The sequence below is a fragment of the Corynebacterium sp. 32222D000AT genome (assembly GCF_053546955.1).
In genome coordinates, this window is sequence record NZ_JBPPVW010000015.1 from 1 (window position 1) to 57,671 (window position 57,671).

At 67.4% G+C, this 57,671-nt stretch carries 43 protein-coding genes, 1 tRNA gene and 1 pseudogene; 24 read left to right on the forward strand and 21 right to left on the reverse strand.

The features are described from left to right. From ACEE23_RS09030 to ACEE23_RS09050, 5 genes and pseudogenes are all read left to right on the forward strand, one after another. Nucleotides 1-411, forward strand: a pseudogene (locus ACEE23_RS09030) (type II secretion system F family protein); the annotation flags it as partial. Next, nucleotides 411-992 carry a type II secretion system F family protein gene (locus tag ACEE23_RS09035; RefSeq protein WP_368520466.1) on the forward strand — a complete coding sequence of 194 codons (582 nt, stop codon included), beginning with the start codon at nucleotides 411-413 and terminating at the stop codon, nucleotides 990-992. The pseudogene ACEE23_RS09030 and the gene ACEE23_RS09035, both read left to right, overlap by 1 nt. 100 nt (nucleotides 993-1,092) lie before the next feature. Continuing rightward, complete coding sequence (locus ACEE23_RS09040) at nucleotides 1,093-1,290, forward strand: DUF4244 domain-containing protein (RefSeq protein ID WP_368521547.1); 198 nt, start codon at nucleotides 1,093-1,095, stop codon at nucleotides 1,288-1,290. A 3-nt stretch (nucleotides 1,291-1,293) separates the two neighbouring features. After that, a complete protein-coding gene (locus ACEE23_RS09045; protein WP_368520464.1) occupies nucleotides 1,294-1,596 on the forward strand; it encodes a hypothetical protein in 303 nt (100 codons plus the stop codon). Continuing rightward, nucleotides 1,589-1,921, forward strand: a complete 333-nt coding sequence (locus ACEE23_RS09050; RefSeq protein WP_368520463.1) for an Rv3654c family TadE-like protein — start codon at nucleotides 1,589-1,591, stop codon at nucleotides 1,919-1,921. The genes ACEE23_RS09045 and ACEE23_RS09050 overlap by 8 nt, the downstream gene beginning before the upstream one ends. Nucleotides 1,922-1,958: 37 nt before the next feature. On the opposite strand, the gene ACEE23_RS09055 is transcribed toward ACEE23_RS09050, so the two are convergent. Next, the gene (locus ACEE23_RS09055; RefSeq protein ID WP_368520462.1) at nucleotides 1,959-4,289 is read right to left on the reverse strand and encodes a DEAD/DEAH box helicase; all 2,331 of its coding nucleotides are present in this window, start codon (nucleotides 4,287-4,289) and stop codon (nucleotides 1,959-1,961) included. Nucleotides 4,290-4,544: 255 nt separating this feature from the next. Between ACEE23_RS09055 and ACEE23_RS09060 the strand changes: the two genes are divergently transcribed. Continuing rightward, nucleotides 4,545-4,751: a cold-shock protein gene (locus tag ACEE23_RS09060; protein ID WP_296202465.1), complete on the forward strand. Its 207-nt coding sequence runs from the start codon at nucleotides 4,545-4,547 to the stop codon at nucleotides 4,749-4,751. A 92-nt stretch (nucleotides 4,752-4,843) separates the two neighbouring features. Here ACEE23_RS09060 and ACEE23_RS09065 read toward each other — a convergent pair whose 3' ends face one another. Beyond that, entirely contained in the window at nucleotides 4,844-5,473 is a 630-nt protein-coding gene (locus ACEE23_RS09065; protein WP_368520461.1) for a DedA family protein, read from the reverse strand. A 379-nt stretch (nucleotides 5,474-5,852) separates the two neighbouring features. On the opposite strand from ACEE23_RS09065, the gene topA reads away from it, so the two are divergent. Further along, on the forward strand, nucleotides 5,853-8,870 hold the full coding sequence (gene topA / locus ACEE23_RS09070) for a type I DNA topoisomerase (protein ID WP_368521548.1): 3,018 nt from the start codon (nucleotides 5,853-5,855) through the stop codon (nucleotides 8,868-8,870). Here topA and ACEE23_RS09075 read toward each other — a convergent pair. Next, entirely contained in the window at nucleotides 8,830-10,134 is a 1,305-nt protein-coding gene (locus tag ACEE23_RS09075) for a DUF418 domain-containing protein (RefSeq protein ID WP_368521549.1), read from the reverse strand. The genes topA and ACEE23_RS09075 overlap by 41 nt on opposite strands. An 88-nt stretch (nucleotides 10,135-10,222) precedes the next feature. Then, nucleotides 10,223-11,755 carry an adenylate/guanylate cyclase domain-containing protein gene (locus ACEE23_RS09080; protein WP_368520459.1) on the reverse strand — a complete coding sequence of 511 codons (1,533 nt, stop codon included), beginning with the start codon at nucleotides 11,753-11,755 and terminating at the stop codon, nucleotides 10,223-10,225. A 45-nt stretch (nucleotides 11,756-11,800) separates the two neighbouring features. Between ACEE23_RS09080 and ACEE23_RS09085 the strand changes: the two genes are divergently transcribed. Both ACEE23_RS09085 and ACEE23_RS09090 read left to right on the forward strand, forming a co-directional pair. Continuing rightward, nucleotides 11,801-13,012, forward strand: a complete 1,212-nt coding sequence (locus ACEE23_RS09085) for a DNA polymerase III subunit delta' (RefSeq protein WP_368521550.1) — start codon at nucleotides 11,801-11,803, stop codon at nucleotides 13,010-13,012. Between the two features lie 79 nt (nucleotides 13,013-13,091). After that, a tRNA-Thr gene (locus ACEE23_RS09090) sits at nucleotides 13,092-13,164 on the forward strand. Nucleotides 13,165-13,267: 103 nt separating this feature from the next. Here ACEE23_RS09090 and ACEE23_RS09095 read toward each other — a convergent pair. Further along, nucleotides 13,268-14,923, reverse strand: a complete 1,656-nt coding sequence (locus ACEE23_RS09095; protein WP_368521551.1) for an AMP-binding protein — start codon at nucleotides 14,921-14,923, stop codon at nucleotides 13,268-13,270. Nucleotides 14,924-15,094: 171 nt separating this feature from the next. On the opposite strand from ACEE23_RS09095, the gene ACEE23_RS09100 reads away from it, so the two are divergent. The 3 genes from ACEE23_RS09100 (at nucleotide 15,095) to ACEE23_RS09110 (ending at nucleotide 17,867) form a co-directional block, all read left to right on the forward strand. Further along, a complete protein-coding gene (locus tag ACEE23_RS09100; protein ID WP_368520456.1) occupies nucleotides 15,095-15,931 on the forward strand; it encodes a GDSL-type esterase/lipase family protein in 837 nt (278 codons plus the stop codon). A 125-nt stretch (nucleotides 15,932-16,056) separates the two neighbouring features. Then, nucleotides 16,057-17,163, forward strand: coding sequence for an S-(hydroxymethyl)mycothiol dehydrogenase (locus ACEE23_RS09105; protein ID WP_448872102.1), 1,107 nt, complete (start codon nucleotides 16,057-16,059; stop codon nucleotides 17,161-17,163). An 83-nt stretch (nucleotides 17,164-17,246) separates the two neighbouring features. Further along, nucleotides 17,247-17,867: an MBL fold metallo-hydrolase gene (locus tag ACEE23_RS09110; protein ID WP_368521552.1), complete on the forward strand. Its 621-nt coding sequence runs from the start codon at nucleotides 17,247-17,249 to the stop codon at nucleotides 17,865-17,867. A gap of 37 nt (nucleotides 17,868-17,904) precedes the next feature. On the opposite strand, the gene ACEE23_RS09115 is transcribed toward ACEE23_RS09110, so the two are convergent. The 9 genes from ACEE23_RS09115 to ACEE23_RS09155 all read right to left on the reverse strand — a co-directional run bounded on the left by ACEE23_RS09115 (nucleotide 17,905) and on the right by ACEE23_RS09155 (nucleotide 29,267). After that, nucleotides 17,905-18,732, reverse strand: a complete 828-nt coding sequence (locus tag ACEE23_RS09115) for a cytochrome c biogenesis CcdA family protein (protein ID WP_448872104.1) — start codon at nucleotides 18,730-18,732, stop codon at nucleotides 17,905-17,907. 143 nt (nucleotides 18,733-18,875) lie between these two features. After that, nucleotides 18,876-19,733 carry a DsbA family protein gene (locus tag ACEE23_RS09120; RefSeq protein WP_368521567.1) on the reverse strand — a complete coding sequence of 286 codons (858 nt, stop codon included), beginning with the start codon at nucleotides 19,731-19,733 and terminating at the stop codon, nucleotides 18,876-18,878. A 113-nt stretch (nucleotides 19,734-19,846) separates the two neighbouring features. Next, entirely contained in the window at nucleotides 19,847-20,710 is an 864-nt protein-coding gene (gene rfbA, locus ACEE23_RS09125; RefSeq protein WP_368521553.1) for a glucose-1-phosphate thymidylyltransferase RfbA, read from the reverse strand. 11 nt (nucleotides 20,711-20,721) lie between these two features. Then, nucleotides 20,722-22,092: a dTDP-4-dehydrorhamnose reductase gene (gene rfbD, locus ACEE23_RS09130; protein WP_368521554.1), complete on the reverse strand. Its 1,371-nt coding sequence runs from the start codon at nucleotides 22,090-22,092 to the stop codon at nucleotides 20,722-20,724. 92 nt (nucleotides 22,093-22,184) lie between these two features. Then, nucleotides 22,185-23,183 (reverse strand): dTDP-glucose 4,6-dehydratase, encoded by a 999-nt coding sequence (gene rfbB, locus ACEE23_RS09135; RefSeq protein ID WP_368520594.1) that lies wholly within the window; start codon nucleotides 23,181-23,183, stop codon nucleotides 22,185-22,187. Between the two features lie 320 nt (nucleotides 23,184-23,503). After that, nucleotides 23,504-25,054 carry an HNH endonuclease signature motif containing protein gene (locus ACEE23_RS09140; RefSeq protein ID WP_368520449.1) on the reverse strand — a complete coding sequence of 517 codons (1,551 nt, stop codon included), beginning with the start codon at nucleotides 25,052-25,054 and terminating at the stop codon, nucleotides 23,504-23,506. A 237-nt stretch (nucleotides 25,055-25,291) separates the two neighbouring features. After that, nucleotides 25,292-26,686, reverse strand: coding sequence for a M1 family metallopeptidase (locus ACEE23_RS09145; protein ID WP_368521555.1), 1,395 nt, complete (start codon nucleotides 26,684-26,686; stop codon nucleotides 25,292-25,294). A gap of 86 nt (nucleotides 26,687-26,772) precedes the next feature. Then, the gene (locus tag ACEE23_RS09150) at nucleotides 26,773-27,852 is read right to left on the reverse strand and encodes an alpha/beta hydrolase (RefSeq protein WP_368520447.1); all 1,080 of its coding nucleotides are present in this window, start codon (nucleotides 27,850-27,852) and stop codon (nucleotides 26,773-26,775) included. A 35-nt stretch (nucleotides 27,853-27,887) separates the two neighbouring features. Next, complete coding sequence (locus ACEE23_RS09155) at nucleotides 27,888-29,267, reverse strand: alpha/beta hydrolase-fold protein (RefSeq protein WP_368520446.1); 1,380 nt, start codon at nucleotides 29,265-29,267, stop codon at nucleotides 27,888-27,890. A gap of 577 nt (nucleotides 29,268-29,844) precedes the next feature. On the opposite strand from ACEE23_RS09155, the gene lpdA reads away from it, so the two are divergent. Both lpdA and ACEE23_RS09165 read left to right on the forward strand, forming a co-directional pair. Continuing rightward, nucleotides 29,845-31,257: a dihydrolipoyl dehydrogenase gene (lpdA, locus tag ACEE23_RS09160; RefSeq protein ID WP_368521556.1), complete on the forward strand. Its 1,413-nt coding sequence runs from the start codon at nucleotides 29,845-29,847 to the stop codon at nucleotides 31,255-31,257. A gap of 182 nt (nucleotides 31,258-31,439) precedes the next feature. Continuing rightward, a complete protein-coding gene (locus tag ACEE23_RS09165) occupies nucleotides 31,440-32,315 on the forward strand; it encodes a MetQ/NlpA family ABC transporter substrate-binding protein (protein ID WP_368521557.1) in 876 nt (291 codons plus the stop codon). A gap of 14 nt (nucleotides 32,316-32,329) precedes the next feature. On the opposite strand, the gene ramB is transcribed toward ACEE23_RS09165, so the two are convergent. Continuing rightward, nucleotides 32,330-33,739, reverse strand: coding sequence for an acetate metabolism transcriptional regulator RamB (gene ramB, locus ACEE23_RS09170; RefSeq protein WP_368521558.1), 1,410 nt, complete (start codon nucleotides 33,737-33,739; stop codon nucleotides 32,330-32,332). Between the two features lie 423 nt (nucleotides 33,740-34,162). Here ramB and ACEE23_RS09175 point away from each other — a divergent pair, with 423 nt between their 5' ends. The 8 genes from ACEE23_RS09175 (at nucleotide 34,163) to ACEE23_RS09210 (ending at nucleotide 41,209) form a co-directional block, all read left to right on the forward strand. Continuing rightward, nucleotides 34,163-34,918, forward strand: coding sequence for a succinate dehydrogenase cytochrome b subunit (locus tag ACEE23_RS09175; protein ID WP_368521559.1), 756 nt, complete (start codon nucleotides 34,163-34,165; stop codon nucleotides 34,916-34,918). Nucleotides 34,919-34,948: 30 nt separating this feature from the next. Further along, nucleotides 34,949-36,964 carry a fumarate reductase/succinate dehydrogenase flavoprotein subunit gene (locus tag ACEE23_RS09180; RefSeq protein ID WP_368521560.1) on the forward strand — a complete coding sequence of 672 codons (2,016 nt, stop codon included), beginning with the start codon at nucleotides 34,949-34,951 and terminating at the stop codon, nucleotides 36,962-36,964. After that, on the forward strand, nucleotides 36,964-37,713 hold the full coding sequence (locus ACEE23_RS09185) for a succinate dehydrogenase/fumarate reductase iron-sulfur subunit (protein WP_290224417.1): 750 nt from the start codon (nucleotides 36,964-36,966) through the stop codon (nucleotides 37,711-37,713). Before ACEE23_RS09180 ends, ACEE23_RS09185 begins: the two co-directional genes overlap by 1 nt. Before the next feature lie 57 nt (nucleotides 37,714-37,770). Beyond that, nucleotides 37,771-38,145 carry a hypothetical protein gene (locus tag ACEE23_RS09190; RefSeq protein WP_368520441.1) on the forward strand — a complete coding sequence of 125 codons (375 nt, stop codon included), beginning with the start codon at nucleotides 37,771-37,773 and terminating at the stop codon, nucleotides 38,143-38,145. A gap of 249 nt (nucleotides 38,146-38,394) precedes the next feature. After that, the gene (locus ACEE23_RS09195; protein ID WP_368520593.1) at nucleotides 38,395-39,684 is read left to right on the forward strand and encodes a DUF445 domain-containing protein; all 1,290 of its coding nucleotides are present in this window, start codon (nucleotides 38,395-38,397) and stop codon (nucleotides 39,682-39,684) included. Nucleotides 39,685-39,815: 131 nt separating this feature from the next. Further along, on the forward strand, nucleotides 39,816-40,316 hold the full coding sequence (locus ACEE23_RS09200) for a CGLAU_01105 family protein (RefSeq protein ID WP_368520440.1): 501 nt from the start codon (nucleotides 39,816-39,818) through the stop codon (nucleotides 40,314-40,316). A gap of 36 nt (nucleotides 40,317-40,352) precedes the next feature. Further along, a complete protein-coding gene (locus ACEE23_RS09205) occupies nucleotides 40,353-40,631 on the forward strand; it encodes a DUF2516 family protein (protein ID WP_371259779.1) in 279 nt (92 codons plus the stop codon). Nucleotides 40,632-40,645: 14 nt separating this feature from the next. Beyond that, the gene (locus tag ACEE23_RS09210) at nucleotides 40,646-41,209 is read left to right on the forward strand and encodes a hypothetical protein (protein WP_368520439.1); all 564 of its coding nucleotides are present in this window, start codon (nucleotides 40,646-40,648) and stop codon (nucleotides 41,207-41,209) included. Here the strand turns inward: ACEE23_RS09210 and ACEE23_RS09215 are convergent. The 3 genes from ACEE23_RS09215 to ACEE23_RS09225 are packed head-to-tail and all read right to left on the reverse strand — an operon-like array spanning nucleotide 41,206 to nucleotide 43,380. After that, nucleotides 41,206-42,009 (reverse strand): LmeA family phospholipid-binding protein, encoded by an 804-nt coding sequence (locus ACEE23_RS09215; protein WP_368520438.1) that lies wholly within the window; start codon nucleotides 42,007-42,009, stop codon nucleotides 41,206-41,208. The genes ACEE23_RS09210 and ACEE23_RS09215 overlap by 4 nt on opposite strands. A gap of 57 nt (nucleotides 42,010-42,066) precedes the next feature. Continuing rightward, nucleotides 42,067-42,873 (reverse strand): class I SAM-dependent methyltransferase, encoded by an 807-nt coding sequence (locus tag ACEE23_RS09220; protein WP_448872111.1) that lies wholly within the window; start codon nucleotides 42,871-42,873, stop codon nucleotides 42,067-42,069. A gap of 15 nt (nucleotides 42,874-42,888) precedes the next feature. After that, nucleotides 42,889-43,380, reverse strand: coding sequence for a DUF2505 domain-containing protein (locus ACEE23_RS09225; protein WP_368520436.1), 492 nt, complete (start codon nucleotides 43,378-43,380; stop codon nucleotides 42,889-42,891). A 24-nt stretch (nucleotides 43,381-43,404) separates the two neighbouring features. Between ACEE23_RS09225 and ACEE23_RS09230 the strand changes: the two genes are divergently transcribed. Beyond that, on the forward strand, nucleotides 43,405-44,511 hold the full coding sequence (locus ACEE23_RS09230; RefSeq protein ID WP_368521563.1) for a UDP-N-acetylmuramate dehydrogenase: 1,107 nt from the start codon (nucleotides 43,405-43,407) through the stop codon (nucleotides 44,509-44,511). Between the two features lie 30 nt (nucleotides 44,512-44,541). On the opposite strand, the gene ACEE23_RS09235 is transcribed toward ACEE23_RS09230, so the two are convergent. After that, a complete protein-coding gene (locus ACEE23_RS09235) occupies nucleotides 44,542-45,036 on the reverse strand; it encodes an S-ribosylhomocysteine lyase (RefSeq protein WP_368520434.1) in 495 nt (164 codons plus the stop codon). A 79-nt stretch (nucleotides 45,037-45,115) separates the two neighbouring features. Between ACEE23_RS09235 and ACEE23_RS09240 the strand changes: the two genes are divergently transcribed. Then, nucleotides 45,116-46,273 carry a YihY/virulence factor BrkB family protein gene (locus ACEE23_RS09240; RefSeq protein WP_368520433.1) on the forward strand — a complete coding sequence of 386 codons (1,158 nt, stop codon included), beginning with the start codon at nucleotides 45,116-45,118 and terminating at the stop codon, nucleotides 46,271-46,273. A 36-nt stretch (nucleotides 46,274-46,309) separates the two neighbouring features. Here ACEE23_RS09240 and dcuC read toward each other — a convergent pair whose 3' ends face one another. Together dcuC and ACEE23_RS09250 are read right to left on the reverse strand one after the other, a co-directional pair. Next, the gene (dcuC, locus tag ACEE23_RS09245; protein WP_368521564.1) at nucleotides 46,310-47,725 is read right to left on the reverse strand and encodes a C4-dicarboxylate transporter DcuC; all 1,416 of its coding nucleotides are present in this window, start codon (nucleotides 47,723-47,725) and stop codon (nucleotides 46,310-46,312) included. 412 nt (nucleotides 47,726-48,137) lie between these two features. Then, a complete protein-coding gene (locus tag ACEE23_RS09250) occupies nucleotides 48,138-57,278 on the reverse strand; it encodes a fatty acid synthase subunit beta domain-containing protein (RefSeq protein WP_448873582.1) in 9,141 nt (3,046 codons plus the stop codon). Nucleotides 57,279-57,671: the final 393 nt, after the last annotated feature.

Here is a 57,671-nt window from a genome sequence, read left to right on the forward strand (position 1 = left end):
GGGCTGCGCGACGTGTTAGTCAGCGCCGGGGTGGTCGCCGCCCGCGGCGGCAGCCTCCCGCAGGTGCTGCAGGCCAGCCCGCAGCTGCGCGGCCTGGCCCAGCTGTGCGCGCTCAGCGACGACTACGGCATCCCCCTGGCCCGCCTGATGGAAAGCGCGCAGGCGCGCTTCGACGCCGCCCGCCGGCACGCCCAGGCCACCCGGTCGAGCCTGCAGGGCCCGCAGGCCACCGCCTACGTCCTGACCTGCCTGCCGCTGGCGGGGATCGCCATGGGCGTGGTGATGGGCGCCGACCCAGTCGGCTTCCTCTTCGGCGGCGGGCTGGGCGGCGTCCTGCTGGTCTTAGGGGTGGTGCTGGCCTGCGCCGGGTTCGCGTGGTCGCGCTACATCATCGGGAAGGCGGCGGGCTGATGTCGTCACTGGCGTTTTCTGGAGGGCTGTCCTTGCTGTTGCTGGCCGCGGCGGTGGCGTGCCTGCCCACGGCGGCAGGTGCCCGGGTCATACCGAAGACCCCGCGCGATGGCCCATCGGCGCTCCTGCGGGGGATTTCGGAGCGCCTCACCACGCGGCAGGGGCCCGACCCGCTGGATGTCGCCAGCGACGTCGAGCTCTTCGCCGCTTGCCTGCGGGCCGGGCTGTCCACCCAGCAGGCGGCCGGCGCCCTGGCCCGGGTAGGCCAACTATCCGAGCGCTGGGGCGCGGTGGCCGCGCTGCTGGCGGTGGGGGCCCGGGGGCAGCGGGCCTGGGGGCGGCTGGGCATCGATGAGCTCGCCCGCCTCGTGGTCATGTCCGGGCAGTCCGGCGCGGCGATCGCGCGGGGCTGTGAGCGCATCAGCCACACGCTGCGGGTGGATGCGCAGGCCCAGGCGACCGCGGCGGCGGAGCGGGCCGGCGTCTTCGTCGCCCTGCCGCTGGCCGTGTGTTTCCTGCCCGCCTTCGTGGTGCTGGGCTTGGTGCCGGTGGTGATAAGCCTCGGCGCGCAGCTGCTTTAACCGGGCAGCTTCGACCTGTTCCTGTTCGCACGACCATTCAACCAACCACATTCCACCAACCAACTGACACTCAGAAGCCAAGAAAGAAAGGGAAAATACCATGAAAATTACCACCTACCTGCGCAAGAAGGTCTCGGTCCTGGGCAACGAGGACGGGATGTCGACCATCGAATACGCCATGGGGAGCCTGGGGGCCGCGGCCCTGGCGGCGGTGCTCTACATGGTCATCAACAGCGGCGGGGTCTCCGACGCCATCGAGGGGATTATCACCGACGCCCTCTCCAACACCCCGGGCTAAACCATGCGCGATGATTCCGGTTCCGTCAGCATCGAGGCCGCCCTGGCCTTGTCCAGCCTGGTCATCGTGGCCGCCGCCATCCTGGGCGGCATCGCGACGCTGGCCGCGCACTTGACCGCCGTCGATACCGCCGGGGCGGCCGCCCGCGCCCACGCCATCGGCGTGGACTACGTCCCGCCCCGGGGCGATATCGAGGTCGTGGTCAACGAGTCGGGCGGGCTGGTCACGGCCGAGGCCCGCGTGCCGGCGGCGCTGGGCACGATGAGCCACACCGCCGTCTTCCCGGCGGAGGTCTCCGGTGAATAGCCCGGTCTCGGCGCGCGGGCAGGAGGACGGCTACGCCACCGTGACCGCGGCCGGAATCATCGTGGCCTTAGCCAGCGTCTTGCTGGCCGTGGCGGGGATCGCCGCGCACGTCATCGCCCGCCACGAGGCTCAGGTGGCGGCGGATCTCGCCGCGGTCGCCGGGGCGTATGCGCTGGCCACCGGCGGTGATGCCTGCCCGGCGGCCCGGCGCACGGCCGAAGACAACGCCGCCCGCCTGGACCGGTGCACCGTTTCCGGCCGCGACGTCGTGGTCGGCGCGTCGGTGCGCTGGCGCGGCGCCCAGGCCAAGGCCGGGCCCGCCTAGTGCGCCCGCGCTAATCCAGTAACACTCCGAATAAGTATCACTCCGACCCAGCCGTGGAGCCCTGCGTCATCGTGACCAGGGCTCCCAGCAGTTTCAGGGCCCCGGCCTTGTCGAGGGGGTTGTTGCCGTTGCCGCACTTGGGCGACTGCACGCACGACGGGCAGCCCGACTCGCAGCCGCAGGAGCGCACGGCCTCGAAGGTGGCCTCGATCCACTCTGGGAAGCGGCGGAAGCCCTCGTCGGCGAAGCCGGCCCCGCCGGGGTGGCCGTCGTAGACGAAGACGGTGGGCAGCTGGGTATCCAGGTGCCGGGCCGTCGAGACCCCGCCGATGTCCCAGCGATCGCAGGTGGCCAGCAGCGGCAGCAGCCCGATGGCGGCGTGCTCGGCGGCATGCAGGGTGCCCGGGGTATCGGCCGCGGTGACCCCGATCTTGTCCAGAACCAGCGGGTCGATGGTATAAGCCACCGCGCGGGTGCGCAGGCTCTGCTCCGGCATCTCCAGCGGCACCTCCTCGCCCACGGTGCCGTCCGGCAGGCGGACCACGTACCCGGTGACCTGGTTGGTGACCTCGACTTCCACGTTGGCCACCCACAGTCCGGGCGAGTAGTTGATGAGCTCGTCCGGCCCGGCCCCGGACAGGATCCGGATGTCGGTGGTGGAGTGGGCCTGGGTGGAATAGTCCGGCACGTCGGGGCGCGCCAGGGCCACGTAGTCGTCCAGGTCGAGGTCCTCGATGACGAAGGTCTCGCCCTGGTGCAGGTAGACCGCGCCGGGGTGGACCTGGGCGGCGGCCCGGGCGGCATCGACGGTGCCCAGCAGGCGCCCGTCCGAGCTGTCGACGATCATGACCTCCTGGCCCGCCCCGCCGCGCAGGGCCACCTGCCCGTGGGCGGTCTCGGGGCGCCACTCACCCTCCAGCTGCGGGGTGGGGAACCAGCCGCGGGCCCGCTTCTTGATGAGTCCGTCGCGGGCTAGCGCCTCGACGACGTCGGGGGCAAAGGCGGCCTCGGCATCGCTGAGCGGCAGCTCCACGGCCGCGCAGTAGAGGTGGCCGTAGAGCAGGTAGGGGTTGCGCGGGTTGAACACGCTGGCCTCCACGTCGCGCTCCAGCAGGGCGGCCGGGTGGTGGACCAGGTAGGTGTCCATCGGCTCGTCGCGGGCGACCAGGACCACCAGGGAACCCTGGCCGCGGCGCCCGGCCCGGCCGGCCTGCTGCCAGAAGCTGGCGACGGTGCCGGGGAAACCGGCCGTGACCACCGCGTCCAGGGTGCCGACGTCGATGCCCAGCTCCAGCGCCGAGGTGGTGGCCACCCCCAGCAGGCTCCCGTCGTCGAGGCCGGCCTCCAGGGCGCGGCGGTCCTCGGCGAGGTAGCCGGCCCGGTAGGAGGCGATGCGCCGGGCGAAGTCGGCCCGGCCCAGGCGGCCGGATAGCTCCTCCTGGCAGAGCATGGAGACCAGCTCGGCGGCGCGCCGGGAGCGCACGAAGGTCAGGGTGCGCGCGCCCTCGGCCACCAGGGTCGCCATGATGTCGGCGGCCTCGGAGGTGGCGGCGCGGCGCGTGTTCTCGTCGAGGAAGCCGGGCTCCCACAGCATGATGGTGCGCGCCCCGGTCGGCGCCCCGTCGGCGGTCACGGCCTGCGCCGGCCGGCCGGTGAGCCGCTCCAGGTGGCGGGCCGGATCCCGCATGGTGGCCGAGGCCGCGATGATGGTGGGGTTCGCCCCGTAGTGGCGGCACAGGCGCAACAGGCGGCGCAGCACCAGCGCGATATTGGCCCCGAAGACCCCGCGGTAGGAGTGGCACTCGTCGATGACGATGAATTCCAGGTGCCGCAAGAACCGCGCCCAGCGCTGGTGGGCGGCCAGCAGTGAGACGTGCACCATGTCCGGGGTCGAGAAGACGAACCGGGAATTGTCCCGGATGCCGGCGCGGGCCTCGGCCGGGGTGTCGCCGTCATAAGGCGCCGGGTTGGCCCAGCCGGCCAGGCGCCCGGCGGCCAGCAGCTGATCCGATCCCAGCGCCTTGGTGGGGGTCAGGTACAGCGCGCAGGCCGTCGGGTTGGCCGCCAGCCGGGTCAGGATGGGCAGCTGGTAGCCCAGCGACTTACCGGAGGAGGTGCCGGTGGCTACCACGACGTCGTGGCCCTCCCACGCCGCCTGAGCCGTGGCGGCCTGGTGGCTGTAGAGCTGGCCGATGCCGGCATCGACCAGCAGCTCCTTGAGCCCAGGGTCCACCCAGGCGGGCCAGTCCGCGTACTCGGCCGGGCGGGGCGGCAGCGTGGTCAGGTGGGTGCACTCCGACTCCGGGAAGCGGCGGGTGAGAATCTCCGCGAGCTCCGCGCCCAGCGGGTTCGGGGACTCAGCTACCATCGCGCATACCCCTTTCCGGGTGGAAAAATACCAAGAATTTTAGTCAATAAAGCCTCCCAAGACTATCGCGCGGCGCCAAAACGTGTCACACTTACCAGTGGTCGAAGATTTCTTAGCGCAGTGTTTAGATTTAGGTGCTCGTGAAAGATTTTGGAAAACGCGGGCACTTTCTGGCTTAACCAGCAGAGAGGTTCGACGCCTCGACCACTTCGAAAAAGTTCAACACATCCCTATATACGCCGAAAGAGGTACATAATGGCACAGGGAACCGTCAAGTGGTTTAACGCTGAAAAGGGCTACGGCTTCATCGCTCCGGAGGATGGATCCGCAGACGTCTTCGTGCACTACTCCGAGATCCAGGGCGGCGGCTTCCGCACCCTGGAGGAGAACCAGAAGGTCTCCTTCGAGGTCGGCGAAGGCGCCAAGGGCCCGCAGGCCCAGGGCGTTACCGTCATCTCCTAAGGCGCGAAGCCTCCGGCTTTCGCCTCGCTACCTGTTTTTAAGGTGCGGGGCGAAAGCTTTTTTATTACGTAGGGTCAGGCGGCAGGGGAGTTTTAGGGGGTCTCGGCGTAGCCGTTGCGGGTGTCCTTCCAGTCCAGGATGCGGTTTTGCAGCCACTGGATGGCGAAGCCGATGACCACCGCGGCCACGATACTGACCAGCATGGCCACCAGGGGGGAATCCGAAAAGGCCATGCCGCCCAGGTAGCCGATGGCCAGGGCCTGGAAGGCCCAGATGGCCACGCCGATGCTGTCGAAGAAGAAAAACAGCGGCCACGGGTAGCGCACCGATCCCAGCAGGATGGTCATGAGCAGGCGCGCCGAAGGGATGAAGCGGGCGATGATGATGGCGGCCCCGCCGCTGCGCCGCATGTGGCGCTTGACCCACAGGAGGCCCTCGTAGGCCTTGGACCCGCGCCGCAGGCGCTGCACGTACGGCATGAAGCGGGTGCCCAGCAGGAAACACAGGTTGTCGCCGAGGATGGCAGCGAACAGGGCCGTGAAAAACATCACGGTCACGGACGGGACCCCTTGGCTGCCGGCCCAGGCCCCCACCAGGTTCAGGGGGATTTCAGACGGCAGGACGGGGAAGAAGCAGTCGAAGAAGATGAGGCAGCCGATGACCGGGTACACCCAGTCGGTGGTCATAATCGACTCGATGACCTGCAGGATTGAGTCCACCATGAGGCAGGCCACCTCCTTTGTGTAGTCGGGCCGTGCGCGCTGGCGCGGAGGGGACAAGCGCCCGGGACGGTCCGCGATTAACAAGTTCAATAGTGCAGGATACACCCACCGCCGGCCAACGCTATACCCCATGGGTTATGCCCCCGTTGGGGCGGTAAATGTTGGTTTCGGGGCTAGACAAGTGATAAACAGTTCGGAAGTGGCCCCATTAAATACTGTATTACTGTGTAGCCGGTTTTGGCTCTGTGTAGGCTAGGGGCACTTGGCCTTGCCTGGGATGCGGCGCGCGAAAGCTCGGAAGCTAAAAGCGCGCGGCGCCCAAGGCGGGGCGGACAGCGTAAGTCTCGTGTGAGAAAGCCTCGAAAGGGATGAAGTCGAAGTGGCAGAAGCTTCCGACACGTCGGGCAAGACCCTGGTCATCGTAGAGTCGGCGACCAAGGCGAAAAAGATCCAGCCGTATTTGGGCGACGACTACATAGTCGAAGCCTCGGTCGGCCACATCCGGGATCTTCCCCGCGGGGCGGCAGACGTACCGGCGAAATACAAGAAGGAGTCCTGGGCGCGCTTGGGCGTGAACCCGGAGGACGACTTCACGCCGCTGTACGTGATCAGCGCTGACAAGAAGAAAAAGGTCGCGGACCTCAAGGCCAAGCTGAAGCAGTGCGATCAGCTCTTCCTCGCAACAGACCCCGACCGCGAGGGCGAGGCCATCGCTTGGCACCTGCTCGAGGTGCTCAAGCCCAAGGTGCCGGTGCGCCGCATGGTCTTCAACGAGATCACCAAGTCCGCCATCCTGGAGGCGGCCGAAAACACCCGCGAGCTGGACGAGAACCTCATCGATGCCCAGGAGACCCGACGCATCCTGGACCGCCTCTACGGCTACGAGGTCTCCCCGGTGCTGTGGAAGAAGGTCATGCCGCGCCTGTCGGCCGGCCGCGTGCAGTCGGTGGCCACCCGCGTCATCGTCGAGCGCGAGCGCGAGCGCATGGCGTTCATCGCCGCCGACTACTGGGACCTGGCCGCCGACCTGGACACCGGCAACAGCGGATCCGAGGAGCCGCGGACCTTCTCCGCCCGCCTGGCGGCCGTTGATGGCCAGCGCGTGGCCGTCGGCCGCGACTTCGACGACCGCGGGCGCGTCAAGAACGACGACGTCGTGGTGCTGGGCCAGGAGCAGGCCGAGGCCCTGGCCGACGGGCTGAACGGCCAGTCGGTGAGCGTGGCCAGCGTGGAGCACAAGCCCTATACCCGCAAGCCCTACCCGCCGTTTATGACCTCGACCCTGCAGCAGGAGGCGGGCCGGCGCCTGCACTTCACGTCGGAGCGCACCATGCGCATTGCGCAGCGCCTCTACGAAAACGGTCACATCACCTATATGCGTACCGACTCCACCTCGCTGTCCAAGCAGGGGCTGAACGCGGCCCGCAACGCCGCGACCAGCATCTACGGCCAGGAATACGTGGCTAGCTCCCCGCGCGTTTACGACCGCAAGGTCAAAAACTCCCAGGAGGCCCACGAGGCCATCCGCCCGGCCGGCGAGTCCTTCGCCACCCCGGGGCAGCTGTCCGGCCAGCTGGACGCGGAGGAGTTCCGCCTCTACGACCTCATCTGGAAGCGCACCGTCGCCTGCCAGATGGAGGACGCCAAGGGTACGTCCATGAAGGTCACGGTGGCCGGCACGGCCGCCACCGGCAACGAGGTGGACTTCACCGCCACCGGCCGCACCATCACCTTCCCCGGCTTCCTGAAGGCCTACGAGGACCCGAGCAACCCGGGCAAGGGCCGCAAGAATGACAAGGACGACGCCAGCAAGCGCCTGCCCCAGCTGCGCGAGGGCCAGGGCCTGACCATCGCCGATCTCAAGGCCGAGGGCCACTCGACCAACCCGCCGGCCCGCTACACCGAGGCCAGCCTGGTCAAGAAGATGGAGGACCTGGGCATCGGCCGCCCGTCGACGTACGCGTCCATCATCAAGACCATCCAGGACCGCGGGTACGTCGTCTCCCGCGGCAACGCCCTGGTGCCCAGCTGGGTGGCCTTTGCGGTCACCGGTCTGCTGGAGAACAACTTCACCGAGCTGGTGGACTACGACTTCACCTCCTCGATGGAGGACGAGCTGGACGCCATCGCGGCCGGCAACCAGGACCGCACCCAGTGGCTGAAGGACTTCTACTTCGGCAACGCGCAGGTGGGCCAGCAGAAGGCGGCATCGGTGGCGCGCCACGGCGGCCTGAAGTCGCTCATCGACGTCAACCTGGAGCAGATCGATGCCCGCCAGGTCAACTCCCTGAAGCTCTACACCGACTCCGAGGGCCGGGACGTGGTGGTCCGCGTGGGCCGCTACGGCCCCTACATCGAGCGCGTCATCGGCCGCGACGAGGAGACCGGGGAGCCGGTCTACCAGCGCGCCAACCTCTCGGAGACCACCACCCCGGACGAGCTGACCGAGCAGCTGGCCGAAAAGCTGTTTGCCACCCCGCAGGGCGGCCGCGAGCTGGGCGAGAACCCGGCCAACGGCCGCATGGTGGTGGCGAAGGAGGGCCGCTTCGGCCCGTACGTGACCGAGGTGGTCCGCGACGACGAGCGCGCCACGGCGGAGGCAGAGGCCGAGGAGGTTGTCGCCAAGGAGCGCGCCGAGGAGGACGCGCAGCGGGCGGCCGAGGGCAAGCGCGCCAAGAACTGGGAGACCAAGACCGCGGCCAAGCAGAAGGAAAAGCGGGTCGCCCAGTACATCGACGAGAAGCTGAAGCCGGGCACGGCCTCGCTGTTTAGCTCGATGGAACCCTCCGAGGTCACCCTGGACGAGGCCCTCAAGCTGCTCTCCCTGCCCCGCGAGGTGGGCGTGGACCCGTCCGACGGGGAGGTCATCACGGCCCAGAACGGCCGCTACGGCCCCTACCTGAAGAAGGGGACGGATTCTAGGTCGCTGGCCAACGAGGAGCAGATCTTCAGCATCACTCTGGACGAGGCCCGCCGCATCTACGCGGAGCCGAAGCGCCGGGGCCGCCAGGCCGCGCAGCCGCCGCTGAAGCAGCTGGGCGACAACGACGTCTCCGGCAAGCCGATGACGGTCAAGGACGGCCGCTTCGGCCCCTACGTCACCGACGGGACCACCAACGCTTCCCTGCGCAAGGGCGATAAGCCCGAGGCCATGACCGACGCGCGCGCCAACGAGCTGCTCTCGGAGCGTCGTGCCAAGGAGGCCGCCAACGGCGGTTCCAAGGCCAGCAAGAAGGCGGGCAAGAAGTCGAGCAAAAAGACGACCAAGAAGTCGACTAAGAAATCGACCAAGAAGGCCGGCAAGAAGTCGACTAAAAAGTCGACGAAGAAGACGGCCAAGAAGCCGTCGCCGGGCACTAAGAACGTGGTGAAGGCGGGTTCTCGCCGGTCGAAGTAGGCGAGTTGGCCGCGTCAGGCGTGCCGGGCGCCTGCGGCGTGCGGTACTTGGCCGGCAGCTCGGCCCGCCGGGTCGGCCCGTAGGCCAGGCGCCGGTGGGCCCATTCCAGCGGGCCGGGCGCGCCCAGCGCCTCCAAAACGCAAGCCAGCACCAGGGTGATAAGCCAGGTGACAAAGGCCAGGCCCAGCATCTGGGCGGCGCTAAAGTCGGCGCCGATGCCGGCGGTGAACGGGAAGGTCAGCGCCAGCAGGATGACGGACTGCATGACGTAGCCGCTCATCGAGCGCTTGCCCAGGGCGCTGAACGGCCACAGCCACCGCGGCATCGCCGCGCCGGTGGAGACGGCCTTTTGCACCGGGTTGAGCACGAGCGCGACTGCGGCGAGGATGCCAGGCCCGCTCAGGATGCCGACGGTGAAGTTGAGGGCCGCGAACACCGGGGTGAGGTTGTCGGGCAGGACCCCGATGGCGCACAGCCCCCAGGGCAGCCCGATAAGTAGCACGACGGCGGCGGCGATGCCGGTCCAGGCCAGCAGGGTGCCGCGGTGGGCGTCGACGTCGGCGAGCACGCCCCGGCGGGCCCAGACGAAGCCGACCAGCATCACCGGCAGGTACATCAGCATAAACAGCGGGGCTCCGACCAGCTGGCCCAGCATCACGATGAGGTTCTCGCCCAGCATGCCCAGGAAGGTCTCGGCCGGGGCCGTTGCCCCCGCGCTGAAGGGATCGGCGCCGGCAAAATCGTCGCGCAGCCAGGCCGCAAGGGCGGCGATGGTTGCCCCGCCGACGCTGACCAGCCCGAGCAGGCCGTAGGCGATGCGCAGCAAGACCTTGTCGGTCAACGACAGCAGGAGCGCGATGAGGATGCCGCACAGGCCGTAGAACATCATGATGTCGCCGCTGAACAGGAAGATGCCGTGGGCCAGACCGAAGACGGCCAGAAGGCCGTAGCGCTTGACGATGACGGACCGGGTAGCCGGCAGCGGGAAGCCGCGGCGCCACAGGCTCATGGTGATAAGGCCTACGCCGAAGCCCAGCAGGGTGGAAAACATCGGCAGCCCGCGGTCGTGGGCGAACATCGCGGCGAACAGCGCTGCGGCCTTATCGGCCGTGCTGTCGCCGTCGATGCCGCCGAACATCCCCGCCGGTCCGGTCCCGTGGGTCAGCCAGGCGGTGGACATGTTGGCGATGCAGATTCCCAGCAGGGCCAGCCCGCGGGCGATGTCGGGCACGACCATGCGGGGCCTATGAGTCGGTTGAGTCATGCCTAAAAAGATAACTTAATGGCCCCGGCCGCGCAGGCGGCGGTCGCCGGCGCTCTTTCCCGGCCGGTGTTGCGGGCTACTGCGCGGGCTACTGCTCGGCGCGGTCGGCCAGGGTGGCGCGGATGGGCCGGGCCAGCTGGGTCATGCGGCGGCGCCCGCGCAGCTCGATGGACTTCATGAAGGTCCAGCGGGCCTGCTCCGCCTCGTTGGCGGTGCGCAGGGTCGAGGCGTTGGTGAGCACGCGGCCCGGGGTGTCCTTGGCCAGCTCGGTCAGGCGGGCGGCCTCGTTGACGGCGTCGCCGATGACGGTGTACTCGAAGCGATCGGCGCCGCCGATGTGGCCGGCCACCACGTGCCCGGCGGCCACCCCGATGCCGGCCTGCAGCTCCAGGTTGCGCAGCTCCTGGCGCAGCTCGCGGGCCGCCTGCAGGGCCATCGAGGTTGAGTCGTTGACGTTGATGGGGGCGCCGAAGACCGCCAGGGCCGCGTCGCCCTGGAACTTATTGATGATGCCGTGGTTGTGGTGCACCACGGTCACGACGTGCTCGAAGAACTTGTTGAGCTCCTCGACGACCTTCTCCGGGGTGTGGTTGACCGCGAAGGTGGTCGAACCGATGACGTCGATGAACAGCACGGCGACCTTGCGGTCCTCGCCGCCCAGCTCCGGGCTTTCCTCCAGAGCGCGCTGGGCAACCTCGGTGCCGACGTACTGGCCGAAGATGTCGCGCACCCGCTGGCGCTCCCGCAGGCCCTTCATCATCTCGTTGAAGCCGGCCTGCAGCACGCCCAGCTCGGATCCGTCGTAGATGTCCACCTCGACGTTCTGCTCGCCGCGGCGCACCCGGTTGATGGCGTCCTGGAGCTCCAGGATGGGATCGACCACGCTCATGATGGCGAAGGAGGTGCCGATGAAGCCGGTGCCCATCGCCGTGATCGCCAGGACCAGGATGGCGGGGATGAGGTCGTCGGCATCGGAGGTAAAAAAGCCGGAGCGCTGCCCCAGCAGGAGCAGGACGATGCCCAGCATGGGCACGCCCGCCGTCATCGCCCAGGAGGCGGTCAGGCGGGTCTTGATGGGCGGCTCCAGGGAGGAGTCCTCGAAGCGGCGGGCCAGGGCGTTGGCGGCGACCGGGCGGACCAGGCGCTCGGCCTGCAGGTAGGTCAGCAGGACCACGACCATGCCGGCCAGGATGGTGGACAGCCCCACCACCAGGCCCAGGCGGCCGTCGACGGAACTGGTCAGAATCACGGAAATGACGATGCCGATGGCCCAGACCACGGCCGCCACCCCGGCCTGGTAGACGGGGATGCGCAGCACCAGGTTGCGCACCATGTTCGGATCGTGCGCGTCCGGGTTGCGCTGCCAGTCCAACACCGGCCTAAACAGCAGCAGGGTCACGGCGATGCCGACGATGACCGCGAAGACCACGTAGAGCACGCCGATCCAGGCCAGGCCCGGCACGCTCTCCTTGAATTCGGCGATCTCCGGCATGGGCAGGAATACCGCGACGAACATCATGATGGCCACGGCCCCGATGATGTTAGCCCCGAGGACGACGGCGGCATAGATCGGCCACTGGGTCTCCAGTAGCCATCGCAGTCTCCGCACAGTAGAGCTCATGTCTTAATACTCTAACCGCTCGCCGCCGCACTGTGGGTTAGTAGGATGGGGCGGGTGAGTACTCCAGATGTGGCACAGCGGTTGGCCGACACCCCCGCGGTCCGGGACACCATCCTCCGGGCGGCGGCCGGGGCCCGCGGTCTGCCGGGGGCAGACCCCCGCGCGATGAGTCATTCCTGGCTGTTCACCGGGCCTCCCGGGGCCGGCCGCTCCCAGGCTGCGCTCGCCTTCGCCGCGGCGCTGATGTGCCAGCGGGGCGAAAAACTGGGCTGCGGCGAATGCGCGTCCTGCCGGGGCATCCTCGAGGAGGGCCGGCACACCGACTTGGTCTACCTGCGCCCCCAGGAGCTATCGATCGCGGTGGACACGGTCCGCGACATCATCGGCCAGGCGGCCTCGCGCCCGACGGTGGCGCGCTGGCGGGTCATCATCTTCGAAAACGCCGATCGGCTCACCGACGGGGCGGCCAACGCCCTGCTCAAGACGGTCGAGGAGCCCACGGCCAGCACGGTCATCGTCATGCTGGCGCCCTCGGCGGACCCGGAGGATTTCTCGCAGACCCTGCGATCGCGCTGCCGGCACCTGTACATCCCGGCGCCGTCGACGGAGGCCATCGTGAGCCAGCTGGTGGCCGAAGGCGCCGGCGAATCCGATGCCCGGCTGGCCGCCGTGACCTCCCTGCGCCACGTGGGCCGGGCCCGGCGCCTGGTCACCGATCCCGCGGTCCAGCGGCGCCGCGCCCAGTCCATCAACCTGGCCGAGGAGGTTTTCCAGGGCGCCCAGGGCTTCCAGGCCGCCGGCGCCCTAATCAAGGCCATTGAGAAGGAGTCCAAGGAGGCCGGCGCGGAGGCCGACGAGAAGGAAAAGGCCGACCTGGAAAAGGCCTACGGGGCCGGCGGTAAGGGCAAGGGGGCGGCCAAGGCCCAGCGCGACGTGCGATCGGCGGTCAAGGATCTGGAAAAGATCCAGAAGAAGCGGGCCACCCGCCGGGTGCGGGACCTGCTGGACCTGGCGCTGGTGGATCTGGCCGGCATCTACCGCGACGCGCTCATGCTGCGGGTGGGCGCCGACGTGGAGATGACCCACCCGGACTTTTCCGGCCTGGCCCAGGAGCTGGCCCAGCGCGTCGGGGAGGAAGGGCTGGTCGCCTGCCAGGAGGCGATCGTGACCTGCCGCAACCACATCGCCGTCAACGTCGCCCCCGGCACCGCCTTCGACGGGCTGGTCGGCCGCCTGCGGCGCGCCTGCGGGGCCTGATGCTCGACCTGATTTCTCGATTGGGGACCGGCTAGGTTAAACTTTGCGGTGCTGCACAGTACTGCTGTGGTACCAGCAGGCCGCTTTAGCTCAGTCGGTAGAGCGTTTCACTCGTAATGAAAAGGTCGCGAGTTCGATTCTCGCAAGCGGCTCTCGTGAAATAACCCGTCGCCTCCCTAGGTTTTCCCAGGAGGCCGGCGGGTTTTCGCATGCGGCGGGCCCGATCCAGCCCGACCCAGTCCGGCCCGGCCCGGCCTAGCGCGGCAGCTGGCGGGGCACGACCTTGCCGGTGGCGTTGCGCGGCAGCAGGTCCAGGAAGTGGACGTCGCGGGGCACGGAGTGATCGGCTAGGTTGGCGCGCACGAACTCGCGGATCTTATCGGCGGTCAGTTCCTTGCCGGCGGGGGAGTCCTCCGGCACCACCCAGACGGCCACGCGGGCGAAGGTCTCCGGATCCTCGACGCCGGCGGAATGCAGCTCGCGGATGCCGTCCATGGTCTCGAGGACCTCGGTGACGGACTGGGGGTGGACGTTCTCGCCGCCCACGATGATCATGTCGTCGGCGCGGCCGACCACGTGCAGGTTGCCGTCGGCATCGATGCGCCCCAGATCCCCGATGGAGATAAGCCCCTGGGCCTGCTTGGACTGGATGGTGGGGTTGGTGTAGCCGATCAGGGCGGTCGAGTTGGTCAGGTAGATTTCTCCCACCTCGCCGCGGGGGACCTCGTGGCCCTCGCGGTCGAGGATGCGCAGGCGGGTGCCGGAGGCCACCTGCCCGCCGATGGTGGGATCGGCGGCGATCTGCTCGGCGGTGGCGGTGGCGGCCAGGGCCAGCTCGGTGGAACCGTAGATGTTGCACAGGATGGGGCCGAACCGGTCGATGGTCCGCTGCACGATGGACGGGCTCAGGGCGTGCCCGGAGGAGGCGATGAAGCGCAGCGAGGAGGCATCGTAAGCGCCGTCGGGATCGGCCTCGACCATGCGCAGGTAGAACACGGGGGAGGACAGCAGCCCGTCGAGGCGGTAGCGCTGGATGTCGCGCAGGCAGGCGACCGGATCGAAGACGCGGCGGGTGACGATGGTGTTGCGGGCCGCCAGCGCGATGTTCAGGCAGGCCCAGCCCCAGGTGTGGAAGATCGACGCGGTCAGCTGGATGCGCTGATCGGCGCGCCAGGGCATGGTCGACATGATGGAGGCGACCACCACCGGCAGGGTGGGCTCGTTGCGGATGATGCCCTTCGGGATGCCCGTGGTGCCCGAGGACATCAGCACGATGTGGCCGTGGCGCGGCAGGACGGGCAGGCGCAGGTGATCGACGCGCTCCGGGTGGCGGACGATGTCGGCCAGGCGCGGCCAGCGCCCCGCCTTGTGCGCCTGCCCCGACTCGTGGGCGATGATGACGTGGGTGGTCTCGTTGACGCCGGCGGGCAGGCGGTCGACGAATTCGTCGTCCATGACCAGGACGTTGATCTTGTTCTCGGCGATGACGCCGGCTAGCTGCTCGGCCGAGGAGCCGATGTTGAGCAGGAAGATGCTGCCGCCGGCCAGGCCCTTCGCGCCCAGCGGGATGATGATGCCGCGCCCGTTTCGGGCCATCACGCCCAGGCGGATCTCGTCCAGGTCGAGCGAGAGCAGGTGGCGGGCGAAGGTGCGGGCCTGATCGCGCAGCTGGCGGTAGGTCAGGGTGCCGTCGTCGTCGATGAGCGCCAGCCGGTCGGGGCAGGCGCGGGCGCCCTGCTCGAGCTCGCGGGCCGTGGTGAAGCGGTAGCGGGCCAGGATTGCCGGGGTGGCCGCGGCGGCGCGCACCCCTCCGGCGGGGCTGACGATGCCGGTGCGCACCAGGCTGGCAGCCAGCCGCGCGAGCGCCCGGGAGTGGAAGGACAGGGAGTGGGCCGCCGAGGAAAAAGACATAAATACCAATCTAAAAGCTACGGGGTTGACATCCGGTATATCGCCGCGGGGGTGGCCCGGCGCTACCCGCCGGTAATGCCGGGGGTGTGTGCAGCGATTGATAAGTACCGGTCGTTGTGGCTGTGAATATAGTGTACTTTTGTAGGGGAATGTAGCGGAGAAAGGAAGCTCGTGTCTGTCGATTTACTGAAAAAGCCTGTTCTAGCCGTCTTTGTTTCTGTCTTTACTTTGCTGGCGGCGCTGCTGGCCGCCCCCGCCCCGCAGGCCCAGGCCGCCGAGCGCAACCTGGTCGCCTTCGGGGACTCGGTGCTGGCGGACCCGGACATGGGGACCTACCTGCGCGACCGCATCGGCGGCGCCTTCGACCAGCGCCCGCTGGGGGTCAACTGCCCGAAGGGCAACAACTACGCGGCCCGCACCGGCGCCAAGCTGGGCCTGCCGGTGCGCGATTTCTCCTGCTCCGGGGCGGCCTCCATGTCCCCGGGGCCGCAGATTTCCGCGCAGATCGACACCGCCATCGCCCGCGGGGCGCTGAACCCGTCGACGGCGCGCGTCATCTACGCCACCGGCTTTAACGACACCTACAACAACGCGAACCTGAACCAGGCCCAGATCCGGGACAAGTTCGTCCGCTTCAACCGCCCGCTCATCGACCGCATCCGCGCGGCCGCCCCCAACGCCCGCATCCAGATCGTGGGCTACCCGACCATCGGCGACGGGATCCACTACTGCCTGATCCACGCCGGTTCCTCCTGGGACCGCACCCCGCTGCCGCAGGTCGCCGACTTTGAGAACAAGGCCCAGTGGATGCAGGTCGACCTGGCCCGCGCGACCGGCACCGAGTTCGTCGACCTGAAGCCCTCGACCCGCAACGCCGGCATGTGCGGCCCGGACGGCAACCGCAAGTGGGCCGGCCTGGTGGACTTCAACGCGGGCGGCGGCAACCTGCCGCTGCACGTCAATGCCCGCGGCCACGAGCACATCGCGAACGTGTTGGCGGCGTCGTAGTCTCGCCCGTTCTTCCGCGCCCGTTCTGCGGGGAGGAGCGGGCGCCTAAACCCCTGGTTGCCCCGGCAATTGGGGGTTGTTTTCATTAGCTGCCGGGTAGTGAAAACATGGGTAGGCTCGCGGGTATGAGCGAGAAGAATGAACAGATTGTATCTGGTGTAATCGCCCGTTCGAAGGGCGCGGAAGTCGAGAAGGTCAACATTGTCATCCCGGCCCCGGGCCCGAATGACGTTGTCGTCAAGATCCAGGCCTGCGGCGTCTGCCACACGGACCTGGCCTACCGCAACGGCGACATCGAAGACGCCTACCCCTTCCTGCTCGGCCACGAGGCGGCCGGCATCGTCGAGACGGTCGGCGAGGACGTCGCCCACGTCGCCGAGGGCGACTTCGTGGTGCTGAACTGGCGCGCCGTGTGCGGCGAGTGCCGGGCCTGCAAGAAGGGTGAGCCGAAGTACTGCTTCGACACCTTCAACGCCTCCCAGGCCATGACCCTGGAGGACGGCACCGAGCTGACCCCGGCCCTGGGCATCGGCGCCTTTGCCGAGAAGACCCTGGTCCACGAGGGCCAGTGCACCAAGGTGGATCCGGACGAGGATCCGGCCGCCGCCGGCCTGCTGGGCTGCGGCATCATGGCCGGCCTCGGCGCGGCCGTCAACACCGGCGAGGTCCAGCTGGGCGAGTCGGTCGCCGTCTTCGGCTGCGGCGGCGTGGGCACCGCGGCGGTGGCCGGCGCCAAGCTGGCCGGGGCCGCCAAGATCATCGCGGTCGACCTGGATCAGTCCAAGCTGGACGTGGCCCGCGAATTCGGCGCCACCGACACCATCTGCTCCGCCGGCATGGAGGAGCAGGAGGTCATCGACGCCGTCCGCGAGCTCACCGAGGGCTTCGGCGTCGACGTGGCTATCGATGCCGTGGGCATCCAGCCCACCTGGCGCCAGGCCTTCTACTCCCGCGACCACGCCGGCCGCCTGGTCATGGTGGGCGTGCCCAACCTGACCGACCACGTCGACGTGCCGGCCATCGACCTTTACGGCCGCGGCGGATCCATCCGTCCGGCCTGGTACGGCGACTGCCTGCCGGAGCGCGACTTCCCTGCCTACGTCTCGCTGCACCGCAACGGCCAGTTCCCGCTGGACAAGTTCGTCTCCGAGCGGATCGCCCTGGACGACGTCGAGCGCGCCTTCGGCACCATGCAGGAGGGCAAGGTCCTGCGTTCGGTCGTCGAGATCTAGGCCGGAGATTGAGGCCGCGCCTCCACGCCCCTAGATCCCTGATTCCCCTGTCTGAGTAACCGCACGATAAGGAGACTAACCACATGCGGATTGAAAACCTGGTGACTTCCGGCAAGTTCTGCCTCGACGGCGGCTGCTGGGACGTCGACAACAACGTCTACGTGCTGTCGGTCGGCGACTCCGTCGTGGTGGTTGACCCCTCCCACGATCTGGACGCGATTGCCGACCAGGTGGGCGACCGCGAGGTACGCGCCATCCTGCTCACCCACGCCCACAACGACCACTGCGAGCTGGCCCCGCGGGCGGCCCGCCGCTTCAACGCCCCGGTCTACCTGCACCCGGACGACGACGTCCTGTGGCAGGAGTCGAACGGCAACGAGCCCTACCTCCACCTTTACGACGGGCAGCGCTTCCTGCTCAAGGGCGAGGAGATCCGCGTGCTGCACACGCCGGGTCACTCCCCGGGCTGCGTGGTGCTCTACCTGCCGGGCGAGGAGACCCTGCTCTCCGGCGACACCCTCTTCTCGGGTGGCCCGGGGGCTACGGGGCGCAAGTACTCCGACTTCGATGTCATCGTCGAGTCCCTGCGCGACGTCGTCTTCTTCCTGCCGGCCGAGACCCGGGTGCTGCCCGGGCACGGCGATGCCACCACGGTCGGGGCTGAGGCCGACCGCATCGACGAGTACGTGCGCCGCGGCTACTAAGCGCCGCTAGCGATTACTGGGAGGGCCGGGCTGGACATTACCCGGCTGGGGCCGGGGTGCGGGCGGCCTTGAGGCCCACCGCTGCGGCCGCCACCCCGCTGATCCCGCAGGCCACCCAAGCGTCGGGGACGCAGCTGGCCAGGCGTGCCACCCATTCCTGCACGGCAAAGGCCTCCTCGGTGCCCACCGGGCTGGGCAGCAGGCTCGTGCCGTGGGAGAAGATAAACAGCACCCCGATGCCCACGAACAGGGCCCCGGCCAGCACCGACAGCGAATTGGTGCGGATGGGCCCCAGCTGCAGGGGACGCCCGCGCAGCCAGGGCCGGCGACCCAGATCGAAGCGATCCCAGGCGGCGGCCAGAACGAACAGGGGGATGGTCATGCCGAGGGCGTAAGAGAGCATCGTTAGCGCCCCGTAGCCCAAGGAACCGCTGACGGCGGCCGTGGTGAGGACCGCACCCAGCAGGGGGCCGGCGCAGAACCCGGCGAAGCCGTAGACGCAGCCCAGCAAGAAGACGCTCACGTAGCCGTCGCCGCGGGCCTGCTGGCTGAGCCGGCCCAGCCCCGGGAGGGTGAAGCCGCCGCCGAGGGCGATAAAGATCCCGAGGGCCACCATGGCGGCCCCGCCGGCGGTGATGACGGCCTCGCGGTGCTGGTTAAACAGGCCGCCGATTCCTCCCAGCCCCGTGCCCACCGGCACCAGCACGGCCGCCAGCCCGCAGAAAAACACCCCGGTCCGGGCCACCAGCTGGGTCACCGACCGGAAGGCGTAGGCGAAAAAGGCCGGTAGCAGCAGCGCGGAGCAGGGGCTGAGCAGCGACAAGACCCCGGCCAGGAAGGAACCCAGCAGGCCGATTTCCACCATGCGGTGCGTCTCCTTTCTCCTGAAGTCTCTTTAAGCTCTTGAAGTCTTCCCTTTAAGCTCCCAGCGCGCTGCCGAGGCCGAGCCCAAAGAAGAACCCGGTGCAGGCCAGCAGGGCGATGAACAGCCAGACGAGCCAGTGGACCTTACGCACCCCGGGACAGCTCCTCCTCGATGACCTGGCGGAAGACATCCTCGGGCTGGGCGCCGGAGACGAATTGGTTGCCCACCACGAAGGACGGGGTGCCGGTGATGCCCAGGCTGGCCGCGTAATCGCGGGCGTCCTCGACGACCTGGGTGTAGGTGTCGTCGCCGGCCTCCTGGCGGAAGCGTTCGATGTCCTCGACGCCGGCCTCCTCGGCGAAGCGCACGTAGTCGTCCATGCCGAAGTTGGGGTGGCCGTCCATGTCGGCGCTGGCGGCGAAGGCGGCCTTCTGGAACTCCGTGAACTTGCCCTGGGCGGCCGCGGCCCGGCCGGCCTTCGCCCCATCGATGGCGTGGGGGCCGTTGACCGGGAAGTCATTCCACTCGATGCGTACCAGGCCCTTGTCGACGTAATCCGCGATGAGGGCGGGCGCGGTCTGGTTATGGAAGCGGGAGCAGAAGGGGCACTCGAAGTCGGAGAACTCGGAGATCACGACGGGGGCATCGAGGGTGCCGAGGGCGAAGGGATCGTTATCGGCCCGGCGGTGGACCTTGTCGATGTCCTCGTTGGAGGAGATGGTGCCGGCGGGGCCGTACAGCTTGGGATCGCCGTTGGGCTCTTCGAAGTTGGTGCCCGGAGCGGCCTGGGATGCCTCGTCTGATTGGCCGTCTGCCGGTTGGCTGTGGCTGGCCGCCCCGCTGCTGCTGCTGTTGCCGCCGTTGCTGGCGGCATCGTCGGCGTCGTTGCGGTCGGCGACCAGGAAGCCGATGACGATGGCCAACACCACGATGACGGCGGTGAGCACCCACACCAGGGCGGGGACGTCGCGGAGGGCGGAGGGGCGCTTCTGGCCCACCAGGGGTTGGTCGTACATTGAGCTATCGGGCACGGGGCCTCCTCCGTAAAGAACTCTTAAGGTGCGGCGTGAATAAAACCTGCGTACCGGACAGTCTAGCCCGGGAGGGAGCGCGGCTAGTCCTCGGCCGCGGCGCGCAGGTAGGCCCCGTAGCCCGATTTGTCGAGGCCGGCGGCCAGGCGCAGCAGCTGTTCGCGGTCGATGAAGCCCTCGCGGTAGGCGGCCACCTCGGGCGATCCCAGGACGGTGCCGGTGCGCTTCTGGATGACCTCGACGTAGGCGGAGGCCTCGCTCATCGAATCCACGGTGCCGGTGTCCAGCCACACGTCGCCGCGGCGCATGCGCTTGACCGAGAGCTCCCCGCGGCGTAGGTACTCCTCATTGACGGCGGTGATTTCCAGCTCCCCGCGGGCCGAGGGGGTAATGGAGCGGGCGATCTCGCAGACCTGGTTGTCGTAGAAGTACAGGCCGACGACGGCGTGGCTGGACTTCGGGTGTTCCGGCTTCTCCTCGATGCTGATGGCCCGCCCGTCCGGGGCGAACTCCACCACGCCGTAGCGCTGGGGATCGGAGACCTCGTAGGCGAAGATGACGCCCCCGTGCGGGGACCGGCACTCGGGCAGGGCGCTGCTGAAGCCGTGACCGTCGAAGATGTTGTCGCCCAAAACGAGGGCGACGTCGTCGCCGCCGATGAACTCCTCGCCGATGATGAAGGCCTGCGCCAGGCCCTCCGGCCGGGGCTGGACCGCGTAGGAGAGCATGAGGCCCAGCTGGGATCCGTCGCCGAGCAGGCGCTGGAAGGAGGCGGAATCCTCCGGGGTGGTGATGATGAGGATCTCCCGGATGCCCGCCTGGATCAGGGTGGACAGCGGGTAGTAGACCATCGGCTTGTCGTAGATCGGCATGAGCTGCTTAGAGATCCCCTGGGTGATGGGGTAGAGCCGCGTGCCGGAACCGCCGGCCAGGATGATGCCTTTCATGCTTTAAAAGTCTAGCTTTCCGCTTCCCCGGCGGCCGGGTACAACGCCAGGTAGAGGGCCAGGGCGGCCCGCCAGTTCTGGGGCCGGAAGCCGGTGGCCTCCAGCTTGCTCAGATCGAGGGTCGACTCGGCCGGGCGCGGGGCCGCGCCGGGCTGGGCGAAGTGATCGGTGGTGGTCGGGTGGACCTCGGCCGGATCGTGCCCGATGCCGATGAAGGTGGACATCGCCAGCTCGTCCCGCCCGACGGTGTCGCCCGAGTTGGTGACGTTGTAGACGCCGTACTCAGCCCCGGAGTCCAGCAGGTGGGCGATGGCCTTAGCCAGGTCCTCGGCGAAGGTGGGGCGGCCGCGCTGATCGGCGACCACCTCGGGCTCCACCCCGCGCAGGGCCAGCCCGCGCATGGCCTCGACGAAGTTGTTGCCGTCGCCGAAGACCCAGCTGGTGCGCACCACGTAGTGGCGGGCGGTGGCCTGGGCGGCGGCATCGCCAGCCGCCTTCGATGCCCCATACACGCTCAGCGGGCTCACCGGTTCTTGCTCGGTGTGGAGCTTCTCGGTGCCGTCGAAGATGTAGTCGCTGCTGACGTGCACCAGGGTCAGGTTGTGGGCGCTAGCGATGCCGGCCAGCCGCGCCACCGCCTCCGCGTTGACGGCCCATGCGCCTGCGCGATCGCGCTCGGCCCCGTCGACGTTGTTGTAGGCGGCGCAGTTGATGATCGCGGAATAGTCGCGCCAGCGGCGGGCCTCGGCGAGGCGGGGGTCGGTGATGTCGAGATCGGCGCGGGTGGCGAACTCGGCGTGGGGCAGGATCCGCCGGAGGGCGCGCCCCAGCTGCCCGTCGGCGCCGGTGACCAGGACCTTGCGCGGGGGCATCGGGGTCGCCTCGGAAAGCTGCGGGTGGGCCGCGTCCTTATCGGAGATCTCGGTCGGATCCAGCGGCCAGTCCACCAGGTCGAGGTTGACGGCCGGGTAGGTGGCCTCCGGGGACCAGTGATCGTTGACCAGGTAGGAATAGGCGGTCGGCTCCAGGGCCTGGAAGCCGTTGGCCACCCCGCGGGGGACGAAGACGGCCGTGTCGGGGCCGATCTCGGTGGTGACCAACTCCCCGTAGGTCTCGGATCCTTCCCGCAGATCGCACCAGGCCCCGAAGACCTTGCCGTAGGCGACGGAGACCAGCTTGTCCCAGGGCTCGGCGTGCAGGCCCCGGGTCACCCCGGCGGTCGCGTTGAAGGACACGTTGTTTTGGACCGGCGCGAAGTCGGGGAGGCCGGCCGCGACCATCTTCTCCCGCTGCCAGTTCTCCTTGAACCAGCCCCGGTCATCCCCGTGGACGTCCAAGTCCACAATGAGGAGCCCCTCGATGCCCGTGGTGCGAATGTCCATTCTGTCCTTCCGTGGTTCTTAGCTGCTAGGTCTGGTTTTGAGTCTGGTAGTGGGTCTGGTTGTTAGACCTGGTTGTTAAACCTTGGCCGATCCTACTGTCCCTGCCGCGCGTAGCCGGCCTCGACGTCCTGCTTGCTGGCCTCCCACCAGTCGCGGTTGTTGGCGTACCACGCGATGGTGTCTTCCAGGCCGGCCCGCAGATCCGTGAACCGCGGGGTCCAGCCGAGTTCGGTGCGCAGCTTGGTCGCGTCCATGGCGTAGCGCTGGTCGTGCCCGGGCCGGTCCGCCACGTGGTCGAAGCCGTCGGCCCCCATGAGGTCGCAGATGATTTCCATGACCTGCAGGTTGCTGGTGTCGGGTTGGTCGGCGCCGATGTTGTAGGTCTCGCCCAGCCGGCCGCGTTCCAGGATGTCGATCACGGCCCGGTTGTGGTCGTCGACGTGGATCCAGTCGCGCACCTGCTCCCCGGTGCCGTACAGCTTCGGGCGCAGGCCGGACAGGATATTCGTGATCTGGCGGGGGATGAACTTCTCGATGTGCTGGTACGGGCCGTAATTGTTCGAGCAGTTCGACACCGTCACGGGCAGGCCGAAGGACCGCGCCCAGGCGCGCACCAGGTGATCGGATCCCGCCTTCGATGACGAGTACGGCGACGACGGCTGATACGCCGTCGATTCCGTAAAGCGCGTGTCGGCCCCAATCTCCAGATCGCCGAAGACCTCGTCGGTAGAAACGTGGTGGAAGCGGGTCCCGCGGGCGCGGGCGGCTTCAAGCAGGGTAAACGTGCCCACCAGGTTGGTCTGGATGAACGGCGACGGGTCGCGCAGGGAGTTGTCGTTGTGGGACTCGGCTGCGAAGTGGACCACGGCGTCAACGTCCCGCATGACCTGGTTAACCAGTTCTACGTCCGCGATGTCGCCCTGGACGAAGGAGCAGCGGTCCCCCTCCAGATCGGCGATGCTGGCGCGGTTCCCCGCGTAGGTCAGCTTGTCGAGGACGACCACCGAGTAGTCGGTTTCCGCTAGGGTCAGCCGGACGAAATTGGAACCGATGAAGCCGGCCCCGCCGGTCACGAGCAACGTAGACATAATGGTCACCATCCTACTTCAGCGGATCCCGCGGAGCCTGCCACCGCCATCTCCCGCTCCAAAGTTCTGCAGCCAACTCCCGCAGCCAACCCCCCGCTGGCAACTCCCGCTGCCAGCACTTACCGTTAGATCCCCGCCAAGATCCCCGGCGACCATCTCCCACCCCGAGCAGCCCAGTGGACCCAAGCTGCCCCGAACAGTCCTCAGCAGCCCCGGGCAGCTCCGAACAGCCCCGAGGAGCCTCAAGAGCCCAGGCACGCGTGAATCCCCGCCAGGACACACGGGCGTGCCCTTGGCAGGGGAGGGTGAACAGGGACAACATCTTAACTAAACAAAGGAGCCTGGCTGTGCGACTTTGGCGGGGGATCCTCGGCGCCGGGGCTAGCCCCTGCGGTTGGTGCCCCGCGGTGGCGGACCTTATGGCCGCACGATTGCTGGGCCGCGGGCGATTCGTTGAACCGCAGCGGTTGTCCCGGCCCGGCCCGGTGGCCGGTGCGCCCGGTATCGGGGGACCTGTCGGCGTGGCCCATGTTGTTGGCACCATCCCGGAAGTCGTTGTTATCCACGTGATGGCGCCGGCACCGGAGCGTGAGGTTGGAAATATCGGTATCTCCTCCCAAAGCCCAGGCGATGACGTGGTGGACGTCGCAGTCAATCCAGGCCCGGTTGCAGTCCGGGTGGGTGCACACCAGCTCGGAGGCGGCCAGGGCAATCTTTTGCCAGAGGCTCGCCGTGCGCTTATTGCGCGCTAGCTCGAGCGGGAAGCCGTGGGGGTCGAGGACGCAGAGGAAGTCGTGCTCAGCCAGCCCCATCCGGAGAAGGTCGAGCGGGCTGACCGAGATTCCCGCGGTGGTGGGGAAGCGGCTGTCGCCGGTCATGTTCTCGAGGTCGTCCATGGTGAGGGTGACCAGAAGGCCCGCCGCACCACCGGTGGACTGGTCCTTGGAGGATAGGTACCGCCGGCAGATATAGCGCAGGTGGTCCACGTTGCGTTCTTGGAAGCTGCGCTTGTCTTCCTGGTCCAGCCCGCTTTCCTTCAAAGCGGCGTTATCCGCGTTGCGGGCGTTCGCCAGGGCGCTCTTGACGAGCGCGGCGGTGGCGGGGTCCAGGTAGCCGCGGACGTGCACGCCGCCGTCGGCGTCCGGGTTGGACAGGGATAGCCGGCGCTTCTTGTAGGCTGCGTCCTTGTCCTTGGTGCCTTCCGGGGTGCGGGCGGCCAGGTTGGCGTTCTTAATCTGCTTGCGCAGCCAGTCCCGCAGCGTGTGCAGCGAGGTATCTTTTGCCTTTTCCAGGGCCTGCTCGCGCAGCTGCTTGCGGCCCGGGGTGGCGTGCTGATTGAGGTGCTTGAGCTCCGACTCAATCATCGCCAGCACCTTGGCGCTGGTGGTTTGGCCGTCCTCCAGGAGGCGCTTGCGGCGACGCTCCTCAGCTTCCTTTTCCGCCTGTGCGCGGCGCTGCGCTTCCGCGTCGGCGGCCTGCTGGCGGGCGCGCTCCTCATCGCTGACAGCCTGGGCGTCGTCGGGCAGGGGAGTCGGTTCCGGGGCGGGCGCGGCCTCCTCGAGAGGGCTGAACAGATCGCGGCCGGTCTCGAGACGCTCCCGGGCGGTGGCAAAATCCAGGCCGAGGCGTGCCATGAGGTAGTCGATGGCCTTGGATGAGCCGACCTGGCGGCCGGCGTCGTCGCGCTCGGCGAGGAAGGCGAAGGCGGCATCGATGACGGTCTTGTTGTTGAAGGCGTATTCGAAGGCCTCGAAGCCGCGGTGAAGGCGTCCAAAGGACAGGTCTTCGGGTTTCTTCATCAGGGAGCGTAACCGCTCCATGGAGCCAGAGATTTCTTTGAGCGTTGCTAGGATTTCGTCGTGCTGGTCAGTCATGGCGGTCACCCCCTAAGGAACCGTCGTATAGAACCTTTGTTCGCTTACGTGTTCTAGTATACCGACGAAAAAGCCCGTGTCAACAGCAAAAAAGAAAATATGTTCGAATTTTCTAAAGTCCCTGTTCGCCAGAGCTGGCTTAGTTTAAGCCGAAACTAAATTAGGCCGCGAACCAAGCCAACCCAGCCAACCCAGCCAACCAAGCCAACCCAGCCAACCAAGCCAACCCAGCACCAACTACTCCGGGAACCGCGGCAACTCCCGCTCGTTCAGCCATTGGTTCCAGAGGCCCTCCACGTCCGCAACAGAAACACCGGAAGCGCCCTCTTCTGCGTCTTCTACAGCCCCCGTCAGAGCCTCCCAGAAGTCCTGCGCAACCACGTTTCCGTGCTGGTTATCGGCGAGGTAGGAGCGGACGAGGGGGAAGAAGGTGGCATCGCCAAGCAGGCGCCGCAGGGAGTGGACGAACAGGGCGCCGCGCTTGTAGACGCGGTCATCGAACATGTCGCGGGTGCCGGGGTCGCCCAGCAGGAGGTCGTGGGGCTTGCGGGAGAGGACCGAGTAGTGGGAGTGGGCGGCATCGTGGGCCCTGGCCTGGCCGGTGTGCTCGCCCCAGAGCCATTCGCAGTAGCAGGCGAAACCCTCGTTGAGCCAGATGTCCTGCCAGCGGCTAAGGCCCACGGCGTTGCCGAACCACTGGTGGGAAAGCTCGTGGAAGATGAGCCGCTCGAAGGCGTGGTCGCCGCGCACGTGGTTGGAGCCAAAGATGGAAATGCCCTGCGCCTCCAGCGGGATTTCCAGCTCGTCTTCGGTCACGACCACGCGGTAGTCGGGGAAGGGGTACGGCCCGAAGGTCTCGGCCAGGAAATCGAGCATCTCCTGCTGGCGGCCGAATTCCTCGGTCACCTGTTCACGCAGGTCGGCGGGCGCGTACGCCACGGTGTTGGGGCCTAGGCGGAACTCGCTGAACTCGCCCACCTGCACCGTCGCCAGGTAGGTCGCCATGGGCTTATCGATGCGGTAGTGCCACGCCGTCCGCGACGACCCCGCCGTGGCCTTGTCGACCAGCGTGCCGTTGGCGACGATGGTGAAGGGATCGTCGGCCGTGATGGCGAGGTCGAAGGTGGCCTTCTGGCTCGGGTGATCGTCGCACGGGAACCAGCTCGGCGCCCCGTTGGGCTGGCTGGCGACCAGGGAACCGGATTCGGTTTCCTCCCAACCGATTTCACCCCAGGGGCTGGCGATGGGCCGCGGGTTGCCGCCGTAGCGGATGGCCAGCGTGATTTCTGCCCCCGATGCCACCGGCTCCGCGAACGAAATTCGCAGCTTGCCGCCCGAGGTCTTAAAGCGGGCCACCCGCGGGCCCCCGGGGCAGCTAACGCGGCGCACCGCCATCGCGGGGCCTAGGTCGAGCTGCAGGGCGTTCAGGTCTTCCTCGCCCACCTCGATGGTCAGCGTGGCCTGCGCAGACAGCAGGTTGGGCTCGACCTTGTAGTCCAGCTCCAGCTGGTAGTGGCGCACCCGAAAGCCCAGGTTGTAGTCAACCTTGGTGTACGGGTCCCGGGTGGCGTTAGAGGCAACCCCGGCACTAGAACCAGCAACAGCAGAAAGGGCGGTAGAAGAAAGCATCATGATAGATGCTAAGTCTACCGCCCTTGCAGAAAGCCCCAGGAGCCAGTCCGAGAACCGGCGTTAAGGCCCGCGCTTAGAACGCAGCGTTAGTTGTAGAAGGCCTGCCAGAAGGTGGCCCAGGACTTCTCCAGGTCCTCGCGCCAGCCGGTCCAGTTGTGGACGCCGGCGTTGCGGAAGTTGTAGGTAGCCGGGATCTTCTGGGAGTCCAGCTTGGCCTTGAGGTTGTGGGTGCAGTGGTTGACGCCGGCCTCGATGACGCCGCCCTCGACCTGGTTGATGGCGGAGCCGACGGCGGCCTCAGCCTGGCTGGCGCCCTTGGACTGCAGGTAGCTCGGCATGGCGGTCTCATCGGCTAGGCCGGAACCGGAGGAGATGTAGAGCTTGGTGCCGCGCAGCTTCTCCGAGTTCATCAGGGCGTCGTTGTAGCGGTTGTTCGCGGAGCCCTGGCGGCCCCACATCTGCTCCGGCTGGCCGCCGCCCCGGTTGACGGTCAGGCGCAGGAACTCGTATTCCATCGGGTAAGCGGTGGCGGCGCAGCCGGCGAAGGAGCCGACGGCGTCGTAGAAACCCTGGTTGTGCTGGGCCAGCAGCAGCGAGGAGGTCGCGGACATGGACATGCCGGCGATGGCGCGCTTGTTGTTGGCCTGCAGGCGGGACTCGATCGAGCCCGGCAGCTCCTTGGTCAGGAAGGTCTCCCACTTCTGCGGGCCCTGCAGGTACTTGCCGTTCGGGGTCTGCTCCCAGTCGGTGTAGTAGGAGAAGGCGCCGGCCTGCGGGATGACCACGTTGACCTTCTTGTCGGCGTAGAAGTCGACGGTCTGGGCCTTGGACAGCCAGTCCGCGTCCTGCTCGGCGCTGCCGGCACCGTTGAGCAGGTAGATGGTGGGGCGGTTGGGCTCGCCCGCCGGGATGACGGCCAGCGGAATCTGGCGGCCATTCATGGCCGGAGAGCTAGCCTGCAGCTTGAGTACCCGGTCGTCGTCCTTGTACTGCTTGTACCACTTGGAGTTCGCGACGGCGTCGGTGACCTGCAGGTCGCTAACCTCTGAGACTGGGGCGCCGCCGTTGACGTCAGCCGGGGTCAGGGTGGCAGCGGTGGCCGCCGGGACGGCGGTGGCCGTGGCAGCCAGGGCTGCGGTGGCCAGGAGGGTACTCAGTCGCTTCATGCTAGCGCTCTCTTTCTGGTTATGTTCTTAGTTCTTTAATTCTCGCCGAAGGCCCGCTCGAAGGTCGGCCAGGACTCGCTGATGTCCTTGATCCAGCCCGGCCAGGAGTGGGTACCGGTGTTGCGGAAGTTCCAGTCCGCCGGGATGGACAGGGAGTCCATCTTGGCCTTCAGGTCGTGGGTGCAGGCGTTCATGGCCGCCTCGATGACGCCGCCCTCGATGGTGAGGGTGGAGGACCCGGCCAGCGCGGTCGACAGGTCAGCGCCCTGGTTCATCAGGTGGGAGACGGTGTCTTCCTTGCCCACCAGGCCGGAGTTGGCGGACACGTAGATCTCGTGGCCGCGGAGCTTCTCAGCGTTGGCGAGGCCGTCGTAGCGGCGGTTCTCGGCGGAGCCGCGGGCGCCCCAGATCTGCTCCGGGGTGGCGCCGCCGCGGTTGACGGTCAGGCCGACGAACTGGTGCGGCAGCACCGTCGAGGTGGCGGCGCAGCCGGAGAAGGAACCGACCGCGTCGTAGAGGTCCGGGTGCTGCTGGGCGAGCACCAGCGCGGAGGTCGCGGACATGGACATGCCGGCGATGCCGCGCTTGCCGTTACCGTTGATGGTCTGCTCCAGTGCGCCCGGCAGCTCCTGGGTCAGGAAGGTCTCCCACTTCTGCGGGCCCTTCAGGTACTTGCTGTTGGGGTCCTTCTGCCAGTCGAAGTAGTAGGAGAAGGCGCCGGCCTGCGGGATGACCACGTTGATGCCCTTGTCGACGTAGAAGTCCACCATGTCCTGGGTGCCTTCCTTGGTCGGGTCGACATCCTTGCGGTAGGTCTGCTTGATCCACTCCATGTCTTGGTCCGCGCCGCCGGCGCCGTTGAGCAGGTACAGGGTCGGGCGGGCCTGGTCGAAGTTGCCGTCCGGGGTGATGACCGCCAGCGGGATTTCGCGCCCGCCCATAGCCGGCGAGGTGGCGTTGAAGGCCTTGACGTGCTCGCGGTTGAAGGAGCTGGCCTGGGCATAGGCCATCCACTGCTTACCGCTGGCCATCTTGGACGGGCTGATGACGCGCTTGCCCTCGGCGTTGGTGGACCATGCCGGGGCGGTCTCCTGCGCCAGGTCGATCTCCGTGATGACGGACTCGCCGGCCGCGGTCTCTGCTTCCTCGGCAGCGGCGTCGGACTGCGCGGACTCGGGAGCGTTCTCGTCGCCCAGGATGGCGTCGTCAATTGCCGGATCCTCGGCCGGCTCTTCCAGGTCGGCAACAGCCTCCGAGTCAACAGCCTCCGAATCACCAGCCTCCGGAGCAGCGGCCGGGCTATCGATGGCCGGGCTTTCGACGGCCGGCTCGTCAGCCAGGGCCGGGGAGACGCAAAGGCCAAGGGCAAGGGCGGTGGCGGCGGTGGTGCCAACCAGCGGGCGAATAATCTTCATAAGGTTAACGCTTCCTGAGAGAGGGGCCCTTTTCGCAAAGGGTAGAGAGAGTTTCCTGACTGGTTATCGTAGGCGCAAACAAAGTTGTTAGCAGCTGTCCGTCAGCTGAAATTTTTCAGCAAAACCCAGCCTAAAACAAACAACTGTCGCTCACAGTGCGAATATAGCTTAGCAGCCGGACATGAAACAGGTGGTGTGCAAGTGAAAGGTGTGTCATAATCTAGGGGGTTTCCGGCTGTCGATGCCGGCTAGCCGCCCGGAAGTTCCCCGCCGACGTAACGCGAGCTGGGAATTCTTCGTTAGAATAACCGCACCGCTTAACCGCGTTCGCGCTGTCTCTCCACCGTTTACAGAAGGGTTTTAAAAATGAACGCTTTCGACACCATCTTGGTTCAGATCAACGAATTCCTGGGCGGCCTCGTCCATGCCGGTTCCTCCACCTCGTCGACCATCGCTCTGGCCCTGGGGATGTTCTAAAGGCAAGATCCCCGGCCGAAAGGCTGGCCAGCCCCCGGTTGCCGCGCTTTGTTTGCCCCTTTGGCAGACAGCGTGGCCAAAGTTACGTATCCTGTAAGACGTGACTAATGAACATTATGACGTTGTAGTACTCGGCGCGGGCCCTGGCGGCTACGTCGCCGCCATCCGCGCAGCCCAGCTCGACAAGAAGGTAGCCGTGGTGGAGAAGCAGTACTGGGGCGGTATCTGCCTCAATGTCGGCTGCATCCCCTCCAAGGCGCTGCTGAAGAATGCCGAGGTGGCCCACACCTTCAACCACGAGGCCAAGGACTTTGGTATCTCCGGTGAGGTCTCCTTCGATTATGGGGCAGCCCACAAGCGTTCCCGCAAGGTTTCTTCGGGCATCGTCAAGGGCGTGCACTATCTGATGAAGAAGAACAAGATCACCGAGGTCAACGGCCTGGGTTCCTTTAAGGACGCCAAGACGATTGAGATCACCGAAGGTGACGACAAGGGCAAGACCCTCACCTTCGACGACTGCATCATCGCCACCGGATCCGCCGTTAAGTCCCTGCCGGGCGTTGAGATCGGGGGCAACATCGTCTCCTTCGAGGAGCAAATCCTCAAGGAAGACGCTCCCGAGTCCATGGTCATCGTGGGCGCCGGCGCCATCGGCATGGAGTTCGCTTACGTCCTGGCCAACTACGGCGTGGACGTGACCATCGTGGAATTCATGGACCGCGTCCTGCCGAACGAGGACAAGGACGCCTCCAAGGAGATCGCCAAGCAGTACAAGAAGCTGGGCGTGACCCTGAAGACCGGTTACAAGACCACCTCCATCAAGGACAACGGCGACGACGTGACCGTCGAGATCGAGTCCAAGGACGGCGAGAAGACCGAGACCCTGACCGTCGATCGCTGCATGGTCTCCATCGGCTTCGCCCCGCGCACCGAGGGCTACGGCCTGGAAAACACCGGTGTCGAGCTCACCGACCGCGGCGCCATCGCCATCGATGAGCGCATGCGCACCAACGTCGACGGCATCTACGCCATCGGCGACGTCACCGCCAAGCTGCAGCTGGCCCACGTGGCCGAGGCGCAGGGCGTGGTGGCCGCCGAGACCATCGCCGGCGCCGAGACCCAGGAGCTGGGCGACTACCAGATGATGCCGCGCGCGACCTTCTGTAACCCGCAGGTTGCTTCCTTCGGCTACACCGAGGAGGCCGCGAAGGAGAAGTTCCCGGACCGCGAGATCAAGGTCGCCAGCTTCCCGTTCTCCGCGAACGGCAAGGCCGCGGGCCTGAACGAGACCGCCGGCTTCGTCAAGCTGGTTGCTGACGCCGAGTTCGGCGAGCTGCTGGGCGGCCACATGGTCGGCGCCAACGTCTCGGAGCTCCTGCCGGAGCTGACCCTGGCCCAGCGCTTCGACCTGACCACCGAGGAAATCGGCCGCAACATCCACACGCACCCGACCCTGTCGGAGGCGATGAAGGAAGCTGCCGAGGGCATCGGCGGCCACATGATCAACCTCTAACATGATCAACCTCTAAGGAGCCTTCCTTAGGCGCCTATCCGGATTCCCTGCCCCACCCGTTGGGGGAGGGAATTTTTGCGTTTTATAGACCGAGCGGTTCGAATTTTGCTAGGCTGCACTAGACCGCTTAGTTCATGGGCGTGCCCAGGCCGGGCGCGCCGAATAACGCAAAGGACAAACGCATGAAGCTTCGCCGCATTATCGCTACCGCCACCGCCGTGGCCGTCGCCAGCACCGGGCTGGCGGCCTGCTCTAGCTCCGACGGGGAGGGCAAGGACCAGAAGATCGTCGTCGGCACCACCGATGCTGCGAAGAAGGCCTGGACCGCCTTCGAGGAGGTAGCCGAGGAGAACGGCTTCAACATCGAGGTCGAGAACTTCGAGGACTACGCCACCCCGAACGTCGCGCTGGCGCAGAGCCAGAACGACATCAACAACTTCCAGACCCTGCGCTTCCTGGCGGAGTACAACGTGGGCAACGCCGAGGATCTCGTGCCGATTGTCTCCACGGAGATCGTGCCGCTCGCGCTGTTCTGGAAGGACCACGACTCCCTGGATGGCATCGAGGGCGAGACGGTGGCCATCCCGAACGACCCGTCCAACCAGGGCCGTGCGCTCAACGTGCTGGCCGCCGCGGGCCTGGTCGAGCTGACCGTCGAGGGTAGCCTCTCGCCGACGCCGGCCGACGTCGACGAGGCCAAGTCCAAGGTCAAGGTCACCACCGTCGATGCCGCCCAGACCACCTCCGCGTGGGGCGAGGGCACCCCGGCCGTCATCAACAACTCCTTCCTGGAGCGCGCCGGCATCGACCCGACCACCGCCGTGGCCCAGGACGATCCGGCTTCCGACGAGGCCGCGCCGTACATCAACGCCTTCGTTGTGCGCGCCGAGGACAAGGACAACGAGGTCTACCGCGAGCTGGCGCAGCTGTGGCACGACCCGAAGGTCCAGGCCGCCGTCGACGAGGACTCCCAGGGTACCTCCGTCCAGGTCCAGCGCTCCTCGGAGGAGATGGACGAGGTCCTGCAGCGCGTCATGGACGAGCTCGAGGCGGAATAGCCGCACCCACCCGCTTAGTACGGCGCCACCGCCGAGCGGTGCGTGTCGATGTCCAGCGCCTCGTGGATGGGCGGGAACGCCCGTTGGGCGCAGTTGCTGCGGGGGCAGATGCGGCAGCCGGCGCCGATCGGGGTGGCGCTGGACATGTCGGATAAGTCGAGGCCGGCGGCGTAGACGGTGCGGTCGGCGTGCCGGGCCTCGCAGCCGAGCCCGATGGCGAACATCTTGTTGGTGTCGCCGTAGCGGCCCTGCAGGTACTGGACGGTCCGGGCCACCCACAGGTAGTTGCGGCCGTCCGGCATCTGCGCCAGCTGCCGGGAGATGGTGCCGGGCCGGGAGAAGGTCTCGTAGATATTCCACAGCGGGCAGGTGCCGCCGGAATTGGAAAAGTGCACTCCGGTGGCGGACTGCCGCTTGGACATGTTGCCCGCGCGGTCCACGCGCACGAAGGTAAAAGGAATGCCGCGCTGGTTGTCGCGCTGCAGGGTGGACAGCCGGGAGGCGACCGTCTCGTAGCCCACGCCGAAGGACTGGCACAAAAACTCCACATCGTAGCCGGACTTTTCGGCCTCCGCGTGGATTAAGCCGTAGGGCAGCACGGTCGCGGCCGCGAAATAGCTAGCGATGCCGCGCAGCGCCAACCGGCGCGAGGCCTGGGAGGTAAACGGCTCCTCGTCGGCGGCGTCCGTGATGAGATCGCCGGCCTCCAGGAATCCCAGCTCCGTGGCCATGCGGAAGGCGCGCTGGCCCTCGGTCAGGCGGCTGGCCAGCAGCAGGGTGCCGGCCTCCCGGTCGAGCCGGTGGAGGGTGCCGTCGAGCTGGCCGACGGTCTTGATCTCCAGGTTGTGCTTGGAGCGCAGCCGGTCGGCCAGGGCCTGCTCGGTGTCGCGGATGTGGAAGGGCTCGACGCCCAACTCGCCGGCCAGGTCCTCGGCGTGGTGGTCGAGGCCGTCGAGGTAGTTCTGGCGGGCGTAGAAGAAGTCGCGGACCTCGTCGTGGGGCATCGATAGCGCTTGCGCCGAGTCCGTGACGCGGCGCGAGTCCGTGGCCAGGGAGAGCTTGTCGCGGACGTTGCGGTAGCGCCGGTGCATGTCCACGAGCGTGCGCGCGACGGTGGGGTGGTTGTAGACCAGCTCGGACAGCTCCTGCAGCTCCACGGGGGAGGGGCAGAGCTCCTTGTCCTGGATGACGTCCTGGATTTCGGCGAGCAGCCGGGAGTCGTCATCGCGGGAGAAGAACGTGGCGTCTACGCCGAAGACCTCGGTGATGCGCAGCAGGACGGGCACCGTCAGGGGGCGCACGTCGTGCTCGATCTGGTTCACGTAGCTAGCAGACAGGCCCAGGGTGGACGCCAGGGAGGCCTGGCTGAGGTCTCTTTCGCGTCGCAGCTGCCGCAGCCGGGAGCCCACGTAAGTCTTCGTCATGACGGTTAGATTACCTCCCTGATGCCCCTATAACAGTGTTTTAGCAAATTTTGTGTGAAGGTTCTTAGCGGTGGTGTGAAAGTAGTGCTTAGGGGATAAAAGGTACGAACGTCCGGTTTTGAAAAACGCCCGATCCGGGGGCGATACCTGCGAAAGTATGACACCAATTGGGGTAAGTCATTCACCATTAACGCGCCGGGTGACCAACCTCACAAATGTCAAAATAATTACACAACACACGTGTTTTCTAATTGCGAGTTGCCAAGGTGGCGCCCCATTTCCTAAAACGCAGATTTGGACACCCTTACCTAAAGCTGGGGAATTTCGAGCAAGGCAAAATTTGCCTCCGGTCCTTTAGGCCAGCTCATAACTAGGAGAAGGGCCCATATCCTGCGTAAAGTCTAGGTTGACTATGGAGGTGTCATGACTTTGAAGAAACCTGACCGTGAGGCAATCGCTCACGGTCGTATCAGTGAAGAACCGATCCGCCAGACCCCCGGCGTCCCGTCGTGGGTTCTCAAGCTCATCATGGCGGTCAGCGGTCTCTTGTTCGCTTTGTTCGTCGTCGGCCACATGGCCGGCAACCTGAAGCTGTACATGCCCGCCCATGGCGGCGAGGAAGCCCTGGACGTCTACGGCGAGTTCCTGCGCTCCCTGGGTGAGCCGCTGCTGCCGCACGGCACGGCCCTGTGGATCATCCGCATCGTGCTCCTGGTTGCCCTGGTCGGCCACATCTACGGTGCCATCGCGCTGCACTCGCGCTCCAAGGCTTCGCGCGGCAGCTTCCGCCGCTCCAACCTGATGGGCGGCCTGGACTCTTTCGCTACCAAGTCCATGCTGGTCACCGGCATCGTGCTGCTGCTGTTCCTCATCTTCCACCTGCTGGACCTGACCATGGGCGTGGCCCCGGCCGCTCCGGACGCCTTCGTCCACGGCGCCGTCAAGGCCAACATGATTGCTACCTTCAGCCGCTGGCCCGTGACCATCTTCTACGTGCTGGCCATGTGCTGCCTGTTCCTGCACCTGACCCACGGCATCAAGCTGGCTGCGTCTGACCTGGGTATCACCGGCTACAAGTGGCGTCAGACCTTCCTGGTGCTGGCCTACCTGATTCCGGCCATCGTCTGCATTGGCAACATCGTTATGCCCCTGTCCGTCGCCTTTGGCTTCGTCAGTTAGTAACTAGGACTGATAGGAATATTTGAACCCATGACTAAAACCGAACTGAAGCGAGAGCACCCGGACTTCTCGCACCCAGAGTCCATCGTCGAGGGCGTGCGCCCCGGCAAGATCCTGGAGTCGAACGAGCCCCACGGCGTCCCGATGAAGGACATGTGGAGCTACCAGAAGGACCACATGCAGCTGGTCTCCCCGCTGAACCGCCGCAAATTCGAGGTCCTCGTGGTCGGCACCGGCCTGTCCGCCGGCGCCGCTGCGGCCTCCCTCGGCGAGCTCGGCTACAACGTGAAGGTCTTCACCTACCACGACTCCCCGCGCCGTGCACACTCCATCGCGGCCCAGGGCGGCGTGAACTCTTCGCGCTCCAAGAAGGTCGACAACGACTCGGCTTACCGCCACACCAAGGACACCGTGAAGGGCGGCGACTACCGCTGCCGCGAGTCCGACTGTTGGCGCCTGGCCTCCGAGTCCGGCCGCGTCATCGACCACATGAACGCCATCGGCGCCCCGTTCGCCCGTGAGTACGGCGGCACCCTGGCCACCCGTTCCTTCGGTGGTGTGCAGGTCTCCCGTACCTACTACACCCGTGGCCAAACGGGTCAGCAGCTGCAGCTGTCGACCACCTCGGCGCTGTACCGCCAGATCGGCCTGGGCAACGTGGAGCTGTTCTCCCACCACGATCTGCAGGACATCATCACCTACGATGACAACGGCACCAAGCGCGCCGGCGGCATCGTCACCCGTAACCTGATTACCGGCGAGCTGAAGGCCTTCACCGGCCACGCCGTCATCCTGGGTACCGGTGGCTACGGCAACGTCTTCCACATGTCCACCCTGGCGAAGAACTCGAACGCCGGCGCCATGATGCGCGCTTACGAGCAGGGCGCCTACCTGGCCTCCCCGTCGTTCATCCAGTTCCACCCGACGGGCCTGCCGGTCAACTCCGAGTGGCAGTCGAAGACCATCCTGATGTCCGAGTCGCTGCGTAACGACGGCCGCATCTGGTCCCCGAAGACCGAAGGTGATGACCGCGACCCGAACTCCATCCCGGAGGAGGAGCGCGACTACTTCCTGGAGCGCCGCTACCCGGCCTTCGGCAACCTGGTCCCGCGTGACGTGGCCTCCCGCGCCATCTCCCAGCAGATTAACGCCGGCCTCGGCGTGGGCCCGCTGAAGAACTCGGTCTACCTGGACTTCCGCGACGCCATCGAGCGCCTCGGCAAGGACAAGATCCGCGAGCGCTACTCGAACCTGATCGAGATGTACAAGGAAGCCATCGGCGAGGACGCCTACGAGACCCCGATGCGCATCGCCCCGACCTGCCACTTCACCATGGGTGGCCTGTGGAGCGACTTCAACGAGATGACCTCCATCGACGGCCTGTTCGCCGCCGGTGAGTGCTCCTGGACCTACCACGGCGCTAACCGCCTGGGCGCTAACTCGCTGCTGTCGGCTTCCGTGGATGGCTGGTTCACCCTGCCGTTCACCATCCCGAACTACCTGGCCAACCACCTCGGTGAGGACAAGCTGGCCGAGGACTCCGAGGCCGCACAGCACGCCCTGGAGCGCGCGAAGGGCCGCATCGACCGCCTGATGAACGTCCGCGGCAACGACCCGCACGGCCCGGCCTACTACCACCGCAAGCTGGGCGAGCTCCTCTACTGGGGCTGCGGCGTGTCCCGTAACGTCGAGGATCTGAAGACCACCATCGGCAAGATCCGCGAGCTGCGCGCCGAGTTCTGGGCCAACGTCCGGATCCCGGGCTCCGCCGAGGACATGAACCAGGTGCTCGAGTACGGCGCCCGCGTGGCCGACTACTTGGACCTGGGTGAGCTGATGTGCATCGACGCCCTGGACCGCGACGAGTCCTGTGGCGCGCACTTCCGCGACGATCACCTGTCCGAGGACGGCGAGGCCGAGCGCGACGACGAGCACTGGTGCTTCGTCTCCGCTTGGGAGGCGGGCGAAGGTGAGCACGAGTTCATCCGCCACGCCGAGCCCCTGTACTTTGATTCGATCCCGCTGATGACAAGGAACTACAAGTAATGAAACTGACACTTGAGATCTGGCGTCAGGCCGGACCGACCCAAGAAGGCAAGTTTGAGACGGTCCAGGTCGACGACGCTGAAGAGCAGATGTCCATCCTGGAGCTGCTGGACCACGTCAACGACGGAATCATCGAGCGCGGCGAAGAGCCGTTCGCGTTCGCTTCCGACTGCCGCGAGGGCATCTGCGGCACCTGTGGTCTGACTGTTAACGGCCGCCCGCACGGCCCGGGCCAGAACACCCCGGCTTGCCAGCAGCGCCTGTTCCAGTTCAACGACGGCGACACCCTGAAGATCGAGCCCTTCCGCTCCGCGGCCTACCCGGTCATCAAGGACATGGTGGTCGACCGCAGCGCCCTCGATCACGTGATGGAGCAGGGTGGCTACGTCTCCATGGACGCCGGCACCGCCCCGGACGCCGACACCATGCACATCAACCACGAGACCGCCGAGTACTCGCTGGACCACGCGGCCTGCATCGGCTGCGGTGCCTGCGTGGCGGCCTGCCCGAACGGCGCAGCCCACCTGTTCACCGGCGCCAAGCTGGTGCACCTGTCGCTGATGCCGCTGGGCAAGGAAGAGCGCGGTCGTCGCGCCCGCAACATGGTCGACGACCTAGAGCAGAACTTCGGCCACTGCTCGCTGTACGGCGAGTGCGCCGACGTCTGCCCGGCCGGCGTTCCGCTGACCGCGGTCTCTGCGGTCACCCGCGAACGTGCCCGTGCTGCTTTCCGCGGCAAGGACGACTAGACTATAGTCAGTAGAGAAACACCAGTAACAACCGATTCCGGCAGAAAGTTCATCCCTATGAGCACTCATTCCCAGGCAATCGCGGATCACGCGAGCGAGACCTACCCGGAGTTTTCCGGCAAGATCCAGGACAACTACATCGAGGGCTACGAGCCCATGTCGTTCGCCGCACCGCACTCTTCGCTGCTGCGCACCTCCACCTGGGTGGGCATGGGCCTCATCATGGGCATCCTGCCGGCCATCGGCATCATCACCTGGGGCCTTGGCATTTATCTGTTCCCGAACGGCACCGCCTCCGAGGCGCACGTGGACACCACCATCATCATCGGTGTGGTCCTGGCCGTCATCATCACCATCGCGGCCATCGTCTCCGTGAAGTTCGGGCGCCGCTACTACCACCAGTACCGCAAGGAAACTGGTCGCGTTAACTAGGCCAAACGCCAAGGACACAAGCCGTACCCGCTGCCTGTGGGTGCGGTTTTTTCTTGCCCTAAAGGGCTTAACGATGCCACCTCGCCCGGCCCAGCACCCCGGCGCCGGGCCCCACATGAGGCAGAATGGTGAAGAGAAAACACACTGCGCGGCGGTTAAGGAGTATTCACGTTGGGCAAGCACAGCACTGTTGCTAGCTACGAGGGGGCTAGCCTCGACGGCCAGGCGGTAGAAGCCAGCACCGGTGGCATCGCTAGCCGCCCCGTGCCGGGGCCGTCGCCGGAGGTGGAGCAGGAGCGGCGCCGCACGCTGCGGAACCACAAGATTTTCGTCACCGCGCTGCTGGGCCTGGCGGCCATCATCTTCTTCGCGTGCTCGTGGTGGCAGAACCAGCCCGGGGGCGCGCCGGTGTGGGTCGGCTACGTGCGCGCGGCCGCGGAGGCCGGCATGGTAGGCGGACTGGCGGACTGGTTCGCCGTCACGGCGCTGTTTAGGCACCCGATGGGCATTCCCATCCCGCACACGGCGCTCATCCCGCGCAAGAAGGACCAGGTGGGCGAGGCCCTGTCGGAGTTCGTCGGGGAGAACTTCCTCAACGCCGAGCTGATCACGGACAAGGTCTCCCAGGCGCAGCTGCCGGACAAGCTGGGCCGCTGGCTGTCCCAGGAGGAAAATGCCGCGAAGGTCTCCCGGGAGGCGGGCAAGCTGACGGCCAACGCCGTCCGCGCGCTGGACCCGAAGGACGCCGAGGCGCTCATCCAGTCCCAGATCCTGGACCGGCTGGCCGAGCCCGAGTGGGGCCCGCCGGCTGGGCGGCTGCTGGAAGGGCTTATCGCCGACGGTAAGGTCGAACCCGTCGTCGACGAGCTCATCGACTACGCCCACGCCAAGGTCGGCCAGATGGAAGAGCCCGTCGTGCGGCTCATCGACGAGCGCATGCCGCAGTGGGCGCCGCGCTTTGCGCGCTCGCTGGTAGGTGAGAAGGTCTACCGGGAGCTGGTCCAGTTCGCCGACGAGGTCAAGGCGGACAAGAACCACCCGGCTCGCCAGTCCATCCGCCGCAACCTGGACAAGTTCGCCGACGACCTGCAGCACGACCCGGGCATTATCCGCCGCGTGGAGGAGCTCAAGGTGGACCTGATGGGCTCGGAGCGCATGCAGCGCGCCCCGCAGGCCATCTGGCGCGAGTCGGCGGCCGCTATCATCGCGCAGGCCGAAGACCCGGACTCGATGCTGCGCGAGAAGATCCGGGACCTGTGCCTGCAGTGGGGCACCAATATCTGCGAGGACCCGCAGCTGCGCGCCAGCCTGGACCGCCGCATCAACGGCACCGCGGCCTTCCTGGCGGACAACTACTCCGGCGAGGTCACCTCGATCATCTCCGAGACCATCGAGCGCTGGGACGCGGAGGAAGCCTCCGAAAAGATTGAGCTCATGGTGGGCAAGGATCTGCAGTTCATCCGCCTGAACGGCACCATTGTCGGTGCGCTGGCCGGCTTGGTCATCTACACTGTTAATCACCTCATATTTGGCGTTTAGGGACGGTGTTCTGGGACTTCCCACTGGGCTCTCTCCGCGGCGCCGAATCCGCCTGCACGACCAGTTTTTAAAAATCCCATACCGGCACGACCTAAAGAACCGAACGAAAGTATTTCCCCGAGGAGAAAACCATGGCCGAGCACACGCAGCAGCCGAACAACGGAAACAACGACAAGTCCATCGCGGATTCCCTGAAGGGATCCTGGGGCTCGATCAAGGAGGCCGGCGCCTCCGCCCTGGGCGTGGCGAAGGACTTCACGGACCGCTTCCGCGAGGACCGCAGCAGCCACGTAACCGATAAGCCGGAGGTCGGCGAGGACGCCTCCCTGGTGGACAAGGCGAAGGCCGCCGCGAAGGACTACGGCGGATCCCTGCGCCGCGCGGTGGAGAGCACCAAGGACTCCGAGTCCTTCAACGCCGCCAAGGACAACTTCGGCCAAGCCTACAACGCCACCAAGGACGGCGTGAACGAGGCCGTCAACACCGCCCAGGAGCGCCGCCGCGCCAACGGTGCGACCACCGAGCAGGAAGGCGCCGGCAAGCACGCCAAGGGCGCGGATTCGGTGGCAGATCCGACGCAAGATATCATCGATGGAGAGGTAATCTCCACTGAGGACAACCAAGAGAAGTAGGTTTAACAGCTAGTGTTCTTTCTCGATAATCCCGTTATTTTCGTACTGACCGCGATCGAGATGGTGCTGTTCTGGGGCGTGGCCATCGCCGCCATCGTGGGCGCCGTGATGGCCGCCAACACCCGGGAGGACGCGTTCACGGCCGGGGACCGCCAGTCCAAGATGACGTGGGTTGCGATCATGGCCGGCTCGGCCCTGGCACTGCTGCTGAACCTGCCCTTCCTGAAGTGGATCGCGGCGGTCTGCGTGGGCGTCTACTGGTTCGACGTGCGCCCGCAGCTGCGCGCCCTCATCAACGGCGACTACCGCTACTAGGCTTTAGTGCCGCTATGTCGCTCAACGATGCCGAGTGGCTCGCCCAGCGGGTCTTCCGCGATCTGACCCGCGCGTCCCGGCCGCAGGTGGAGCGCGCCCTGCGGGAATCCGCCGGCCCCGTGCTGCTGAGCCCGCACCACCTGCCGCAGGCCGCCGCCGGCCACGTGGCGGCCGTCGCGGGCTTTCCCACCGGTAGGCACCACAGCCTCATTAAGGCCACGGAGGCCCGCCTGGCGGTCCAGAACGGCGCCGCCGAAATCTGGGTGGCAGTCGATGCCACCTTGAACGACCCCAACGCCCTGCTCACCGATCTGGTCACGGTCCGTGAGGCCTGCCCCGACCCGGTCGTGCTGGGCGTCATCCTCCCGGCTGCCGATGCCGCCGCCGACGCTACCGTGCTCGACACGGTGCTCGAGACGGCCGAGAAGGCCGGCTACCAGCGCGCCATCACCCGCGGCGACCAGGAGGGGTCAGAGACGACCCGCCTCGAGCAGGTCTACTGGGCGGATGCCCCCTTGGATACCGCGCAGCAGGTAGACGCGCTGGCCGCCGGCCGCGTGGCCATCGCCGCGCCTTAGGCCGGCTGCTGTTCCTGCTCGTTGGCGGCCCCGCCGGCGGCGTTCTGCGCCTCGGAGAGCTTGACGTTATCCCCGGCCACGGTGATCTTCAGCGTGCCCTCCTGGACCTGCACGTCCTCGATGGCTAGCGCGTTGCCGGCCATCTGATCGGACAGGCCGTCGGAGAGCGACTGGGTGATCTGCTGGGTGACCTCCGCGGGCAGCTCCATGCCGAAGAGGGTGGACTTGGTGGCCTCGATCTTCAGGTTGCCGTCGGCGGCGTGCGGGGTCAGCGACAGGGTGGCCAGCCCGCCGCCCAGCTGCACCTCGAGGACGTTCTCGGCGTCCTTGGAGGTGATGTCGGTGACCACGATATCGCCCAGCATGTCCAGGCCGGACTGCTCGCGCAGGCTGTCTTGGAAGGTCTTGAGCAGGAACTCGTCGGGCAGGGTGGTGGTGGCCACCAGGTGCCCGGCGGTCTCGGAGTTCATCTCCAGGTCGGTGACCTCGAGCTGCGCGGCGGGCTGGCCCTTGATGCCCGCGTCCGAGATGTCCAGCGTGGAGGGCACGTCCATGTTGATCTGCCCGATGGTGCCGCTGAGCACGCCGATGACCAGCGGGCTGGCGCCGAAGTTCACGGAAGGATCTTCCTGCATCACCACGCCGTCGGCCTCGGCGTTCTCGCGCAGCTGCGTCTTCATCCTGTCGCCGACGACCCAGCGCAGGCCGAACTCGGCCACGAGGACGAGAACCAGGAGGGCGACGAGCACCCCGACGATGATCTTCCAAGCCGTCGATGCGGCAGATTTCTTTTGAGCCATGCACACCAGTTTCGCCCATAACGGTGGGCTTCGGCAATGCGGGGCGCAAAAATCGCCCTAGGGGGCGACGAATTCCCAGTCCACGGTCAGCTGGTTGTCGCGCAGCCGGCGGCGGGAGGGCGCGATGGGCAGGCCGGCATCGCGAAGCAGGGCCTGGGCCATCCGCCAGCGCACGCGCGGGCCGTGCGGCGCCCAGCCGGCGCAGTGATCCCAGGCGCGATCCGCGGCCGAAAGCAGCTCGTAGATGCCCTCGCCCGGCACGTTGCGGTGGATGAGCGCCTTCGGCAGGCGCTCGGCGAGCTGGGAGGGCCGCTCCACGTCGAAGGGATCCCACGCCAGGGTCAGCGTCTGCGGGCCGGCAGCGTCCAGCAGGATCCAGGTGGCGCGGCGGCCCAGCTCGTCGCAGGTGCCCTCCACGAAGACCCCGCCCGGGGCCAGCCGCGCGCAGACCGTCTCCCAGGCCTCCGGAACCTGGTCGACGTCGTACTGGCGCAGCACGTTGAAGGCGCGCACCAGGTGCGGGCGGTAGCCGGCCAGCTCGAAGCCGCCGAGCTCGAATTCCACGCCGTCGCGCGGCGGCAGGACCCGCTCCGGGTTGACCTCCAGCCCCGTGACCCGCGTGTGCGGGTTGATCCGGCGCAGCCAGCGCGCCCATTCCACGGTGGTGGTGTGGGAGGCACCGTAGCCGACGTCGATGGCGTGCGGGACCGGGTGGCTGCGCAGCAGCGAGGCGATGTCCGGGTGGGCGTGCATCCACCGGTCGCAGCGCCGCAGTCGGTTGACCGCGGTGGTGCCGCGGGTAATGACGCCAAAAGGCCGACCCGCGCTGGGGTTAGCCTTCAGGTTATGCGCGTGGTCGGCCATTTAAGGAGCAAGCGTTTAGAGGTTGTCGGTGATCCACTTGTCGGTCAGGGCGCCCTCGTTGTTGAACAGCTCCTCGAGAGCCTCGCCCACCTTGGGCTCGATGGCAGCACCCATCATCGGGATGTTGACGGAGATCTCGTTGGTGTAGGCCAGGGTGGTGGTCTCGCCCTCGCCGGTCAGCTTGATCTCGCCCTTGAAGTCCACCGGGGTGCCCTTGACGTCGGCGGTGTAGTTGGCATCGGCCGCGTTGCCGTCCAGGTCAGAGGTGGTGAACACGCGCTTGACCTTCAGGTCCTGGGAAACCATGGCGCGCACGGCCTCCGGCAGCAGGGTGGTCGGCAGGATCTCGTACAGGATCGCGGTGTCGTTGGTGAAGTCGTGCACCTGGCCCGGATCCGGCGACAGGTTGGCTACCACGTACTCCCAGTAAGCCTCGGTACGCAGAGCTTCGTGCACCTTCTCGATGGGCTGATTGATAGTCACGGTGTTTTCGCTACGAGTTGACATGGTATACAGACTACCGTGGATAACGTGCCGAAAGAATTATTGACCCAGCAGCTGAATGAAATTGACGGGGTGGAGCTCGATCCACAGGTGACGTTCGCGGATCTGACCACCTTGCGCATCGGCGGCTCCCCGCGGGCCTGTGTGCGCGCCGCGACCCCCGAAGCAGCTGCCCAAGCCATCGCTGCTATCGATGCCTCCCGCGCGCCCCTAGTCATCGTCGGCGGCGGCTCCAACCTGGTCGTCGCCGAGGGCCAGCTCGACTACGTCGCCGTGCTGCTCGACTTTGACGCCGTGGCCATCGATGCCGAGACCGGCATCGTCCGCGCCCAAGCCGGCGCCAACTGGGACGCCGTGGTGGCTGCCACCGTCCAGGCGGGCCTGGGCGGCATCGAGTGCCTGTCCGGCATCCCGGGCAACGCGGGCGCCGTGCCGGTGCAAAACGTCGGCGCCTACGGGGCGGAGATTTCCGACGTGCTCACCCAGGTCAAGCTCTACCACCGGGAGAGTGGACAGACCGAGTGGGTGCCGGCCAGTGACCTGGAACTGGCCTATCGCTACTCCAACCTGAAGTTCACCGGCCGCGCCGTCGTGCTGGAAATCGAGCTGCAGCTGACCACCGACGGGCTCTCCCGGCCGCTGCGCTTCGGCCAGCTCACCGACACCCCGGGCGAGCAGCGCCCCGTCGCCGACGTACGCGAGCAGGTGCTCAGCCTGCGCCGCGGCAAGGGCATGGTCCTAGACGCCAGCGACCACGACACCTGGTCCGCCGGCTCCTTTTTCACCAACCCCATCGTGCCCAGCGCCGTCGCCGATTCCATCCAGGCCGCCACCGGCGAGGACTCCATGCCGCGCCATGTTGTTTCTGGTGGTGCTTCTGTTGGAAACGGCGAGAGCGGCACCCAGGAGAAACTGAGTGCCGCGTGGCTCATCCAGCGCGCCGGCTTCGACAAGGGCTACCCCGGCCACGGGGCCGCCACCCTGTCTACCAAGCACACGCTGGCGCTGACCAACCGGGGCGGGGCCAGCGCGGACGACATCGTTCGGCTCGCCCGCGACATCCGCGCCGGGGTAAAGAAGGCCTTCGGCGTGGAGCTGGTGCCCGAGCCGGTCTGGCTGGGCGTGAGTATCTAGCTGCTTGTCCTCGGGCTGCTTGTCCTCTAGCTATTTGTCCTCGGCCATGACCTGGTCCCACTCGTCCTTCTTGTCCAGGAAGGCGCGGGCGGCTTCCTGCGCGCCCTCGAGGGAGTGGTTAGCGCCCCAGCCGCACTGGACCTCGTTGGCGGCGGGGACCTCGGTGGCGTTCAGGATGTCGTTGAGCCCGCCCTCGAGCGCGCGCAGCAGCTCCTCGCGGCCCATGCCGTTGGTGATGGCGTAAAAGCCGGTCAGGCAGCCCATCGGGGCAAAGCCGATGAGCTTGTCGGTGTAATTGCGCATGAACTGGGCCATCATGTGCTCGATGGAGTGCATGGCCTTCGGATCCAGGTGCTCCTTGTTGGGCTGGCAGAAGCGCAGGTCGTACTTGATGACCTCCTTGCCATCGCCCAGATCCGTCTTGCCGGCCACGCGCACATACGGCGCGGCCACCAGGCGGTGGTCCAGCTCGAAGGATTCGACGTTCGACGGGGTCTTTTCGGAAGCGTTGTTCTTCTCAGTCATACCTCCCAGTCTAACGACACCCCGCCGGGGAGGGTGTCCATTTCTTGCGCACCCAGCGGGTGCTTTAAGGTCTATAGCTGTGACTAAGCACGAACCGGCGGACGCTGTACCCGTGGAGACCGTCGTCCCCATGGACGGCTCCGACGTCCTGCGCGTGGCCGGCCACTCGGAGGACGCCGATCCCTTAGCCCGCAGCAACCGGCTGCGCAAGGACAGCTGGGCGTTAGTCGTCCGGCGCACCTGGCGCGACTTCTTCCACGACGGCTTCTTGGACCGCGCCGCCGCGATGACCTACTTCACCCTCATGGCCTTTGCCCCGACGGTGCTGGCGGCCTATTCCATCGCCACGCTGCTGTTTGCCAGCCGCAAAGAAGAAGTTCTGCGGCTGACCTCGGAATTCATCGACCAGTACCTGCCGCAGACCTTCGAGGAACAGGCCAATTCCATCGTCGGCTCCATCATCGGCTCGACGGCCGAAGGCACCCTGGCGCTGGTGATCTCGGTGCTCATCTCCCTGTTTTCCGCCTCCGCCTACGTGCGGGCCTTCTCGCGGACCGCGAACCTGGTCTACGGCCGGATGGAGGGCCGCAGCCTCATCCGCACCTGGTCGCTGATGTGGGGCCTGACGGTGGTGCTGGTCATCGGCGCGGTCATCGTGCTTTTTGCCAACCTGCTGCGCGATACCATCGTCACCGGCGCCATCCAGCCCGTCGCCGACCAGCTCGGACTCCAAGAGGCCGCCGAATTCCTCATCAGCATCTTCCTGCCGGTGTGGAACTGGCTGCGTTTCCCCATCACGCTGCTGGTGGTCCTGACCCTGGTGGCGGTGCTCTACCACTACGCGCCCAACGTGCGTCCCGAGCGCTTCCGCTGGCTGACCCTGGGCTCCATCGTCGCTGTCGGGGTCAACGGCCTGGTCTGGTTCGCCTTCGGCCTGTTCGTGCAGTACGTGGCCAGCATGAGCGCCTACGGCGCCATCAGTACCGTCATGGCCCTGTTCGCCGCGATCTGGATCATGAACACGGTGCTCATCGTGGGCATCAAGATCGACGCCGAGATCCTGCGCGCCAAGGAACTGCAGCTGGGCCTGCACTCGGAGCAACACATCCAGGCCGCCCCGCGCGACGACACCGCCGCCCGCGCCCAACTCGCCGCCCAGGAAGACCTCTGGGCCCGCTCCGGAGACATCCGCGACGCCGCCGAGGCCGACAGCCCCGAAACTCCGGACGAGTCCTAGGCAGTCGCCAGCCCCGGGGTATAGGGCCAGCGCCTGCTAGCCGATCAGCAGGAACGCGAACAAGGTGTTGAGCACCGTTGCGGCGACCATCGGTACGGCGGTGCGCTTGACCAGGCGGACGGGGTTGACGTTGATGGCGCCGGAGACGATGATGACCGCGGCGTTGACGGGGGAGGCTTGCCGCATCAGATTCGAGGTGCCCCAGATTGCGGTGAGCATCTGCGGGGCGTGGATGGACGTGTCGGCGGCCAGCGAGGGAACGACCTCAGAAAAGGCGAAGTAGGGAGCAGTACCAGACCCAGTGAGCGCGGCCATCGCTGCGGTGGCTAGCACGAAGATGAGGACGATGACCACGGCGGCGCCGCGCGAACCTTCAGTGGCGCTAATGAGCATGTCGATGACGCCCATTTGCGTGATGCCCTCGATGAGCACCGCGGCCGCGACCAGCAGGGCCACGACGCCAGCCGCACCTTCGCCCATCCCCTTGAAGAAAGACTTGCCGGAGTCGAGCGCGCCATTGATAGAGCGGTGTCGGGCAGACTCAATCACCATGGCGATGAGGAGGGAAACCACCGTGACAGGGAGAATGCCAGCCTCGAAAGGAAGGGCTCCCAGCCGGTTTAGAGCAGCCGAAATAAGAATGAGCACTAGCGGAAGCAGGGGCAGCAGGGCGTAGTAGCGCGGTAGGCCTGCGGCGCGCTCGATGGCGTCCCGTGCGGTCTGGTCTGAGGCGTCGGTAGGGACGGCATCGTCGGCAGTAGCGGCTTTATCCGCGGCGGCCTCCTTCAGGTCACAGCGGCGCTGCCACCACACGTGGATGAATGCTGTAATGACCAGCGTCGGAACGGTGGCCCAGGCGACCGAACCGTAAACGAATTCAGTGACGGACATGTCGGTGAGATCGGCGCCCTGGATGAGGCCGGCCTCTAGCGGGGTAGGGATGATGGTCGAAGACGTGACCACAATGGCGCCCACGGTGAGCGGAGTCAGCCCCGCGGCGATGAGGGCCGGCAACAGGGTGGCTACCAGGAGCAGCGAGAGGGAGGCGGCCGAGGGAATAACCAGGGAGAGCAGGTTACCTATCAGGAAACCGACTGGCACGAGCCAGTAGGAGCCCTTAAAACGGCGCAGCGGGCTGGAGAGCGCGACGACTGTCTTCGCGTCCGCGCCGATATGGCGCATATAAGACACGAAGCCGAAGAGCACCATGATCGCCATACCGATGCCGGAGAAGCGCTCCTTGAACAGGGATTCCACGACGAGCAACTGGTCGTAGAAGGAATTACCGGTGGGGTCGATTTCGGTGGCTCGGAACTCGGCGCGGCCGGTGGCAGCGGCGAGCATTAAGAGGATGACGCCAGTAAAGAAAATGGCAGAAGCTGCGTGAACCTTCTTGTAGATGAGGTAAGTCACCGCGGCGATGGAAAGCAGGGAGATGAACAGGTAGAGCATAAGGAGCCCTTTCGCTGATGGAGAGAGACAGGACTTGTTATAACCATTGCTGTTTTAGGATATCACCATCGCAGGCCGGTCACTCCCGAAATGGGAATAGAAATGAGAATCGTTATAAAAGTCAAAGCGAGAGTTCCGGGCAAGTTTGGGGCTGGGAGCCCGTCCTGGAACGCAAAACTTGTCCGGAACTCGCATTGGGGTCGCCGGGAGTGCGTTGGATGCGCCGGCAGGCTTGGGCACTGCCGTCGCTGGGCCGCGGCCGGGACACCTCAGGGCGGTTTAAGGCTGCCCAGGGCTTCCCGGCAAGAAAAGAGAGTTCCGGGCAAGTTTAGGGCTGGAACCCTGCCCCGGAGGGCAAAACTTGTCCGGAACTCTCGTGGTGGCGCCTAGAGCGGCTGGAGTGCCTAGAGCGCTAGGCCTCCGGGTAGAAGCCGTCCGCGCCGAGGCGGGCGTTCTCGTCCAGGAGCATGGCGGCCTCGGCCTGCTTGGACTCGCCGGGCAGGCGGCGGGACTCGATGATCTCGAACAGCGGGGCGCGGCCCAGCATGCCGGCCTCGAAGTGGGCGTGCCCGCGGGCTAGGCGCTGGTTGGCGTGGGCTAGCCAGGCATCGGCGGCGTCTTGGCCGCGCTGTTGGCGCACCGCGGCGTAGAAGACGCCGGGGTGGGCGTAGACCAGCAGGGCGCCGACGTGGCCGAAGCCCAGGGAGGTCAGCGCCGCCGCGCGGACGGGCTGGCCGCCGCCGGCAAGATCCAGCGGGCTGCGCAGCCAGACCAGGTTCTTCGCCTTGGGCGCAATCAGCGGATCCACGCAGTCCAGCGACACGTTCGCCGGCAGGACGCCGGTGCGGAAGACGTCGATGAGCCCGCCCGTCTGGAACAGGGCCGCGCCCGCCTTGGAGTGGCCGGTCAGGGTCTTCTGCGAGATGACGAACAGCGGCTGGTCGGCATCGCGGCCGATGGCCGGCCAGAGCAGGGAGTGCAGCTCCGACTCGTTCGGGTCGTTGGCGTTGGTGGAGGTGTCGTGCTTGGACAGCACGCTCACGTCGTTGGGGGAAAGCCCCAGCCCGCGCAGCGACTTGGCCAGGCGGGAGTTCTCCCGGCCGCGGCCGGCACCCAGCGCACCCAGGCCCGGGGCCGGGATGGAGGTGTGCGCGCCGTCGCCGTAGGAGGCCGCGTGCGCGACCACGGCGTGGACCGGCAGGCCGAGCTCGGCGGCCAGGCTGCCGCGGGCCAGGATGACGGTGCCGCCGCCCTCGCCCTCGAGGAAGCCGCCGCGGCGCCGGTCGTTGGCGCGGGAGATGAACCGGCCGTCGATGCCCTTGTCCAGCATCGCCGCGGTCTCCGCCGTAGCGTTCATGTCGCCGAAGCCGGTCAGGGACTCGACCTGCACGTCGTCGATGCCGCCGGCGATGACCACGTCGGCCTTACCCAGGGCAATCTTGTCCACGCCCTCCTCGATGGACACGGCCGCGGTGGCGCAGGCGCCGATGGGGTGAATCATCGAGCCGTAGCCGCCCACCAGCGACTGCATGGTGTGCGCCGCGATGACGTTCGGCAGCGCCTCCTGCAGGATGTCGCTGGGCCGGTCGCCTCCCAGGAAGCGGGTGACGAAGACCTTGTGCAGGCTCTCCATGCCGCCGATGCCGGTGCCCTGCGTCGTGGCCACCTGGCCCGGGTGCACGGCCTGGAGCAGCTCGGTGGGGCTGAATCCGGCCTGGGTGAAGGCATCGACGGCCGTGACCAGGTTCCAGACCGCCATGCGGTCCAGCGAGTCCAGCATGTGGTCCGGAATGCCCCAGCGGGAGGCGTCGAAGTTGTCCGGCATCTGGGCCGCGATGGTGCGCGTCAGCGTGGCCTTGCGCGGCACCTGCACGCGGGCGCCCTTGAGGCGGGTGACCTCCCACTCGTCGTCGGCCGGCTGAATGCGGACGAAGTCCGGGTCGGCGGTGGCGATGTCGCGGGCGGACTGCTCGTCGGGCACGGTGAAGGTGATGTCGCGGTCCAGGAAGACCTCGGTGAGATCGATGGAGCCCTGGTCGACCAGGTGGTACTTGTCGCTGAGCGTGCGCACGCCGGCGCGCGCGACGACCTCGTCGCGGAAGCGGGAGTAGATCTCCTCCTCGGCGACCTCGTTGCCCTCGGCGTCGAACCAGCCCGGGTGCGGATCCTCCGACCAGGAAATCAGCCCGGTCATCCAGGCCAGCTCGAGCACGCCCGCGGCGGTCAGCTCGGCGCCGCCGTCGCGGTCCAGGCCGTATTCGGCCTCGAAGCGGGTGCGGCCCGAGCCCCAGGAGCTGACCTCGCCCACGCCGGCGATGACCACCAGGTCATCCAGGTCCGTCGTGACGGTGCCAACGCCTTCGTCCGGGGTGGCGCCCAGCACCGGCTGCTGCGGGCGCGCCGAGGTGGGCAGGGCGGTGATCGAGGCGGGGGCTTCGGCTACCTCCTCCGTCGCCGCCGGCTGGGCGGCGGCGTTTTCGGCCAGCTCGCGCAGGGACACGCCCTCCAGCCCGCCGGTCAGGTCGAGCTCGACCGGGGTCTGGGCGGCGCGCTCGCGGTTGTCGGCGGAGGCCAGGTCCAGCAGCTGCGCGGAGATCTCCTGCGGGGACCAGACGTGGATGCCGGCCGCCTCGGCGGCGGGCACCAGGCCGTCGTTGCCGCCCATCAGGTGGGTGCCGGCCACCCAGCCGATCTTCGCCTGCGCCAGGGTGACGCCGGCCGGCCAGCCGGCCTCGGCGCTCCACTTGGCCAGGATGGCATCGAGGGCGGCCTTGACCTCGCCGTAGGCGCCGTCGCCGCCGAACATGCCGCGGTTCGGCGAGCCCGGCAGCACGACGTGGCAGCGGGTGTCCACGGCCTGCTGCGCCAGGGAGCTCAGGCCCGCGATGGTGCGCTCCAGCGACCACAGCAGCAGGCGGGCTTGGTTCTCGGTGGCGGAGCCGGCATCGGCCAGCGAGCCGGTAACCGAAGGCGCGGCGAAGGGGAAGGCCAGCGTCGGGGTCAGCGCGGGCTTTAAGACCTTGACCTCGTTGCCCACGGACTCGCGCTGCTCGGTGCCGATCCACTCGATGAGCGAATCCACGTCGCGGAAGCTGGACAGGTTGGCCGGCACCAGCCACAGGGCCGCGCCCGGGGCGGCGTGGCGGGCGTAGAGCTTGCGGGCGAATTCCTTGCGGGACTGGCTGACCCGGGAGGCGGTCATGATGACCGTGGCACCCCCGGCCAGCAGGCCCTCCACCAGGGCGGAGGCAATCGAGCCCGGCGCCGCGCCGGTGACCAGCGCGACCTCGCCGGCAAAGTCGCCGGCCGGGTCCTGGCCCGCCAGCTTGGCGATGCCGCGTAGGCGCCGCTCGGCAGCCTCCGGCAGGTCGCCGTGCTCGGCCCACCAGGTGGCTTGCTCTGCGACGGTCTGGCCCGCGCCGCTAAAGCGGGCGGTGTCCTGGTCCGCCGTGTCGGCCGCGTCCGTCTCGCCCAGGGCGATGCGGGCAAGATCCTCGCGGGCGCTGGCCCAGCGGTCGTCGAAGAGGACGGCGCGGTTGGCGTCGAAGGACGGGGTGACCAGCTTGAGCCAGCCGGAGCCGAGCTCGGCCTCGACGGCCTCGATGAGCGTGGTGTCCGGGGCCTCGGGCGTGGTCTCCTCCGGGGTAAGTCCCAGCTGGTCGAGCACCTGGCGCGCGGCGGTGGCCAGCACGCCGTGTTCGCCGGTGACGGTCTCGGCGTAGGCCTCCAGCGCGGCGGAGTCCACCACGCCGCCGCCGGCCGCGGAGCTGGCCGCGCCCTTGCTGACGGTGACGGAGTGATCCGCCGCGACGGCCTCGATGGCCTGGTCCAGAAGGTCGGTGACCGCGGACTTGGAGCTGGCCGAATCCGGCAGGGTAGCCAGGCTGCCGCCGCGCACGGAGTCCTCCGCGCGGGTGCCCAGGAGTACCTCGGCCTCCACGAAGGCGGTCCAGGACTCGGGCAGGCCCCAGGTGCCGGTGACGTACTCGCCCACGAAGGCCGGCTTCAGCCCGGCGGCGCCGAAGAGCTGGCGCAGGCGGGAGCCGATGGCCTCGGTGAGCACGGAGCCGAAGGCGGCGTAACCGGGCGCGGCGGTGTTGACGCGTTCGCGCAGGGTGGCGACGTCGGCATCGGCGGCGCCGTCGATGGCGGGAACGCCGATCTCGGCCGACATGTCCATCAGCAGCTGGTTGCGGCGCGAGGACACGCCGTTGGTCAGCTCCTCGACGGTGTCCGTGTCATTGATCTGGGACAGGCGGATCTTGTTCTGGAAGGCAAAGAGCACCATGATGGCCTGCGCCGCGTCGAAGTTCAGCTCCGGGGCGGCAGCGGCCGGGGCGCCTGCAGCCGGGGCGGCCGTCGGGGCAGCAGGCGTAGACGGAGCCGGGGCAGCAGGCTGGGCAGGCGCGGGGGCCGCGGCCGGCTCAGCGGCAGTGGCGCTCGGCTCAGCTGCGGAGTCCGAGTCCGCGGCCGAGGACTCCTCCGGCGCCGGGGTGGCCGGGGCGGAGCGGACGTCGGCGAGCATGACCTGGTCCTGGTCGCGCTCGACGTTGAAGACGGGCAGCTCGAGCCCGGCCACGGCGAGGGAGCGCTGGGCCAGGTTGGTCAGCGTCGGGGAGCTGGCCAGGCCGACCTCGATGATCTGGTCGACGCGGCCGAAGAGCAGCTCCTGGGTCTCGATCCAGCGCACCGGGGAGGCGAACTGCCAGGACAGCAGCTCGATCATGAGCAGGCGAGCCAGCTGGTTGTCGTCCATGTCGTCCACGCGCAGGTCGTCAAGGCGGCCGGAGGGCGCCAGCGGGGCGACGGCGTCGACGAAGTCCTGGGTCAGCTCGAAGGGGCGGGCCACCAGGTTCGGCACGTAGCGGCCGACCAGGGCGTCCAGGTCGAGCTGCTCCGGCAGGAGCTCGTCCAGCTTGTCGGCAAACGCCGGCACGCCGTCGCGCAGCACGCGGGAGTGGAAGGGCACGTCGATGCCCGGCACCATCACCACGGCGCGGTCCTTGATGGCGTTGGTCTTTTCCAGCAGCGCGGCCAGGCCGGCCTTGGTGCCGGCCACGGAGTACTGCTGACCGGCGATGTTGTAGTTGACGATCTCCAGGAACTCGCCGGTGTCTTCGGCCACGCCGGCGACGTAGTCGGCGACGTCCTCGGCCGGGATGCCCACCATGTTCGGGCGCAGCGCGGCCATGGCGTAGTTGGAGTTGCCCTCGGCATCGCGCGGGACCAGCGAGCCCATGGCGGAGCCGCGGGAGTAGACGATGTCGATAACACCCTCGAGGTCGAAGATGTTGGCCAGCGAGGCCAGGGCGGTGTACTCGCCCAGGGAGTGGCCGGCGTAGTAGGAGCCGGACGCCAGGGCGTCGGCCTCGCGGAGGCGCTCGGTCTGGGCGTAGGCGACCACGGCCAGGGCGACCTGGGTGAACTGGGTCAGGTGCAGCACGCCCTGCGGGTGGCGGAAGACCTCGCCGCGTACGGCCAGCTCGGTCGGGTTCTCATCGATGATCTGCTGGATGGAGAAGCCGAGGTGGTCGCGGGTGTGCCGGTCAGCGCGGCGCCAGATCTCGCGGGCGGCCGGGGAGGCGTCGCGGTCGCTGCGGCCCATGCCGGGGGCCTGGATGCCCTGGCCCGGGTAGACGTAGGCGGTGCGCGGCTGGGCCAGCAGGGCCTGGCCGACGGAGACGACCTCGCCGTCGATGCGGCAGGTGACCTCCAGGGCGGCGTGGATGCCCTTGCGGCCGACGCGCTCGACGGTGATCTCTACGGCATCGTTGAGCTGGACCATCCCGAACATGGAGTAGGTCCAGCCCACCACTCGGCCCTGGCGCCCGGCCAGGTGCTGGGCGGTGGCAGACAGCCACATGCCGTGCACCAGCGGGGCGGACAGGCCGACCAGGCCGGCGGCGTTGGCGGAGGTGTGGATCGGGTTGTAGTCGCCGGAGACCAGCGCGAAGGGGGTCATGTCAGCCGGGGCGGTGACCACGGCGCGGTCCAGGAAGGAGCGCGGTGTGGATTCCACCTTGGCGGCGGACTTGCCGCCGCCCCACTCCGGGGCGGGGCTGGGCTGGTTGTGGCCGTGGGCGCGGCCGCGGATGGCAAAGCGCTGCATCTGGGTGGCCACGACCTCGCCGCTGGCGTGGTCGCGCAGCTCCAACTCGACGGTGACGATCCGCCCGGAGCTGGACTCCTCAATGGCCGAGCACCAGGAGGTCACGTCAATGCGCCGGCGGTCGGCCAGCTCCTCGAGCGGGACGCGCACGTCGATGACGTGGTTGAGGTGGACGGCGTTGAGCAGGCCCTCGATGACCGGGTAGCCATCCTCCAGCTGCCCGGAGCCCAGGGCGGTGTAGATGGCCGGCCAGCAGGGCCCGACCAGCACGTCCGGGGTGCCGGCGGCGGGGCTGGCCGATGCCTCCTCGGCCGGGGTGCTCGCCGGCAGGGCCGCGCCGGTCACGGCGGTGTGGGCGGACAGGAGGGAGGCCGGCAGGTGGAAGGAATAGTGGGCGACGCCGAAGGGGGTGGACTCGGTGATAGAGCCCGGCACGATCTGGGGCATCTCGGTGATTTCGTCGCCCTGCTCGGCGGTGGAGCCGACGCCGGCCAGGCCGGACAGGAGGGCGAAGACGGAGTCGGGCAGGCGCTCGTCGGAGACGACCGGGGAGCCGCCGGTGGCCACGTCTGCCGGCAGGTCCACCGGGACGGTGACCTCGCGGACGTAGAAGGGGCGCTCGTATTCCGGCAGGTTGTCCCAGTAGGAGTCCGCGGTAATGCGGATGGACCAGTTGCCGTCCTCGTCCTGGATGAGGTCGTAGGCGTCCGGGTCCATCTCGTAGGCGGGGTTGGCCATCAGGTGGCCGTGCCAGACCAGGGTGGGAGCGGCGCGCAGGAAGGCGGCGGCATCGCGGGCGTCGGCCAGGCGGGAGAAAGCCTCGACCGGCTGCTGGCCCGCGGTCTCCAGGGACTGCGTGGTGCCCTGCTCGAAGCGGGCGAGCAGCTCGGCGACGGGCTCGTTGAGTTTGGTGATACCAGCAACGGCCACCGGGCCGGGGATGATGCGGACCTGGTCGGCGGTGTAGCGGGCGTCCTGGGCCTGCCAGAGGGTGTCCTTGCCGAACCAAGTCTTGAGATCGCCATCGATGGCGGGCACCCACGGCATGGGCTTGACGTGCTTGTAGTGCAGGGAGATCCACCAGGCGGCATCGCGCGGCGAGACCTGGACCTCGTTTGCCTCCGGGTAGGCCTCCAGCAGCCGGGCGGCGGCGGCCGGGGCGTCGGCGACGTCGTCGACGGTGGCAAAAAGGGTGTCGATCTCGCCGTGATCGGCGGCGTTGAGGCGCGCCTCGATGCGGTGGAGCAGGTCGAGGAAGCGGTCGTCCCAGCTGGGATCGGCGAAGGGGTGGGCCAGCTCGACGAAGCGGTTGACCCACTCGGCATAAGTCATGGTCTCCACGTCGCCGAAGTAGGGCTTCGAGGTCTTGGCGAGCGCGGCGATGATGTCCTCGCGCCAGGCGTCGTAGTCCTCGATGGGCAGGGAGGTAATAAGGCGGGAGGCCTTGGCGAAGGAGTTGTCCAGGTCGTGGATGTCGGCCAGCAGGTGGGACTGGGAGGAGGCCACGCCGCCGGTGCCCTGGCCGCGGCCGACCCAGCCGCCGTTGTCGTTCGGGGTCACGCCGGGGGTGTCGACCAGCAGCTGCTTGACGGAGTCGGTGGCCTTGGCCTCCTTGGTGGCCATGGCGACGGTGCCGATGAAGACGGCATCGACGGGCATCGCCGGCAGGTCGTAGTCGGTGGACCAAGAACCGGTCAGGTAGGTCGCGGCGCGCTCCGGGGAGGAGATGCCGCCGCCGACGGCCAGCAGCACGTTGCGGTGGGCGCGGATATCGGCGTAGGTGGCCAGCAGCATGTCGTCCAGGTTGACCCAGGAGTGGTGGCCGCCGGCGTGGCCGTCCTCGACCTGCATGAGGATGACCGAGTCCGGGTTGGCGGCGGCGATCTTCAGAGTGTCCTGGATCTGGCGGGCCGTGCCCGGCTTGAAGGAGACGAAGGGGAAGCCGTCCGCGTGCAGCTGATCGAGCAGGGCCGTGGCCTCGTCGACCTCCGGGATGCCGGCGGAAACGCACACGCCGTTAAACGGGGCGCCGGCCGCGCGGGCCTTCGGCACGATGCGCGCCTGGCCGAACTGCAAGTTCCACAGGAAGCGGTCGAAGAACATGGTGTTGAACTGGACGGTGCGGCCCGGCTTGAGCTGCGCCTCCAGGTTCTTGCGGTGCTCGGTGAAGACCTCGTCCGAGTACATGCCGCCGCCGGCCAGCTCGGTCCAGTGGCCGGCGTTGGCGGCCGCGGCGACGATGTCCGCGTCCGCCGAGGTCGGCGTCATCCCGCCCAGCATGATGGGCGACAGGCCCGTGGCGGCGGAAAAGTGCGTCTGGGTGTAGACGCCGCCGTCCGGCAGGCGCACCAGGCGCGGGGCGAACTCGGAGTAGTCCGTGCCCTCCGGCAGCTCGTTGCCCGGGGTGGCCAGCGCGTTGCGGGCGGCGGCGGTGGTGGCGTCCACGATGGCCACGCCGGTGCCGGCCACCAGCGGCTGGGTTAGCTTGGTCAGGCCCTTGTCCAGGCTCAGCAGGTAGTCGGCGTCCAGGGCGGCGACGGTGGCCGGCCAGTCGTGCTCGTCGACCAGGATCTGCTGGGCGAGCGTGCGGGCGAAGTCTTCGTCGAGCCCGCACTTGCCGGCGAACTCGACGGTGCGCTCGACGGCGCCGGCCAGGCTGGCGTGGTGGAAGGGCAGGGCCACCGGCAGGTAGTCGAAGACGGGGGCGAGCTCGTCGCCGCCGAACTCGCGGGACTCCAGGCGCTCGTTGAAGGCGGCGGCCGCGGTGGCGATGGCCGTCTCCGTGGCGGCCAGGTCCTCCGGCGCGCCAGCGATGACGAAGTGGCGGCGGCCGTTGACCACCGCCACGGCGGCCTCACCGGCCAAGTGCTGTTCCACCTGCGTGCGGTCCAGGCCCCGGATGGAGAGCATGTGGCTGCGGGTGTCGTGGGCGCCGTGGACCTGGGCCGCGGCGGTGCCCATGAGCACGGCCAGCAGCAGAGCGTCCTGTGGGTTGTCCACCGCGGCCGCGCCCAGGGATCCCTGCGAGTGGCCGGCGGTCTGCGCCGCATCCACGTTCAGGCCGAGGTCGCGCAGCTGGCCCACGGCGGCGATCTGGCCCAGGACGATGCCCGGTACCGAGTAGGCCGGGAAGGCGTCCGCGTCGACGGCCTCGGCGGCCGGCGCGCCGGGCTTGTCCGTGGCCGCGGCCTCCGCGCTGGTGGCCTCCGGGCTGTTCAGCAGGGACTCCAGGCGCTCGAACACGCCCGGGCAGGTGGAGGCGATGGTCCGGGCCACCGGGCCGGCGGCCACGCGCACCTGGGCGAGCAACCCGGTCAACTGCTCCGCCTGCGGGCTCGCTCCGGCGGCGGCCACTGCCTCTTGCCAGGGGGAACCTTGGCCGGCGAAAAGGAGGGCCGGTGAGGTCTCAGCGGCGTTTAACGTCAACAAGGGAGTCAAAGACATATAGGTGTCTACCTCGATTTTTCTGGATTTGGCAACAACTTGCGTGGCACCAACTTCTCCTGTTGCTGAGAACTATGTTGTTAGCAATAGGAAATCAATGCGGTCTAGACACAGTAACCCATCCCACAGCCGCAGACGTACCGCCACGCGCGAAATGTGAGTAATTACTCATATTTTGGGGGCGGGTGACTTCCTCGCGCGGCCGGCGCCGAATCCGCCGGGCGCGGACGCGAATCTGCCGGGAGCGGTTTCGCTGGGCCCAGTTACTGTGCGGCGGCAGCGCCCAGGCGTCGAAACTAAGTAGTTATCTAGATAACGTGAATATTAGGTTGCGAGTTTCTTGCTGAAAGTCTCCGACGGCAAGCCAAAGGCCTTGCGATGCGCAGATGGCCG

Excerpts from the sequence above, each read along its gene's own strand:
- ACEE23_RS09035 (WP_368520466.1), top strand. The coding sequence starts at position 411 with ATGTCGTCACTGGCGTTTTCTGGAGGGCTGTCCTTGCTGTTGCTGGCC.
- ACEE23_RS09040 (WP_368521547.1), top strand. The coding sequence starts at position 1,093 with ATGAAAATTACCACCTACCTGCGCAAGAAGGTCTCGGTCCTGGGCAAC.
- ACEE23_RS09045 (WP_368520464.1), top strand. The coding sequence starts at position 1,294 with ATGCGCGATGATTCCGGTTCCGTCAGCATCGAGGCCGCCCTGGCCTTG.
- ACEE23_RS09055 (WP_368520462.1), bottom strand. The coding sequence starts at position 4,289 with ATGGTAGCTGAGTCCCCGAACCCGCTGGGCGCGGAGCTCGCGGAGATT.
- ACEE23_RS09060 (WP_296202465.1), top strand. The coding sequence starts at position 4,545 with ATGGCACAGGGAACCGTCAAGTGGTTTAACGCTGAAAAGGGCTACGGC.
- ACEE23_RS09065 (WP_368520461.1), bottom strand. The coding sequence starts at position 5,473 with ATGGTGGACTCAATCCTGCAGGTCATCGAGTCGATTATGACCACCGAC.
- ACEE23_RS09075 (WP_368521549.1), bottom strand. The coding sequence starts at position 10,134 with ATGACTCAACCGACTCATAGGCCCCGCATGGTCGTGCCCGACATCGCC.
- ACEE23_RS09080 (WP_368520459.1), bottom strand. The coding sequence starts at position 11,755 with ATGAGCTCTACTGTGCGGAGACTGCGATGGCTACTGGAGACCCAGTGG.
- ACEE23_RS09085 (WP_368521550.1), top strand. The coding sequence starts at position 11,801 with ATGGGGCGGGTGAGTACTCCAGATGTGGCACAGCGGTTGGCCGACACC.
- ACEE23_RS09095 (WP_368521551.1), bottom strand. The coding sequence starts at position 14,923 with ATGTCTTTTTCCTCGGCGGCCCACTCCCTGTCCTTCCACTCCCGGGCG.
- ACEE23_RS09105 (WP_448872102.1), top strand. The coding sequence starts at position 16,057 with ATGAGCGAGAAGAATGAACAGATTGTATCTGGTGTAATCGCCCGTTCG.
- ACEE23_RS09110 (WP_368521552.1), top strand. The coding sequence starts at position 17,247 with ATGCGGATTGAAAACCTGGTGACTTCCGGCAAGTTCTGCCTCGACGGC.
- ACEE23_RS09115 (WP_448872104.1), bottom strand. The coding sequence starts at position 18,732 with ATGGTGGAAATCGGCCTGCTGGGTTCCTTCCTGGCCGGGGTCTTGTCG.
- rfbA (WP_368521553.1), bottom strand. The coding sequence starts at position 20,710 with ATGAAAGGCATCATCCTGGCCGGCGGTTCCGGCACGCGGCTCTACCCC.
- rfbD (WP_368521554.1), bottom strand. The coding sequence starts at position 22,092 with ATGGACATTCGCACCACGGGCATCGAGGGGCTCCTCATTGTGGACTTG.
- ACEE23_RS09140 (WP_368520449.1), bottom strand. The coding sequence starts at position 25,054 with ATGACTGACCAGCACGACGAAATCCTAGCAACGCTCAAAGAAATCTCT.
- ACEE23_RS09145 (WP_368521555.1), bottom strand. The coding sequence starts at position 26,686 with ATGATGCTTTCTTCTACCGCCCTTTCTGCTGTTGCTGGTTCTAGTGCC.
- ACEE23_RS09150 (WP_368520447.1), bottom strand. The coding sequence starts at position 27,852 with ATGAAGCGACTGAGTACCCTCCTGGCCACCGCAGCCCTGGCTGCCACG.
- ACEE23_RS09155 (WP_368520446.1), bottom strand. The coding sequence starts at position 29,267 with ATGAAGATTATTCGCCCGCTGGTTGGCACCACCGCCGCCACCGCCCTT.
- ACEE23_RS09165 (WP_368521557.1), top strand. The coding sequence starts at position 31,440 with ATGAAGCTTCGCCGCATTATCGCTACCGCCACCGCCGTGGCCGTCGCC.
- ramB (WP_368521558.1), bottom strand. The coding sequence starts at position 33,739 with ATGACGAAGACTTACGTGGGCTCCCGGCTGCGGCAGCTGCGACGCGAA.
- ACEE23_RS09175 (WP_368521559.1), top strand. The coding sequence starts at position 34,163 with ATGACTTTGAAGAAACCTGACCGTGAGGCAATCGCTCACGGTCGTATC.
- ACEE23_RS09180 (WP_368521560.1), top strand. The coding sequence starts at position 34,949 with ATGACTAAAACCGAACTGAAGCGAGAGCACCCGGACTTCTCGCACCCA.
- ACEE23_RS09185 (WP_290224417.1), top strand. The coding sequence starts at position 36,964 with ATGAAACTGACACTTGAGATCTGGCGTCAGGCCGGACCGACCCAAGAA.
- ACEE23_RS09190 (WP_368520441.1), top strand. The coding sequence starts at position 37,771 with ATGAGCACTCATTCCCAGGCAATCGCGGATCACGCGAGCGAGACCTAC.
- ACEE23_RS09200 (WP_368520440.1), top strand. The coding sequence starts at position 39,816 with ATGGCCGAGCACACGCAGCAGCCGAACAACGGAAACAACGACAAGTCC.
- ACEE23_RS09210 (WP_368520439.1), top strand. The coding sequence starts at position 40,646 with ATGTCGCTCAACGATGCCGAGTGGCTCGCCCAGCGGGTCTTCCGCGAT.
- ACEE23_RS09215 (WP_368520438.1), bottom strand. The coding sequence starts at position 42,009 with ATGGCTCAAAAGAAATCTGCCGCATCGACGGCTTGGAAGATCATCGTC.
- ACEE23_RS09220 (WP_448872111.1), bottom strand. The coding sequence starts at position 42,873 with ATGGCCGACCACGCGCATAACCTGAAGGCTAACCCCAGCGCGGGTCGG.
- ACEE23_RS09225 (WP_368520436.1), bottom strand. The coding sequence starts at position 43,380 with ATGTCAACTCGTAGCGAAAACACCGTGACTATCAATCAGCCCATCGAG.
- ACEE23_RS09235 (WP_368520434.1), bottom strand. The coding sequence starts at position 45,036 with ATGACTGAGAAGAACAACGCTTCCGAAAAGACCCCGTCGAACGTCGAA.
- dcuC (WP_368521564.1), bottom strand. The coding sequence starts at position 47,725 with ATGCTCTACCTGTTCATCTCCCTGCTTTCCATCGCCGCGGTGACTTAC.
- ACEE23_RS09250 (WP_448873582.1), bottom strand. The coding sequence starts at position 57,278 with ATGTCTTTGACTCCCTTGTTGACGTTAAACGCCGCTGAGACCTCACCG.